This window comes from Sphingobium sp. B11D3B (genome assembly GCF_025961735.1).
Taxonomy (GTDB): domain Bacteria; phylum Pseudomonadota; class Alphaproteobacteria; order Sphingomonadales; family Sphingomonadaceae; genus Sphingobium.
Genome location: NZ_JAOQOF010000001.1, coordinates 3526612 through 3582545, shown reverse-complemented (window position 1 = coordinate 3582545; position 55934 = coordinate 3526612). Strand labels below are relative to the sequence as shown.

55 protein-coding genes (2 of these 55 only partly in view) are annotated in these 55934 nt (G+C 66.2%); 32 read left to right on the top strand and 23 right to left on the bottom strand.

Annotation, left to right across the window (positions count from 1 at the left end):
* Positions 1 to 659 carry the beginning of a glucose-6-phosphate isomerase gene (gene pgi, locus M2333_RS16580; protein WP_264573562.1) on the bottom strand. Its footprint begins 856 nt before the window's first position, so only the first 659 of its 1515 coding nucleotides appear in the window; the start codon lies at positions 657 to 659; its stop codon lies beyond the left edge, outside the window.
* A 171-nt stretch (positions 660 to 830) separates the two neighbouring features.
* On the opposite strand from pgi, the gene lepB reads away from it, so the two are divergent.
* The 6 genes from lepB (at position 831) to M2333_RS16550 (ending at position 7609) form a co-directional block, all read left to right on the top strand.
* Complete coding sequence (gene lepB, locus M2333_RS16575) at positions 831 to 1649, top strand: signal peptidase I (protein WP_264612487.1); 819 nt, start codon at positions 831 to 833, stop codon at positions 1647 to 1649.
* A complete protein-coding gene (rnc, locus tag M2333_RS16570; protein ID WP_264612486.1) occupies positions 1646 to 2317 on the top strand; it encodes a ribonuclease III in 672 nt (223 codons plus the stop codon). The genes lepB and rnc overlap by 4 nt, the downstream gene beginning before the upstream one ends.
* A 50-nt stretch (positions 2318 to 2367) precedes the next feature.
* Positions 2368 to 3282, top strand: a complete 915-nt coding sequence (era, locus tag M2333_RS16565; RefSeq protein ID WP_264571252.1) for a GTPase Era — start codon at positions 2368 to 2370, stop codon at positions 3280 to 3282.
* Positions 3283 to 3430: 148 nt separating this feature from the next.
* Positions 3431 to 4537, top strand: coding sequence for a helix-turn-helix transcriptional regulator (locus M2333_RS16560; RefSeq protein ID WP_264612485.1), 1107 nt, complete (start codon positions 3431 to 3433; stop codon positions 4535 to 4537).
* A gap of 106 nt (positions 4538 to 4643) precedes the next feature.
* A complete protein-coding gene (locus M2333_RS16555) occupies positions 4644 to 5543 on the top strand; it encodes a 3-keto-5-aminohexanoate cleavage protein (RefSeq protein WP_264573565.1) in 900 nt (299 codons plus the stop codon).
* Between the two features lie 269 nt (positions 5544 to 5812).
* Positions 5813 to 7609 carry a monovalent cation:proton antiporter-2 (CPA2) family protein gene (locus tag M2333_RS16550; RefSeq protein WP_264612484.1) on the top strand — a complete coding sequence of 599 codons (1797 nt, stop codon included), beginning with the start codon at positions 5813 to 5815 and terminating at the stop codon, positions 7607 to 7609.
* A 275-nt stretch (positions 7610 to 7884) separates the two neighbouring features.
* On the opposite strand, the gene M2333_RS16545 is transcribed toward M2333_RS16550, so the two are convergent.
* The 6 genes from M2333_RS16545 to tpiA form a co-directional block, all read right to left on the bottom strand.
* Entirely contained in the window at positions 7885 to 8679 is a 795-nt protein-coding gene (locus M2333_RS16545; protein WP_264612483.1) for a LysR family transcriptional regulator, read from the bottom strand.
* A complete protein-coding gene (apaG, locus tag M2333_RS16540; protein ID WP_181560583.1) occupies positions 8676 to 9074 on the bottom strand; it encodes a Co2+/Mg2+ efflux protein ApaG in 399 nt (132 codons plus the stop codon). The genes M2333_RS16545 and apaG overlap by 4 nt, the downstream gene beginning before the upstream one ends.
* Positions 9075 to 9132: 58 nt before the next feature.
* Positions 9133 to 10338 (bottom strand): O-succinylhomoserine sulfhydrylase, encoded by a 1206-nt coding sequence (metZ, locus tag M2333_RS16535; RefSeq protein ID WP_181560584.1) that lies wholly within the window; start codon positions 10336 to 10338, stop codon positions 9133 to 9135.
* A gap of 46 nt (positions 10339 to 10384) precedes the next feature.
* The gene (leuB, locus tag M2333_RS16530; RefSeq protein ID WP_264604797.1) at positions 10385 to 11428 is read right to left on the bottom strand and encodes a 3-isopropylmalate dehydrogenase; all 1044 of its coding nucleotides are present in this window, start codon (positions 11426 to 11428) and stop codon (positions 10385 to 10387) included.
* Positions 11429 to 11524: 96 nt separating this feature from the next.
* Positions 11525 to 12259 carry a DNA repair protein RecO gene (gene recO / locus M2333_RS16525; protein ID WP_264612482.1) on the bottom strand — a complete coding sequence of 245 codons (735 nt, stop codon included), beginning with the start codon at positions 12257 to 12259 and terminating at the stop codon, positions 11525 to 11527.
* 42 nt (positions 12260 to 12301) lie between these two features.
* The gene (tpiA, locus tag M2333_RS16520; RefSeq protein ID WP_264612481.1) at positions 12302 to 13051 is read right to left on the bottom strand and encodes a triose-phosphate isomerase; all 750 of its coding nucleotides are present in this window, start codon (positions 13049 to 13051) and stop codon (positions 12302 to 12304) included.
* Between the two features lie 189 nt (positions 13052 to 13240).
* On the opposite strand from tpiA, the gene M2333_RS16515 reads away from it, so the two are divergent.
* Positions 13241 to 15190 (top strand): peptidylprolyl isomerase, encoded by a 1950-nt coding sequence (locus M2333_RS16515; RefSeq protein WP_264612480.1) that lies wholly within the window; start codon positions 13241 to 13243, stop codon positions 15188 to 15190.
* Positions 15171 to 16736, top strand: a complete 1566-nt coding sequence (locus M2333_RS16510; RefSeq protein ID WP_264612479.1) for an anthranilate synthase component I family protein — start codon at positions 15171 to 15173, stop codon at positions 16734 to 16736. Before M2333_RS16515 ends, M2333_RS16510 begins: the two co-directional genes overlap by 20 nt.
* 119 nt (positions 16737 to 16855) lie before the next feature.
* Here the strand turns inward: M2333_RS16510 and M2333_RS16505 are convergent, their stop codons facing one another.
* Positions 16856 to 17362 carry an asparaginase gene (locus tag M2333_RS16505; RefSeq protein WP_264612478.1) on the bottom strand — a complete coding sequence of 169 codons (507 nt, stop codon included), beginning with the start codon at positions 17360 to 17362 and terminating at the stop codon, positions 16856 to 16858.
* A gap of 73 nt (positions 17363 to 17435) precedes the next feature.
* On the opposite strand from M2333_RS16505, the gene M2333_RS16500 reads away from it, so the two are divergent.
* From M2333_RS16500 to M2333_RS16475, 6 genes are all read left to right on the top strand, one after another.
* A complete protein-coding gene (locus M2333_RS16500) occupies positions 17436 to 18026 on the top strand; it encodes an anthranilate synthase component II (RefSeq protein WP_264612477.1) in 591 nt (196 codons plus the stop codon).
* A gap of 93 nt (positions 18027 to 18119) precedes the next feature.
* A complete protein-coding gene (locus tag M2333_RS16495; protein WP_264571263.1) occupies positions 18120 to 18602 on the top strand; it encodes a PRC-barrel domain-containing protein in 483 nt (160 codons plus the stop codon).
* Between the two features lie 367 nt (positions 18603 to 18969).
* Entirely contained in the window at positions 18970 to 19854 is an 885-nt protein-coding gene (locus M2333_RS16490) for an EpsD family peptidyl-prolyl cis-trans isomerase (RefSeq protein ID WP_181560593.1), read from the top strand.
* A gap of 102 nt (positions 19855 to 19956) precedes the next feature.
* The gene (locus M2333_RS16485; protein ID WP_264571264.1) at positions 19957 to 21150 is read left to right on the top strand and encodes a glycosyltransferase family 2 protein; all 1194 of its coding nucleotides are present in this window, start codon (positions 19957 to 19959) and stop codon (positions 21148 to 21150) included.
* A 125-nt stretch (positions 21151 to 21275) separates the two neighbouring features.
* Positions 21276 to 22547, top strand: a complete 1272-nt coding sequence (locus tag M2333_RS16480) for an MFS transporter (protein WP_264571265.1) — start codon at positions 21276 to 21278, stop codon at positions 22545 to 22547.
* Positions 22544 to 23584, top strand: a complete 1041-nt coding sequence (locus M2333_RS16475) for an amidohydrolase family protein (RefSeq protein ID WP_264612476.1) — start codon at positions 22544 to 22546, stop codon at positions 23582 to 23584. The genes M2333_RS16480 and M2333_RS16475 overlap by 4 nt, the downstream gene beginning before the upstream one ends.
* Positions 23585 to 23658: 74 nt before the next feature.
* On the opposite strand, the gene M2333_RS16470 is transcribed toward M2333_RS16475, so the two are convergent.
* Genes M2333_RS16470 through M2333_RS16460 form a run of 3 tightly spaced genes read right to left on the bottom strand, consistent with a single transcriptional unit; the run spans position 23659 to position 27222 of the window.
* Positions 23659 to 25842 (bottom strand): TonB-dependent receptor, encoded by a 2184-nt coding sequence (locus M2333_RS16470; RefSeq protein ID WP_264612475.1) that lies wholly within the window; start codon positions 25840 to 25842, stop codon positions 23659 to 23661.
* A gap of 43 nt (positions 25843 to 25885) precedes the next feature.
* Positions 25886 to 26065 carry a hypothetical protein gene (locus tag M2333_RS16465; protein WP_264612474.1) on the bottom strand — a complete coding sequence of 60 codons (180 nt, stop codon included), beginning with the start codon at positions 26063 to 26065 and terminating at the stop codon, positions 25886 to 25888.
* The gene (locus tag M2333_RS16460) at positions 26062 to 27222 is read right to left on the bottom strand and encodes a PepSY-associated TM helix domain-containing protein (RefSeq protein WP_264612473.1); all 1161 of its coding nucleotides are present in this window, start codon (positions 27220 to 27222) and stop codon (positions 26062 to 26064) included. The genes M2333_RS16465 and M2333_RS16460 overlap by 4 nt, the downstream gene beginning before the upstream one ends.
* A 187-nt stretch (positions 27223 to 27409) precedes the next feature.
* On the opposite strand from M2333_RS16460, the gene M2333_RS16455 reads away from it, so the two are divergent.
* Entirely contained in the window at positions 27410 to 28909 is a 1500-nt protein-coding gene (locus M2333_RS16455; protein ID WP_264612472.1) for an ATP-binding protein, read from the top strand.
* A gap of 17 nt (positions 28910 to 28926) precedes the next feature.
* Here the strand turns inward: M2333_RS16455 and M2333_RS16450 are convergent, their stop codons facing one another.
* Together M2333_RS16450 and M2333_RS16445 are read right to left on the bottom strand one after the other, a co-directional pair.
* A complete protein-coding gene (locus M2333_RS16450; protein ID WP_264612471.1) occupies positions 28927 to 29409 on the bottom strand; it encodes a MarR family winged helix-turn-helix transcriptional regulator in 483 nt (160 codons plus the stop codon).
* A 98-nt stretch (positions 29410 to 29507) separates the two neighbouring features.
* Positions 29508 to 30410: a CmcJ/NvfI family oxidoreductase gene (locus M2333_RS16445; RefSeq protein WP_264612470.1), complete on the bottom strand. Its 903-nt coding sequence runs from the start codon at positions 30408 to 30410 to the stop codon at positions 29508 to 29510.
* A 139-nt stretch (positions 30411 to 30549) separates the two neighbouring features.
* On the opposite strand from M2333_RS16445, the gene M2333_RS16440 reads away from it, so the two are divergent.
* From M2333_RS16440 to M2333_RS16425, 4 genes are all read left to right on the top strand, one after another.
* A complete protein-coding gene (locus tag M2333_RS16440) occupies positions 30550 to 32025 on the top strand; it encodes an MFS transporter (protein WP_264612469.1) in 1476 nt (491 codons plus the stop codon).
* A gap of 282 nt (positions 32026 to 32307) precedes the next feature.
* The gene (locus tag M2333_RS16435; RefSeq protein WP_264612468.1) at positions 32308 to 34887 is read left to right on the top strand and encodes a TonB-dependent receptor; all 2580 of its coding nucleotides are present in this window, start codon (positions 32308 to 32310) and stop codon (positions 34885 to 34887) included.
* 107 nt (positions 34888 to 34994) lie between these two features.
* Positions 34995 to 35993, top strand: coding sequence for a hypothetical protein (locus tag M2333_RS16430; RefSeq protein WP_264571274.1), 999 nt, complete (start codon positions 34995 to 34997; stop codon positions 35991 to 35993).
* Positions 35990 to 36568, top strand: a complete 579-nt coding sequence (locus tag M2333_RS16425) for a nuclear transport factor 2 family protein (protein WP_264612467.1) — start codon at positions 35990 to 35992, stop codon at positions 36566 to 36568. Before M2333_RS16430 ends, M2333_RS16425 begins: the two co-directional genes overlap by 4 nt.
* 201 nt (positions 36569 to 36769) lie before the next feature.
* Here the strand turns inward: M2333_RS16425 and pyk are convergent, their stop codons facing one another.
* Positions 36770 to 38227, bottom strand: coding sequence for a pyruvate kinase (gene pyk, locus M2333_RS16420; RefSeq protein ID WP_264604784.1), 1458 nt, complete (start codon positions 38225 to 38227; stop codon positions 36770 to 36772).
* 98 nt (positions 38228 to 38325) lie between these two features.
* Here pyk and M2333_RS16415 point away from each other — a divergent pair, with 98 nt between their 5' ends.
* The 5 genes from M2333_RS16415 (at position 38326) to M2333_RS16395 (ending at position 42397) form a co-directional block, all read left to right on the top strand.
* Positions 38326 to 38619: a DUF1244 domain-containing protein gene (locus M2333_RS16415; RefSeq protein ID WP_181560605.1), complete on the top strand. Its 294-nt coding sequence runs from the start codon at positions 38326 to 38328 to the stop codon at positions 38617 to 38619.
* Between the two features lie 59 nt (positions 38620 to 38678).
* Positions 38679 to 39101, top strand: coding sequence for a hypothetical protein (locus tag M2333_RS16410; RefSeq protein ID WP_264612466.1), 423 nt, complete (start codon positions 38679 to 38681; stop codon positions 39099 to 39101).
* 159 nt (positions 39102 to 39260) lie between these two features.
* The gene (locus M2333_RS16405; protein WP_264612465.1) at positions 39261 to 40610 is read left to right on the top strand and encodes a PepSY-associated TM helix domain-containing protein; all 1350 of its coding nucleotides are present in this window, start codon (positions 39261 to 39263) and stop codon (positions 40608 to 40610) included.
* 113 nt (positions 40611 to 40723) lie between these two features.
* Positions 40724 to 41071 (top strand): glycine zipper 2TM domain-containing protein, encoded by a 348-nt coding sequence (locus M2333_RS16400; RefSeq protein WP_181560607.1) that lies wholly within the window; start codon positions 40724 to 40726, stop codon positions 41069 to 41071.
* A 282-nt stretch (positions 41072 to 41353) separates the two neighbouring features.
* Positions 41354 to 42397 (top strand): aspartate-semialdehyde dehydrogenase, encoded by a 1044-nt coding sequence (locus tag M2333_RS16395; protein ID WP_264612464.1) that lies wholly within the window; start codon positions 41354 to 41356, stop codon positions 42395 to 42397.
* A 56-nt stretch (positions 42398 to 42453) separates the two neighbouring features.
* Here the strand turns inward: M2333_RS16395 and M2333_RS16390 are convergent, their stop codons facing one another.
* A complete protein-coding gene (locus tag M2333_RS16390) occupies positions 42454 to 42873 on the bottom strand; it encodes a GNAT family N-acetyltransferase (protein WP_264612463.1) in 420 nt (139 codons plus the stop codon).
* A gap of 325 nt (positions 42874 to 43198) precedes the next feature.
* Between M2333_RS16390 and M2333_RS16385 the strand changes: the two genes are divergently transcribed.
* Entirely contained in the window at positions 43199 to 45007 is a 1809-nt protein-coding gene (locus M2333_RS16385; protein ID WP_264612462.1) for a DEAD/DEAH box helicase, read from the top strand.
* A gap of 67 nt (positions 45008 to 45074) precedes the next feature.
* On the opposite strand, the gene M2333_RS16380 is transcribed toward M2333_RS16385, so the two are convergent.
* Both M2333_RS16380 and M2333_RS16375 read right to left on the bottom strand, forming a co-directional pair.
* Entirely contained in the window at positions 45075 to 45935 is an 861-nt protein-coding gene (locus M2333_RS16380) for a sigma-70 family RNA polymerase sigma factor (RefSeq protein WP_181560611.1), read from the bottom strand.
* A 17-nt stretch (positions 45936 to 45952) separates the two neighbouring features.
* Positions 45953 to 46417 (bottom strand): carboxymuconolactone decarboxylase family protein, encoded by a 465-nt coding sequence (locus M2333_RS16375; protein WP_181560612.1) that lies wholly within the window; start codon positions 46415 to 46417, stop codon positions 45953 to 45955.
* Between the two features lie 198 nt (positions 46418 to 46615).
* Here M2333_RS16375 and M2333_RS16370 point away from each other — a divergent pair, with 198 nt between their 5' ends.
* Both M2333_RS16370 and M2333_RS16365 read left to right on the top strand, forming a co-directional pair.
* On the top strand, positions 46616 to 46855 hold the full coding sequence (locus tag M2333_RS16370) for a DUF2312 domain-containing protein (RefSeq protein ID WP_181560613.1): 240 nt from the start codon (positions 46616 to 46618) through the stop codon (positions 46853 to 46855).
* Between the two features lie 65 nt (positions 46856 to 46920).
* Positions 46921 to 47250, top strand: coding sequence for a heavy metal-binding domain-containing protein (locus M2333_RS16365; protein ID WP_181561513.1), 330 nt, complete (start codon positions 46921 to 46923; stop codon positions 47248 to 47250).
* A 26-nt stretch (positions 47251 to 47276) separates the two neighbouring features.
* On the opposite strand, the gene M2333_RS16360 is transcribed toward M2333_RS16365, so the two are convergent.
* From M2333_RS16360 to hrcA, 3 genes are read right to left on the bottom strand one after another with little or no spacing between them, the layout of a single operon-like run.
* Positions 47277 to 47630, bottom strand: coding sequence for a hypothetical protein (locus M2333_RS16360; RefSeq protein WP_264612461.1), 354 nt, complete (start codon positions 47628 to 47630; stop codon positions 47277 to 47279).
* 23 nt (positions 47631 to 47653) lie between these two features.
* Positions 47654 to 48214, bottom strand: a complete 561-nt coding sequence (gene grpE, locus M2333_RS16355; protein ID WP_413715579.1) for a nucleotide exchange factor GrpE — start codon at positions 48212 to 48214, stop codon at positions 47654 to 47656.
* Between the two features lie 8 nt (positions 48215 to 48222).
* On the bottom strand, positions 48223 to 49266 hold the full coding sequence (hrcA, locus tag M2333_RS16350; protein ID WP_264572305.1) for a heat-inducible transcriptional repressor HrcA: 1044 nt from the start codon (positions 49264 to 49266) through the stop codon (positions 48223 to 48225).
* 116 nt (positions 49267 to 49382) lie between these two features.
* Here hrcA and M2333_RS16345 point away from each other — a divergent pair, with 116 nt between their 5' ends.
* From M2333_RS16345 to rdgB, 3 genes are all read left to right on the top strand, one after another.
* Positions 49383 to 50486: an acyltransferase family protein gene (locus tag M2333_RS16345; RefSeq protein WP_264612460.1), complete on the top strand. Its 1104-nt coding sequence runs from the start codon at positions 49383 to 49385 to the stop codon at positions 50484 to 50486.
* An 83-nt stretch (positions 50487 to 50569) separates the two neighbouring features.
* Entirely contained in the window at positions 50570 to 51286 is a 717-nt protein-coding gene (gene rph / locus M2333_RS16340) for a ribonuclease PH (protein ID WP_264612459.1), read from the top strand.
* Positions 51287 to 51387: 101 nt separating this feature from the next.
* Positions 51388 to 52011 (top strand): RdgB/HAM1 family non-canonical purine NTP pyrophosphatase, encoded by a 624-nt coding sequence (gene rdgB / locus M2333_RS16335; protein ID WP_264612458.1) that lies wholly within the window; start codon positions 51388 to 51390, stop codon positions 52009 to 52011.
* A gap of 15 nt (positions 52012 to 52026) precedes the next feature.
* On the opposite strand, the gene M2333_RS16330 is transcribed toward rdgB, so the two are convergent.
* Positions 52027 to 52623 carry a CAP domain-containing protein gene (locus tag M2333_RS16330; RefSeq protein WP_264612457.1) on the bottom strand — a complete coding sequence of 199 codons (597 nt, stop codon included), beginning with the start codon at positions 52621 to 52623 and terminating at the stop codon, positions 52027 to 52029.
* 179 nt (positions 52624 to 52802) lie between these two features.
* Here M2333_RS16330 and hemW point away from each other — a divergent pair, with 179 nt between their 5' ends.
* Together hemW and M2333_RS16320 are read left to right on the top strand one after the other, a co-directional pair.
* Positions 52803 to 53954 (top strand): radical SAM family heme chaperone HemW, encoded by a 1152-nt coding sequence (gene hemW, locus M2333_RS16325; protein WP_264612456.1) that lies wholly within the window; start codon positions 52803 to 52805, stop codon positions 53952 to 53954.
* Between the two features lie 125 nt (positions 53955 to 54079).
* Positions 54080 to 55411: a hypothetical protein gene (locus M2333_RS16320; RefSeq protein WP_264612455.1), complete on the top strand. Its 1332-nt coding sequence runs from the start codon at positions 54080 to 54082 to the stop codon at positions 55409 to 55411.
* A gap of 30 nt (positions 55412 to 55441) precedes the next feature.
* Here M2333_RS16320 and arfB read toward each other — a convergent pair whose 3' ends face one another.
* Together arfB and M2333_RS16310 are read right to left on the bottom strand one after the other, a co-directional pair.
* Complete coding sequence (gene arfB / locus M2333_RS16315; protein WP_264612454.1) at positions 55442 to 55864, bottom strand: alternative ribosome rescue aminoacyl-tRNA hydrolase ArfB; 423 nt, start codon at positions 55862 to 55864, stop codon at positions 55442 to 55444.
* 61 nt (positions 55865 to 55925) lie between these two features.
* Positions 55926 to 55934, bottom strand: the final stretch of a protein-coding gene (locus M2333_RS16310; RefSeq protein ID WP_264612453.1) for a hypothetical protein. Its footprint extends 873 nt past the window's final position; 9 of the gene's 882 nt are visible here — the last part of the coding sequence; its start codon lies beyond the right edge, outside the window — the gene reads right to left on this strand; it ends in the stop codon at positions 55926 to 55928.

The following is a 55934-nucleotide window of genomic DNA, read 5'->3' as shown; positions in this document are numbered from 1 at the left end:
ACCTGGCCATAGGGATCGTCCACCCCCGCCTGCGTCATCCACGCGATCGCGCTGGCGGCATTGAGCATCGTCTCGGTGGTGGTGAACGTCTTGGAGGCGATGACGAGCAGCGTGAAGGCCGGATCGAACCGGGCCATCGCATCCTCCAGCGCCACGCCATCGACGTTGGAGACGATGGCGACGTCATAGCGGTCGGCATGACGAGCAAGCGCATCGACCAGTAGATCAGGCCCCAGCGCCGATCCGCCGATGCCGACGTGGAGGATGTGGCGGATCTCGCCGAGCGCGCCGGCCTCGATGGCGTCGATCAGCGTGCGCATCCGCACCTTGTGCTCGCGTGCGGCGGCCACGCTGTCCGGGTTGCCCTCGCCACGCTCCGCGGTGTGCTCGACAGCGCGACCTTCGGTCACATTGATGACCTCGCCGGCGAACATCGCCGCGCGCTTGCCGTTAAAATCAACTGCCTGTGCCAGCGCCTCGAAGGCCGAGAGCGTCGTCTCGGTGAGGTGCGTCTTGGAGAAATCGAAGCGCAGGCCAGCCTCCTCGACCACATGGCCCGCCAGCCGATCCGCCTCGTCGCGGAACAGGCTGCGCAGATCGGGAATCGGCGCCGCCTTGATGTCGGTCCAGCAAGCGGTGATGCGATCAGGGTCGGTCATGGTGCGTAAGCGCTCCGGTCTGGCGTTGCTTCATTAAGGGGCGGCATATCCAATGCGCATGCCTATTGCACGTGCGAAGCGCGCCACAATGCTTGACGCCGCCACCCCCGCCCCGCAAAGACACTATATTCCCCGTCATCGCGACGAACCTGTCTGGAAAGCTGCCTTTCGATGTCCCACAAATCCGAGACACGGGATTTCCTGTGGTTCCTCGTCAAGCTTGTGGTGATCGTGGTGGCGATCCGCTCGCTGCTGATCGCGCCGTTCAATATTCCCTCCGAATCCATGCAGCCGCGCCTGCTGATCGGCGACTATCTGCTCGTCTCCAAATGGTCCTACGGCTATTCGCGCTACAGCTTCCCCTTCCAGCCCGCTTTGTTCGAGGGGCGGGTGATGGGCAAGGTGCCCGAGCGCGGAGACGTGGTGGTGTTCGCTTCGCCAGGCAATCCCAAGGAAGACTGGATCAAGCGCGTCATCGGCCTGCCGGGCGATACCATCCAGATGCAGGACGGCGTCGTCTATCTGAACGGCAAGGCCATTCCCAAGCGGCGAATCGATGATCTGGTGATCCCGGTGACCGCCAACATGCTGCAGGCAGCCAATACCGAGCGCAGCCCCTCGCCCTGTTTCATCGAGGAATTCGAGTTCACGGATGCCAAGGGCGAGGCCTTTTGCCGCTACCCGCGCTATCGCGAGACGCTGCCGAACGGAAAAAGCTACGAAGTGCTGGACCTTATCGACGGTCCGGCGGACAATAGCGCCGTCTCTGTTGTACCGGAGGGCCACGTCTTCGTCATGGGCGACAATCGCGACCGCAGTGCCGACAGCCGCATTCCCGTCGACGCCCGGGGCGTCGGGCCGTTGCCGATCGACCATCTGATCGGGCGGGCGATGGTCAGCTTCTTCTCTACCGACGGTTCCGCCAATCTGCTCCTGCCCTGGACATGGTTCACCGCCGCCCGGCCTGAACGCATCGGCGAAGGCTTTTGAGCACGGCCGATCTCGACGCCTGGCTCGCCGGCCTTATCGGTCAGGCGCCGGGGCAGCGGGCGCTCTATGAGCAGGCGCTGACCCATGGCAGCGCCAGCGCGACCCATTATGAGCGGCTGGAGTTTCTGGGCGACCGGGTGCTGGGGCTGGTGATGGCCGATTGGCTCTACGTCCGCTTTCCCGCCGAGAAGGAAGGCCAGCTCTCCCGCCGGTTCAATCAGCTGGTCACCGGCACTAGTTGCGCACAGGTAGCGCGCGAGATCGGCGTGCGCACGCATCTGCGCCTCGGCAAGCAGGCGCGCGACGATGGCGCGGTCGAGAGCGACAATGTGCTGGGCGATGTCGTGGAAGCGCTGATCGGCGCCATGTATCTCGACATCGGCATGGATGCGGCGCGCGCATTCATCCACCGCATGTGGGAGCCGATGGTCGAGGGACAGGCCAGCGCGCCCAAGCACCCCAAATCCGCGCTGCAGGAATGGGCGGCCGCCCATAATCGCCAGCCGCCGCATTATGAGCTGCTGGAGCGCAGCGGGCCGCAACATGCCCTGCGCTTCACCATCTCGGTGTCCATCCGCAATGCGGGTGAGGCGCAGGGCGAGGGCCATTCCAAGCAGGAGGCCGAGACGGCCGCCGCCATTGCCCTGCTCGCCAAGCTCAAGGCATGATCCGCACCCCTTTTCAGCCAGCGCGCGCCATGCGCCCGACGGAGTGACCAGTGACCTCAACGCCATCGCCTGACCATCAACGCTGCGGCGTCGTCGCGGTCGTGGGGGCTCCGAATGCGGGCAAGTCCACGCTGACCAATGCCCTGGTCGGCCAGAAGATCGCGATCACCAGCCCCAAGGCGCAGACCACCCGCACGCGGGTAATGGGCATCGCCATCGAGGGGCCCGCGCAGATCATCCTCGTCGACACGCCGGGCATCTTCCAGCCGGACCGGCGGCTCGACCGCGCCATGGTGCAGGCCGCGTGGGGCGGCGCGCAGGATGCCGACCTGATCGCGCTCATTGTCGATGGCCGCGCCGGCCTTGGGCCCAAGATGGAGCCGATCCTCGATGGCCTCGCCCAGCGGCGCGAAACCAAATGGCTGATCGTCAACAAGGTGGACATCGCCGCCAAGGACAAGCTGCTCACGCTGACCCAGCGTCTGCACGAGCGGGTGGATTTCGCCGAGACCTTCTTCGTGAGCGCCACCACCGCAGACGGGCTGGTCGACCTCAAGGCCGCCATGGCCGCCGCCGTGCCGGAAGGGCCGTGGCATTTCCCCGAAGATCAGGTTTCGGATGCGACGGACCGCCTGCTCGCCTCCGAAATCACCCGCGAGCAGCTCTATCACCAGCTCCACGACGAACTGCCCTATCAAAGCGCAGTCGAGACCGAGCAATATAAGGAGCGCGCCGACGGGTCGGTGGAGATCCACCAGCAGATCCTCGTCGCGCGGGCAACGCAGCGCGGCATCATTCTCGGCAAGGGCGGGCAGCGGCTGAAGGAGATCGGCAGCAAGGCCCGGGCCGAACTGTCGAGCCTGCTGGGCGTGCCCGTCCACCTCTACCTGCATGTGAAGGTGAAGGAAGGCTGGGACGAGGACCGCCACGTTTATCGTGACATCGGTCTCGACTGGGTGGACTGACCCCATCCCTCGCGCAATCCCGGATTGGATCAATCCGCTCCTCGCGTCGAAACCAGTGGTTGACGCCACAACCCTGCTTTTTCATGGAGCTTAGGTCGCTACCGAACGCCGGGAGGCTCGGTCGCGGAGGTGGGAGGATTGATCGCTTTTGGGAAGAGCGCTGCCCAGTCTGACCGAAGCTATCCTGAGTGCGCCTCTCACCGAGGGCGGCTGGGAGGACGCCTTGCGTGCGCTCGCCAGAGAGACGCGGTCCTTGTCCGGCCAGTTGCTCGGGATCGGGTCGCCAACCACGCTGGCCTTCAACCTCCTCACTGATCCGGTGAACGAGCGTCTCTGCCGCCAGTTTGACAGCGAGGTTGCCAATTATTCCCATGGGAACTGGCGGGTCGCCGCTGCCAGCGGTCCGCTCGATGTGCGCCACGAATATCATTATGATGCCATCAAGGCCGCGCAGAACACCGACATCTATGACGACTTCACGCATGACGCCAACATGCCACATGGCTGCCAGGTCGTGCTCGTCAATGACGGGCAGGTGATGGTTGGACTGGCCGTTCTGCGCACCTATCAGGATGGGCGCACCACCGAGGCCGATCGCGCCGTTTTCACGCAGGCCGCGCCGCTGATGCAGTCCGCCGTCCGGATGCAGCGCACGCTGGAAGGCGAAGGCGCGAAGCTGCTCGCCGGATCGCTGGACACGATGAACACCGCCGCTTTCGTGTGCGACGGGCTGGGCCGGGTGTGCGCCACCACCCGCGCCGGCGAGGTGCTGCTCCGCGCCGAAGATCTGATCATGCTGCGCGACGAGCGGTTGACCGCCCCCAACAGCGCCGAAGCGCGCGAGCTGCGGTTGCAGATCGGCGCGATGCTGCAGGCAGGCGACGTGGCGCTGCCGAGTTGCGGGGTGTGGCTGGGCCAGCAGCGCCCCATCGCCCAGCGCCGCCTGTGCGAAATCTTCCGCCTGCCGGCCAAGCCCGCCGCGCTCGGCTTCGAGCCGCGGCTGCTCGTCACTGTACGCGCGGCTGGCAACATTGGCGCGATGGAGCGCCAGGCATTGCAGCGCATGATGGGCCTGACGCGGGCCGAGACCGAGATCGCCATGCTGCTGGCCGAAGGCACCTCCCGCGAAATGATCGCCCTGCAGCGCGGCACGAGCCTTGGCACGGTCAACATCCAGATCAAGCGCCTGTTCGAGAAGACCGGCACCAATCGGGAAGCCGAGCTGGTCGCGCTGATCAACCGCCTGCTCCGCTGAGCAGCTTTTCGGACTTTATCAACGTCAACCATCGCGCATGGCTTGACCGGCGGAGGACAAGCGGGCAGCAGCGGCAGCACGAGACTTTTCGAGAGGAGCCGGAAATATGAGCGCCGGAAATATGAGCGATCGCCGCATGGTGACCATTGCGCCCACCGGGGGCACCACCTTCAAGAGCGCCAACCCGGCGCTGCCCACCCAGCCGCAGGAAATCGCCGACGACGTCTATGCCTGCTACAAGGCCGGCGCCTCGATCGCCGCCATCCACGCGCGCCGCCCGGACGACGAGGCGACCTGCAACCCGGCCATCTACCGCGACATCAACGATCGCATCCGCGCCAAGTGCGACATCATCCTCAACAACTCCACGGGCGGCGGCAACAGCGGCGACATGCTCATCGAGCGGCCCGACGGCATGTTCGAGAACAGCTTCGAGGAGCGCCTCAAGGGCACCGAGGGCGGCGCGGAAATGTGCACCTTCGACGGCGTGACCGTGGTCGACACGATCAGCGGCAAGGACGTGCTGGTCATCACCCCGCCCTCGCGCTGCGAGACGCTGGTCAAGGCGATGGTCGACAAGGGCATCAAGCCGGAGTGGGAAGTCTTCTCGCCCGACCACATCCTTCAGGACGTGACGCGCCTGATCCAGAAGGGCTATGACAAGCCGCCCTACTACATTAACATCGTGCTGGGCGGCGAAAAGGGCTTTCAGGGCGCAATGCCCTACAGCACCGACATTCTCGACTTCATGGTAAAGTGCCTGCCGCCGCAGTCGATCTGGTGCATCTCCGGCATCGGCCCGGCGCAGCTTCCCGCCACCACGCAGGCGCTGCTGCTCGGCGGCCATGTGCGCGTGGGGCTGGAGGACAATCATTATTATTCACGCGGCGTGAAGGCGACCAACCTGCAGCTCATCGAGCGGCAGGTGCGCATCATGAACGAGATGGGCATCGAGCCGATGAGCGCGGCGGAGTCGCGGGAGCTGCTGGGTTTGAAGGCGGTCTGAAGTCAGGCGGTGGGGGGTGAGTGATGTGCCGCTGCCTCGACGGCAGGCACAGGTGCGAGCTTGCTCCCCACCCCAACCCCTCCCCTGAACGGGAAGGGCTTAGGAGGATGCGCGCAGCGGTTTGACTCTGCTGCACCGACCATCCAAGGTTGCCCGGTCGATGAACGCGCGGACGGGCTGCTGAGATCTGCCTCATCGAGCATGGAGCCGCCCGATTGTCCGCGCTGACCGCGCCGGCCTGACGGCTGCCGGGGATTGGGACGGACAGCATGGCGGACGCATCGATGGGTTTCGGGCTGGGTCAGGCCATCATCCTGATGGGGGCCGGCGTGATCGCGGTGCCGCTGTTCCGGCGGCTGGGCCTCGGATCGGTGCTGGGCTACCTCGCCGCCGGCCTCGCCATCGGCCCCTTCGGCCTGGGGCTGATCAACGATCCGCAGGCACTGCTGCACATCGCCGAGCTGGGCGTGGTGATGTTCCTCTTCATCATCGGCCTCGAAATGCGGCCGCGCAAGCTGTGGAACCTGCGCAAGCAGATCTTCGGCCTCGGCGCAGCGCAAGTGCTGCTGTGCGGTGCGCTTCTGACCCTGCTCGGCATGACGGCCGGCCTGCCTCCGGCCGTAGCGGCAGCCGGCGCGATGGGCTTCGTCCTCTCCTCCACCGCTGTCATCATGCAAATGCTGAACGAAGCTGGGGACGCGGGCACCGAGGATGGCCAGAAGGCGATCTCCATCCTGCTGCTGGAGGACCTGGCCATCGTGCCGCTGCTGGCGCTCGTCGCCTTCTGGGCGGCGTTCCATGGCGCGGCGGGCGTGGAGGACGCGCCGCCCGTCTGGCAGAGCATCGGCCTGGCGCTGGCGGCGCTCGCGGCGTTGATCGCGGCGGGGCGCTGGCTGCTCGATCCGCTGTTCGGCCTGATCGCGCGGGCCGGCGCACGCGAAGTGCTCACCGCCGCGGCGTTGCTCATCGTGTTGGGATCAGCCGTGCTGCTGGATGCCGCCGGGCTATCCATGGCGATGGGCGCTTTCCTCGCTGGCGTGCTGCTCTCCGAATCCAGCTATCGCCATGAGTTGGAGGCCGATGTCGAGCCGTTTCGCGGCATCCTGCTCGGCCTGTTCTTCATCAGCGTGGGCATGTCGCTCGATCTCTCGACGGTGCTCCGCGAGTGGCAGCTGGTGCTGGGCGGCGTCCTCGCCTTCATGGTCGTCAAGGCGATCGGCATCTATGCCGTCGCGCGGCTGATGGGCTCGGCCCACAGCGCCGCGAGCCACCGCGCAGCGCTGTTCGCGCAGGGCGGCGAGTTCGCGTTCGTGCTCTATGGCGCGGCGCTGGCGGTCGGCCTTTTCGATGCGCGGATCGCGGCGATCATGAGCGCGATCGTCATCCTCTCCATGGCGCTGACGCCACTGGTGCTCATCGTGCAGAACCGGATGCGCCGCAACGCGCCGGTTTCGCTCGACGGCGTAGACAAGGCCAAGGACCTGACCGGCCGCATCCTGTGCATTGGCTTCGGCCGGTTTGCGCAGGTGGCAAGCCAAGCGCTGCTCGCGCGGCGCTTCGAGCTGTCGCTGATCGAAAATGATGTCGAGATGATCCAGGCGGCCGGCAATTTCGGCTTCAAAGTCTATTATGGCGATGGCACGCGGCTGGACGTGCTTCATGCCTCCGGCGCCGGGCGGGCCGAGGCAATCCTCGTCTGCGTCGACAAGCCGGATGTGGCCGACAAGATCGTCGAGCTTTGCCGGCACGAATTCCCACTCGCCAAGCTCTACGTGCGCGCCTTCGACCGCGGCCATTCGCTGCGCCTGATCAAGGCGGGCGTCGACTATCAGATCCGCGAGACGTTCGAATCCGCGCTGGCCTTCAGCGAGGCGGTGCTGACCGACCTCGGCGTTGACGAGGACGACGCGCGCGAGGCGATCGAGGATGTGCGCGAGCGCGATGCGCAGCGGGTCGAGCTGCAACTGGTCGGGGGGATCACGGCGGGGCGCTCATTGATGCGCGGGAATATGGTGACGCCGGAGCCGGAGCCCTTCTTCCCGCCGCAGCGGGCTGAGGGCGGCTAGGGGGGTTGGGCGGGCCGGAGTATCATGCCCGCGTTCCATTCGTGTCGAGCGAAGTCGAGACACGCCAGAACTGCGCATGGTGTCTCGACTTCGCTCGACACGAACGGGGGTAGGGGTGGGAGTAAATCCCGCTCTTCCCTTTTCCGTTCACCCTGAGCGAAGTCGAAGGGCCCTGCTGAGCGGAAGCCAAGCGAAGCTCGCTGCGCGCGGCTTCACCCTTCGACTTCGCTCAGGGCGAACGGTGAGAGGAGTAGTCGGCGCGAGGGCGGCTCGCCTCAGCCCCCACTGAGCGCAGCCACCAAGGCTTTCACCTTCTTCTGCCGCCATTGCGGGAGGGGCGCGATGAGCCAGTAGCCGGGGCCATTGCGCGGTTCGTCAAGGGCGGCCACGCGGCCGGTGGCGATGTCCGCTTCCGCCAGCAGCGCGGGTACGCAGGCGCGGCCGAGGCCGTTGGCGGCGGCGTCGATGGCGAGGCCGGCGTCGGCGACGCGGACGATGGCCTTGCCGTCATCGACCGGACAGCCGGGCCAGGCGATGGGCGATTCCAGTCCGCCGCCATCGGGTGCGCCGACCGTGACGAAGCGCGGCTCGCCGAGGGCCACGCCCTCATGCTCGCCGGCACCGTCGGTCAGACGCAAGGCGAGATCGAGATTGGCCTCGGTGAAATCGAGCGCATCGTCCGCCGCGACGAGCATGAACTGCACGCCCGGCTCCTGCGCCGCGTACGCGGCGAGGCGCGCGCTCAGCCATTTGGCGGTGAGGTCGCGGGGGGCGGCGATGGTGAGATGCTGGCTGCTCTGTCCGGCCTGCATGGCGCGGACCGATTCCTCGAGTTCCAGGAAGGCGCTGCGTAGCGCGGGCAGGCCAGCTTCGGCTTCCGGGGTCAGCTCCAGCCCGCGGGGCGTGCGACGGAACAACACGACGCCCAGCATATCCTCCAGCGCACGGATTTGCTGGCCGACGGCGGCGGGCGTCACCGCCAGCTCATCCGCCGCGCGGGTGAAGGAGAGATGCCGCGCCGCCGCGTCGAACACGCGCAGGCCGTTCAGCGGCAGGTGCGTGCGCTTCATCCCGAGACCGCCGGCGCCTGCAGCGCGAAGCGGGGGATGCGCACATCCAGCAGGCTGCCGCCGGCATCGAGCATCTGGTAGCTGCCTTCCATCCAGCCGGTCGGCGTGGAGAGCGGGCAGCCGGAGACATAATCATAGGCCGCGCCGGGATGGATCACCGGCTCCTCGCCGACCACGCCCTTGCCCTCGCGCTTGTAGAGCGCGCCGCGCCCGTCCGCGATGGTCCAATGGCGCGTGAGCAACTGCACCGGCGCCTTGCGGCCATTCTCGATGCGGATGTGATAGGCCCAGAACCACTTGCCCATGTCCGGCTCCGATTGCTCGGAGAGAAAGTTGACGGACACGCGCACGGTCACGTCATGCGTCGTCTCGGCATAGGCGAAAAGGGCGTTCATCAAGGCATTCATGCTACGACCCGTCCTGTGTCCTGCCTGGCCCCGAGACCGACCCTACTCAAAGGCCGACAGCGGTCAATGCCTGATCCAGATCGGCGATGATGTCTTCCGGGTCTTCCAGCCCGACATTGATGCGCACCATGCCCTCGCCCACGCCGGCCTCGGCGCGGCCCTCCGGCCCCATGTTATTATGGGTGGTGGAGGCGGGATGGCACAGCAGGGTGCGGGAATCGCCGATGTTGTTGGAGATGTCGCACAGCTCCATCGCATTGAGCAGGGCCATGGCCTGCCCGCGATCAGCGAGGTTGAACGAGAAGATCGGCCCGGCGGCGCTCATCTGCTTCATCGCGAGATTGTGCTGCGGATGGCTCGGCAGGCCGGGATACAGCACATCCACGCCACGCTGCTCCATGAAGCGCGCGACCTTGAGCGCGTTTTCGGACTGGCGATGGGCACGCAGGTCCAGCGTCTCCAGCCCCTTCAGCACCACCCAGGCGTTGAAGGGCGAACAGATCGGCCCGGTATTGCGCTGGAAAGGCGAGAGGACGCCGTTGATCCACGCATCCGTGCCGCAAATGGCGCCGGCGAGCACGCGGCCCTGCCCGTCCATCAGCTTGGTGGCGCTGTAGGCCACCACATCGGCACCGAAATCGAGCGGGCGCTGGAGCACCGGCGTCGCGAAGGCATTATCCACCACCGTGGTGATGCCATGCGCGCGGGCAAGGCCGCAAACATGCTCCAGATCGACAATGTCCATCGTGGGATTGGCCGGCGTCTCGAAGAAGAAGACCTTGGTGTTTGGCTGGATCGCCTTTTCCCACGCATCATTGTCCCGCGCGTCGACGACGCTGTGGGTGATGCCGAAGCGGTTGAGCACATTGGAGAGGATCCAGCGGCACGAGCCGAAGGCCGCGCGCCCGGCGACGACATGATCGCCCGCGCTCAGCATGCACAGCAGCGCACTGGTCATCGCCGCCATGCCGCTCGCCTGCACCTTGCACGCCTCGGCGCCTTCCATCAGCGCAATGCGCTCTTCCAGCATCTGCACCGTCGGGTTCTGGAAGCGGGAATATTGCATCCCCGTCGCTTCCCCGGCGAAGCGGGCAGCGACTTCCTCCGCGCTGTCATAGGTATAGCCCGAGGTGAGGAAGAGCGCCTCGCTCGTCTCCCCCTGCTCGGAGCGCCAGGTGCCGCCGCGCACGGCCTGTGTCGCGGGCCGCCAGCGGCTGGTGCGGGAACGATCCTGTCCGGTTTGTCTCTTCATGACGTTGCCTTCTAGACCCTGTCGGGGGCCGGTCAATCCAATGGCGTCAGAGCGCCGCGAGCACAGCATCGCCCATAGCAGACGTGCTCATCGAGCCGCCAAGGTCGGCAGTGCGGGCACCACCGGCCAGCGCCTTGGCCACAGCCGCCTCGATGCGGTCGGCCGCCTGCGCCTGACCGAGCGAGAAGCGCAGCATCATCGCGGCGGAGAGGATCGTCGCCAGCGGATTGGCCTTGCCCTGCCCGGCGATATCCGGCGCGGAGCCGTGGATCGGCTCATACAGCCCCTTGCCGTTGGCATCGAGCGAGGCCGAGGCCAGCATGCCGATGGAGCCGACGCACATGCTCGCCTGGTCGGAGAGAATGTCGCCGAACAGATTGCCGGTCACGATCACATCGAACTGGCCGGGATTGCGCACGAGCTGCATGGCGGCATTGTCGACATACATGTGGGACAGCTCGACATCGGGATAGTCGGCGGCAACCTCGATCACTACGTCGCGCCAGAGCTGGCTGGTTTCCAGCACATTGGCCTTGTCCACCGAGCAGAGCTTGCCCCTGCGCGCCTGCGCGGCGCGGAAGGCGCTGTGGGCGATGCGGCGCACCTCGGCCTCGTTGTAGGACATGATGTCATAGCCTTCGCGCAGGCCGTCGGCGGTCTTGCGGATGCCCTTCTCGCCGAAATAGACGTCACCATTGAGTTCGCGGACGATCAGCAGGTCGATCTTCTCGGCGACTTCCTTGCGCAGCGTGGAGGCATCGGCCAGCTCGGCGAACATCTTTGCGGGGCGCAAGTTGGAGAAAAGCGTCAGCTCCTTGCGCAGGCCGAGAATGGCCTGCTCTGGCCGCAAGGCGCGCTCAAGCGAATCGCAATCGGGATCGCCCACCGCGCCGAACAGGATCGCATCGGCGCGCTTCGCCAGATCGAGCGTGGCCGGCGGTAGCGGATGACCCTCCGCCTTATAGGCCGCGCCGCCGACCGGCGCGTCCTCATAGGTCAGGCCGGGGATCGCCAGCGCATCGAGCACACGCCTGGCCTGCGCGGTGACTTCCGGGCCGATGCCGTCTCCGGGCAGGATCGCAACGAGCATGGGTTTCCCTTTCTCAATCTGAAGACGGGCGGTGCTGCAAGAAAGGCGCGCCGGCCCTGAGGATGTGGGCTGAGCCATTGCCTCAAGCAGGCCGGGTCACGCAACCGCTCTTTTGAGCCGTTCGATCAGCCGCTCGCGCGCGGCCAGCACGTCAGACCGGCGTGGATCGAACAACGACTGGGCGAGAAAATGGCCGGTCAGGTCAAATCCGGCGAGAATATCCGGCCAGCCGGCTTCCCCGCCCTCGGTGAGGAAGGTTGGCAGGGGCAGCAACCGGTCGCGATGCGTGCCCGCCGCCGCTGCCGTCACCGCGCGCCCCGTGCGCGGGCTGACATAGGCCAGCCCCTCGCGCGCGCCGGTGACGGCGCATTCCGCCAGATCGAGTCCGAAGCCCAGCTCGGCGAGCAGCAGCAGCTCGTAGCGCACCAGCGCCACGGCCCAGCCACGCGCGGCGGGCGCGGCTTCCACCGCGTCGAGCACCGCGCCCAGCGCGGCGAAGAGCGCCGGATAGGGATGGCCTTCCGGCAGCGTAATCGCCGTGAAGGCGCAAGCCCAATCGATGGCCGCGGCGGGCAGCGGCTCGGCGAGCAGCGGCCCCCGGCTATGCTCCAGCTCGGCCGAGAGGCTGGCGAGCTGATCGGCCGTGCGGGCGCGGAAGGTGCCCCGCACGATATTGCCGGGCAGCAGCACCGGGCGCATCCGGCTCGAGCGGCCGCCCTGCACATAGCCCGCGACCAGCCCCGCATCCGCCGTGAGCGCCCGCACGATCGCGCCATGCTCGCCATGCGCCCGAACGGCGCAGACGATGGCAGTGGCGGCGAGCGTGGACATGGGCGCTTATCTACCGGCTCGCGACCGGTTTAGCGATGCCGATCAGGCTGCAGCGATGATCGGCCCGAATTTGGCGGCGGTGAGGCTGGCCCCGCCGACCAGCGCGCCGTCGACATTGTCGGTGTGGAGGATGTCCGCCGCATTGTCGCCGCTCACCGAGCCGCCATAGAGGATGCGCATGGCATTGCCGGCCTCCGCACCCAGCGCCTTCACGAGCGCGGCGCGCAGCGCGGCGTGCATGGCCGCGATCTGCGGCGGGGTGGCGACCTTGCCGGTGCCGATCGCCCAGACCGGCTCATAGGCGATGGTCAGCCATTGCGGATCGGCGCCCTCGGGCAGCGAAGCGACAAGCTGATCGGCCACGAAGGCGTGCGCCACATCGTCGCCCTGCTCGCGCGTATCGAGCGTCTCACCCACGCACAGCACCACCGAGAGACCGCCCTTGTGCGCGGCGAGCGCCTTGGCGGCGACATCGGCATTGCTCTCCTGCTGATATTGCCGCCGCTCGCTATGCCCGACCAGCGTGCCGCGCGCGCCAGCTTCGGCCAGCATGGCGGCCGAGAGATTGCCGGTATAGGCCCCGGCCTCTTCCTGATGGCAATCCTGCGCGCCGATGAGCACGGCGCCGCCAAGCGGCGCGGCGGCCGCGATGAGGGTGGCGGGGAGATAGAGCGCCACATCGATATCGTTGCGGGCGGCGGCAAGCTCGGCAATGGCGGATACCTCGCCAAGCTGCCCCTTGAGGCCGTTCATTTTCCAATTGCCGGCGACGAATTTGCGGCGGACGGTCATAGCTTCACTCTCCTGCACAGGTGATCAATGATCTGGCGGCCCGGATGAACGGGCAGGACGGCTTTGTCCAGCCGGCACCGCATTGCTGCGGATGCCCATGGACAGCCAAGCGCGCAAAGGCTTGATGCCATCGGATGCCCGCCCTAAAGCAGCCCCCAGCCTTTCGCCGCCTTTCTGGACAAAGACCCCATGCAGATTTTCCGTCGTCTTCTCGGTTCGAAATTTGGCGGCGTGTTCGCAATCGGATTTCTCGCGATCATCGCCTTTGCCTTCATCGCGGGCGATCTCACTGGCAACAACGTCAGTTTCGGCGGCAGCTCCAAGACGGAAGTCGCCAAGATCGGCGACCGCCCGCTGACGGTCGCCGAGTTGCAGAGCCGCACGCAGATGGTGTTCGAGCGGCAGCGGCAGGAAAATCCGGCGCTGACCATCGACCAGTTCCTGGCCCAAGGCGGCCTTAAGCGCGTGGCCGACGAGCTGATCTCCTCGCGCGCGCTGATTGCCTATGGCGAGAAACACGGGATGCGGGTGAGCAAGGCGCTCATCGATGCGGAGATCGCCCGCAATTCCGCCTTCACGGACGCAACCGGCAATTTCAGCGAGACGGTATTCCGCCAGATGCTCGCCCAGCAGCGCGTCTCCGAGCAGGATCTGCGGGACGATATTGCCGCGCAGATCATCCAGCAGCAGCTGCTCCAGCCGGTGGGCGTGGGCACCAAGGCGCCGGCCAGCATGGTGCCGCCTTATGCCGCGATGCTGATCGAGGAACGCGCCGGCGAGATGTTCGCGATTTCCGCCGCCAGGTTCGCGCCGCAGACCGCGCCGACCGAGGCGCAACTCCAGGATTATTACAAGCAGCATGGCAGCCAGTTCGCGATTCCCGAGCAGCGCCAGCTGCGCTACGCGCTCGTCAATCTCGCTCGCTTCGAGCCCCAGGCGACGCCGACCGACGCGGAAATCGCCGATCTCTACAAGAGCCGCCAGAGCCAGTTCGCCGGCCGCAAGACGCGCGATTTCAGCCAGCTGATCCTCGCGACAGAAGCGCTCGCCAAGGACGCCGCCGCCAAGGCGAAGGCCGGCCAGTCGCTGCAGGATGTCGCCAAGAGCCTCGGCCTCGCCGCCTCGCGCGTCGATGGCGTGGACGAAAAGCAGCTTGCCACGCAGATGAATGCGGAGATCGCCAAGGCCGGCTTCGCCGCCGCGCAGGGGGGCATCGTCGGTCCGGTCCGCTCGCCCGCCGGCTGGGCAGTGCTGCGCGTGGAAGCCCAGCGTGACGTGCCGGGCAAGACGCTGGCCGAAGCGCGCGAGGAGCTGTCCGCCGAAGTGCGCCAGATCAAGGAGCGCCAGCTCTTTAGCGAATTTCTGAACGATATGGATGGCCGCTTGGGCGCCGGCGCGACGCTGACCGACATCGCCAAGGAGCACACCCTCACCATCGTCGAGACGCCGCTGATCGTGCGCAACGGCCAGTCGCTGCGCGACCCGGCGTTCAAGCCGGACGCGACGCTGCAGGCGTTACTCGAAGGCGGCTTTGCCGCGCGCCAGGATGACGATGCGCAGATCGTGCCGGTGAAGCCCGACGAGGAAGCCGCGCTGCTGACCGTGGCGGAAGTGGTGCCCGCCGGCCCGCCGCCCTTCGCGCAGGTGAAGCCCGCTGTGGAAGCGGCCTGGAAGCTGGCGCAGGGCGTTGGCAAGGCGCGCGAAATCGCCACGCAGCTCGCGGCGCAGTTGGGCAAGGGCGCCGAGCCGGGGCCGCTGCTCGCCAAGCTCGGCATCGCCGACGCGCCGCGCCAGCCGCTCTCTGCGCGCCGCGCCGACATCAACCAGCAGGGCGGCCAGATCCCTCCGCCGCTCAAGGCGCTGTTCAGCATCCGCCAGGGCGGAACGCAGATGGTACCGCTGGAGAATAATCAGGGCTTCGTCGTCGTGCGCCTGGACAAGATCACGCAGAACGATCCCACGCAGGTGCCGCAGCTGATGCAATCCACTGCGGCTGGCCTCAGCAATGTGCTGGGCGGGGAATATGCGCAGCAGTTCGTCACGGCGATCCAGCAGGAACTGGGCGTGAAGCGCAGCGAGGCGGCCATGGCGGCTGTGGAGCAGGAACTGCGCCGCGCCTATGGCGGCAGCGCAGAATAAGGCCGACCCGTTGACCATCGCGCAGGACAGCATCGACGCCGCATGCGCGGCCCTCTCCGCCGGGCGCTCCGCGCTCGTGTGGGCGCGGCTGATCGCGGATACCGAAACGCCGGTCTCCGCCGCGCTCAAGCTGATCGAGCCGGAACGGGGCGACTTCATTCTCGAATCGGTGGAGGGTGGCGCTGTACGCGGGCGCTACAGCCTGATCGGCATCGCGCCGGACCTCGTGTTTCGCGCCACTGGGCGCAGCGCCGAGATCAACCGCGACTGGCGGACCGACCGGACCGCCTTCACGCCGCTGGAGAGTGATCCCCTCGCCGCGCTGCGCGATCTGGTGGCGGAATGCCGGGCGGATGTCGACCCGGCGCTGCCGGCTGCGCTCGCCTGCCTCGTCGGCTATTTCGCTTATGAGACCTTCGGCCTGGTCGAAAAGCTGCCGCGCCCGGCCGACAATGGCCTCGGCACGCCCGACATGCTGTTTGTGCGCCCGACGGTGGTGCTGGTGTTCGATCGGCTGGCCGATGCGCTCTACATCGTCGCGCCGACCTGGGCCGACCGGCTCGGCACCGGCGAGGCCGCCATCGACGCGCTGATCGATACGGCTGTGGGGCGCATCGAGGATGTCGCGGCGCAGCTCGCCCGGCCGCTCGCCGCGCAGGCCAGCCAGGCCCCCGCCATCGATCTGGACGCGATCACGCCAACGCCGGTGATGGAGCCGGGCGCCTATGCAGAGATGGTGAGCAAGGCCAAGGACTATATCGTCGCGGGCGACATCTTTCAGGTCGTGCTGGCGCAGCGCTTCACCACCCCCTTCCCGCTTCCGCCCATCGACCTCTACCGGGCGCTTCGGCGGATCAATCCCTCGCCCTTCCTCTATCATCTCGATCTGCCCGGCTTCGCGCTCACCGGCTCCAGCCCGGAGATTCTGGTCCGTGTGCGCGATGGGGAAGTGACGATCCGACCGATTGCGGGCACCCGACCGCGCGGCAAGACGGCCAGCGAGGATGCTGAGAATCGCGATTCGCTGCTCGCCGATCCCAAGGAGCGCGCCGAGCATCTTATGCTGCTCGACTTGGGGCGCAACGATGTCGGCCGCGTCGCCAGCGCCGGCTCGGTGAAGGTGACGGACAGCTACACCATCGAATTCTACAGCCATGTGATGCACATCGTCTCCAATGTCGTCGGCAAGCTCGACCCGAAGCACGATCCGCTCGATGCGCTGTTCGCCGGCTTCCCGGCCGGCACAGTATCCGGCGCGCCCAAGGTGCGGGCCTGCGAGATCATCGCCGAGCTGGAGCCGGAAACGCGCGGGCCTTATGCCGGCGGCGTCGGCTATTTCTCGCCGGACGGGAACATGGATAGCTGCATCGTGCTGCGCACCGCGCTGGTGAAGGACGGCGTGCTGCACGCGCAGGCCGGCGCGGGCATCGTCGCGGACTCCGAGCCGGCCTATGAACAGCGCGAATGCGAGCACAAGGCCGGCGCGCTGTTCGCGGCCGCGCGGGAGGCCGTGAAGGTCGCGCAGGACGGCCGCTTCGGGCAGTAATAGCCTGTTCTCAGCAGTGTCGTGCTCCTGCGAAGGCAGGAGCCCAGGGCGGGTAGGGTCGTCCGTTGCGCCCTGGGTCCCTGCCTTCGCAGGGACACGAAGGTTCTCAAATACCCCGATCAGCCCTCTGACCGCGCCACAAAGGCCCCCTTGGCACGATCCTTCACCACCTGATCCGCCCGGAACACCGTGCCATTCATGGTGATGTAAACGCCCGGCGAGGCGATCTGCGCCGTCGCGAAGGCCATGCCGAGATTGAAGGTCGCGTCGCTCTCCGAGAAGCGCGCCGGGGCCAGCGCGCCGACCAGCACGATGGTCTTGCCGGCAATGCCCGCCAGCGCGGCGGCCGTATCCGTCATCGTATCCGTGCCATGCGTGATGACGATGCGCTCGGCGGGCGAGGCCACCACCCGCGCCGCGATCAGCGCGCGATCATCGGCGGTCAGCTCCAGACTGTCCTTGCGGGCCACTTCCTCGATCTCGACCGGCAGCTTCACCCGCGCGATCTCCAGCAGGCGCGCGAGGATCGACTCGCCGATCTGATATTCGCTCAACGCATCGAAATAGAGCTTGTCGATGGTGCCGCCGGTGGTGAGCACATGGATGCGCGGATTTGTCTGGGTCATGTCCGCGCTTATAACCGGTCAGCGCCGCCTTGTCCTGCTTGCGCGGCGGACCGGCGGGCCGTAGAAGCCGGCCATGATCCTCGTCATCGACAATTATGACAGCTTCACCTGGAATCTCGTCCATTATCTGATGGAGCTGGGCGCTCAGGTCGAGGTGGTGCGCAACGATGCCATGTCGGCCGGACAGGCGATGTCCTCCGGTGCGGAAGCCTTTCTGCTTTCGCCCGGGCCCTGCACGCCCAATGAAGCCGGGATCAGCCTCGATCTCGTCGCGGCCTGCGCCGATGCCGGCAAGCCGCTGCTCGGCGTGTGCCTGGGCCATCAGACGATCGGCCAGCATTTCGGCGGCAAGGTGGTGCGCGGCGGCCTGATGCACGGCAAGACATCACCGGTCACGCACGATGGCACCGGGCTGTTCGAGGGTCTGCCCTCGCCCTTCACCGCCACCCGCTATCACTCGCTGATCGTCGAGGACATTCCCGATTGCCTGCTGGTCAATGCCACCAGTGAAGATGGATCGGTGATGGCATTCCGCCACGCGAGCCTGCCCATCCACAGCGTGCAGTTCCACCCGGAGAGCATCGCGACCGAGCACGGCCACGCGATGCTGGCCAATTTCATGCGCCTCGCCGGAATGCCAGTGACCGCGCGCGCAACGGCCTGACCCGAAACCGTTCGTCCCGTTTGAGGGAACGCCCATTTATCTCCCACGTTGGTCGGCCATCATGCGAATGCGCCGCAACAGTGGAGAACATAGGTGAAAATCGACCCTGCGGCCGCGCTCGCCTTGGCCCTTCTACTAGCGGCCTGCAGCGGTCGCGATGACGCGGCCAATCAGCATCCCGATGAGCCTGCCGTCCAGCTGATCGCCCACCCCGGCTCTCAGGCCGCCAAGGGCAAGGCAGCACTAAATCTGACCGAACGCGAACTGCTCGATGCCGAACTGGTTGATACCGACGGCACGGAGCTGGGCGACGTGATCGCCCTGAAGCGCGGCCCGGGCGGCGCTGTCGAGGGACTGGTGATCGCTGTCGAAGGCAGCGGGCCCGAGCAGCATGTCTATCTCCCCCTCGATGGTCTTGCGCCCCTGCGCGAGGGCGATGACTGGACGATCGTCACGAGCCTCACCCCGGCACAGATCGCCGCGCTGCCCAAGGCCAATCCTGACCCGCCGACCGGCCAGCCCGCAGCTGCCACCGCCGGTTCGGCGCCGTCTCACGGAGCAGCCAACGTCCGTTGAGGGCAAGCGCCGGCCAGGTCTGGCGCCCGCGACAATCCACCTAATATTAACGCCGGGCTGATAGGACGCCCCTGTCCGATCCCGGTGCGGCTGCCATGGTTGCCGCTTGTTCACGCTCCAGCGGCGAGTTAATAGGTGCCACAAAGTACGACAATCCGATCCATGTTGCTCGACAAGATGAGGGGGATGTTCAGGCAGCCGATGGCCGGGCATATACTGGCCGCAATCTTCCCGCTGCACATGTAATGATTTGTAGGCATCTTGCCTCGCCCACCGCTTTCTAGGATGACAGGCTCGATCGGGGGATCGCCGGGCCTTCAACCGAGAACCGATTTTTACCACTTCACGCTTGTTCTGGAGACTATGGATGTCACTGCTGAGGAACGTCTCGCTCGTTGCGCTCGCTTCCCTTTCCCTCACGATCGCCGGCTGCGAGAAAAAAGCCGAAGGTCAGGTCGTGGCCGTGGTCAATGGTGAGGAAATCACCCTGACCGAACTGAACGCCGAGATCGCCGATCTCAACGTCCCTGCCAGCGCCGACAAGGACATGGTGCGCAGCCGCGTGCTGCAGCGCATGGTCGACCGCCGGCTGCTGGTTCAGGCCGCCAAGGAAGCCGGGCTGGACCGCGACCCTGAATATCTGACGCAGGAGCGCCGGATGCGCGAGCAGCTGCTCGTCAACCTGTACGGCCGCAAGACGATGGACACGGTCAAGGTGCCGGATAACGCCGCCATCGACAAATATATCAGCGAGCGCCCCAACGCCTTCGCGCAGCGCAAGCGCTTCGCCCTCGAGCAGCTGCAGATGGATCCGCCGTCCAAGCCGGATGGCCTCAAGGAGCTGGAAACCGCCAAGACGCTCGATGAGGTCGCATCCCGCCTGACCGCCATGGGCATCGCCTTCGAGCGTGGCCGTGGCTCGCTCGACACCGCCGTGATCGATCCGCAAATGCTGGCCCGCATCGAGGCGCTGCCCCCGGGCGAGCCGTTCATCGTGCCGGCCAATGGCAAGCTGGTCGTGAGCGTGATCACCGGCAGCGAAGCGACCCCGGTTCCGCAGGAGCAGGCCCGCCAGATCGCCGCGCAGGCCATGCGCAACGAGGAGCTGAACAAGATCGGCGAATCGCGCCTGAAGGAAGCCAAGGCCAAGGCCAAGATCGAGTATCAGCCGGGCTATGCACCCAAGGACGATGCCAAGGCCGCCGGCGCCCTGCCCGCAGCCGGCAACGCCGCGGCGCCCGCCGCCAAGTAACGGCGAGGCGTTTTCCGCACGATATGAGGGGAGGAGGCACCAGCCTCCTCTCCACCCCCTCGAAGCGTCGACGCGCCAGTCGCCAGACGCGGGAATGAAGGCATGATGACCCTCGACTCTCTGGCTTGGCTCATCATTGCCATACCCGTGCTCCTGCTGGCCGTGCTGGCCGTGGAGCTGGCCCTGGGCCTGATCGCCGGCCGCCCGGCAAGGCCGCGCACTGCCGCCCCCCACAGCGCCATCATCCTCATGCCCGCCCATAATGAGGCCGCCGGCATTGCCCGTACCATCGCGCTGCTCCAGCCGGCGCTGGATGTGCATATCCGCCTCATCGTCATTGCCGACAATTGCACGGACGACACCGCCGCCGCCGCGCGCGCGGCTGGGGCACAGGTTATCGAGCGCAATGACCCCAGCCAGCGCGGCAAGGGCCATGCGCTGGCCTTCGGGCGGGACTGGATCAAGGCCTCGACCGACGCCCCGCCGCCGGATTGTATTGTGGTGCTGGACGCCGACTGCGAAATCGACGGAGCGTCTCTGCGCGCGCTGATCGACGCGACCTGCGTCCGCCAGCGCCCGGTGCAGAGCTGCTACCTGCTCCGCTCAGCCGCCGAGGACGGCGCGATGACGCAGATTTCCAACTTTGCGATGCTCATCAAGAATCGCGTCCGCCAGCGCGGCGCCTCTGTTCTGGGATCGCCCGCCATTCTCGGCGGCACCGGCATGGCCTTCCCCTGGGCATTGATCGAGTCGGCGCCGCTGGCGACGAGCCACCTGGTCGAAGACCTTGTGCTCGGCCTCCATTTCGCGCGAGCGGGCGCAGCGCCCCGCTATCTGGAGGGCGCGACGACCTGGAGCGACCCTGCGAGCCAGAGCGACACGCTCACACAGCGGGCGCGCTGGGAGCATGGCTATATCCAGACCGCCTTGCAGCAAGGCGCACCGGTCGTTCTTGAAGGCATTGCCAAGGCCAAGCCCAGCCTCGCCTGGTTCGGCCTGAGCCTGCTCGTGCCGCCGCTGGCCCTGTTGATGAGCCTGAGCCTGATCGCGCTTGTGGTGAGCGCCGGGCTCGCGCTGCTGGGCGCCACCACTGCCGCGCCTGCTACGCTGGCGGGGTTGCTCGCACTGGTCGCGCTGCTGCTGGCCTTCGCCTGGATGCGCGATGGGCGCGACACGGTCTCGGCCGCAACGCTGGCGCGCATCCCGCTCTACATTCTATGGAAAATCCCCGTCTATCTACGACTGGTCAAGAAGCGCGAGACAGAATGGGTGCGCACGCGCCGCAAGGGCGAGTGATGAAGCGGGGCGCCAAACCGGTGCCCTGAACCGCTCAACAGCCTCGCATTGATGATCTTTCAACTTGCATTGGCCGCCGCAAAGCGCGCTATGATGGCAGGGCGCCAGCGGGTGAAGGAGAGGGCATGACGGGGACGAGCGAAGCGACGAGCGCGCGCGGCTGGGGCGGGTTCCTGCTGATCCTCATCGCGCTGATGGTCGAAGGCTTCGACCTGCAGGCCGCCAATTTCGCCGCGCCCTCCATTCTGGAAGATTTTGGCGTAGGCCGCGCCGAGATCGGACCGCTGCTCTCCGCCAGCCTGTTCGGCGTGCTGATCGGCGCCGTGTTCATCGGGCCGCAGGGCGACCGGCTGGGCCGCCGGACGATCCTGATCAGTTGCTGCATCGGCTATGGCATCATGTCGCTGGTGGGCGCGCTGGCGACGAACCTCACGCAACTCATCGTGCTGCGCTTTCTCATCGGGATCGGCCTTGGCGCCGTGCTGCCCAATGCGTTGGCGCTGGCCGGCGAACTGGCGCCACGCAAATATCTCGCGCGGGCGACGGCGCTGGTCGGCATCGGCATCACCTTTGGCGGGGTGCTTGCCGGCATCGCTGCCGCCAAGCTGCTTGCGCCTTATGGCTGGCAGAGCCTGTTCATCCTCGGCGGTCTCCTGCCCATCGCAATTGCGGCGCTGCTCTGGATCGGACTGCCGGAAAGCCCGGTGCTCAACCGCGCACAGCACCCTGCACCGGGCGAGCGCGGGCTTTCGGCCATTCTTTCCCCTGCTCAGCGCGCCCGCACGATCGCGATCTGGATCATCTTCGCGCTGGTGCTGATGGTCGTCTATCTGGTGAGCGGCTGGGTGCCCCTGCTGGTCAAGGATCAGGGCTATTCGACGACCACCGCCTCGTGGATCGCCACCGGCACCCATGCCGGCGGCGTGGTCGGCGGTGTGGTCGCCAGCCTACTGCTGGTGCGCCGCAACTGGTCGGTCGTGGCGCTGTTCGCAGGGCTTGGCGCGCTTACCCTGGCGATCATCACGGTGCATGATTGGGGCATTGTCGGCCTCACCGTGTTGCTCGTGCTGGTCGGCCTGTTCAGCACTGGCACGCAGAATGGCCTCAATGGCTCATGCGGCGCCACCTACCCCGCGACCATGCGCGCCTCCGGCCTTGGCTGGGCGCTCGGCATGGGGCGCGTTGGCTCGATCGCCGGGCCGCTGGTCGGCTCACTCGCGGTGCTGCTCGGCCTCTCGGCGCCACGCACCTTCTTCATCCTGCCGGTCATCCCGCTGGTGATAGCTGCCGCGCTGGCGCTCTGGCTCGCCCGCCGGACCGGGCCTGCCGCCCCCGAGACCAGCGCTCAGGACAGCCCGGCTCCCCTTTCCGCCCCCATCATGGAGACTGCCCGATGACGAAGATGCGCAAGATCGCCACCGAAGAAGCCTGGTCGATCCCCGAGGTCGCTCATGCCCTGCGGGATGTGACGCGCGGGCCATCGCAAAGCCTCGACAAGCTGCTCGTCGGTGGCATCTACGATCCGCCAGAAAATGCGACCGGCTATGCCGCGATGAACTTCCTCGATGGCCTGCTCGATATCGAGGAAAAGCGCCTGCCGGAGATGGACGCGCTGGGCGTGGACATGCACCTGCTCTCGCTCACCGCGCCGGGCGTGCAGATGTTCGATGCCGACACGGCGACCGATCTGGCCGCGCTCGCCAATGACCGGCTGGCCGAGATCTGCCGCAAGCGCCCGGACCGCTTCGCCGGCCTCGCCAGCTTCGCCCCCCACAGCCCCAAGCGTGCGGCGAAGGAGATGGAGCGAGCGATCAACGACCTCAAGCTCAACGGCTTCATCCTCAACAGCCACACCCATGGCGAATATCTGGACGATCCCAAATATTGGCCCTGCCTCGAAGCCGCCGAAGCGCTCGATGCCTGCATCTACATCCACCCCCGCGCCGCCTCCGACACGCTGAAGGGGCCTTTGCAGGATTACGGCATGGACAGCGCCATGTGGGGCTATGGCGTGGAAGTCGGCACGCATGTGGTGCGGATGATGGCCAGCGGCGTGTTCGATGCCTTCCCCAAGCTCAAGATCTGCATCGGCCATATGGGCGAGGCGATTCCCTTCTGGATCTGGCGCATCAACTTCATGAACACCCGCGCCCAGAAAATCAGCCGCGCGCCGAAGACGAAACTCAGCATCGCGGAATATTTCCAGCGGAATTTCGTGGTGACGACGAGCGGCGTCGAGGACCCGCTGGCGCTGCGCTACACCATCGACAAGCTCGGCATCGATAATGTGCTCTGGGCGATCGATTACCCCTATCAGCCGCAGCGGCCGGCGGTGGATTTCATGGATGCGGCGCCGGTGACGGAGGCGGAGCGCCACGCGCTGTACCACGGCAATGCCGAGCGCATCTTCCACATCGCGCCGCTCAGCGACTGACGGCGACTAACTAAACCTAGCAAAAGGGGCCGGGCGTCATCGACGTCCGGCCCCTTTTTGTGGTGACAGTCCGGTCAGAAATCGACGGACAGAGACGCCTTGTAGGTGCGCGGCGCGCCCTGCAGGAGGGTCTGGCCGAAGGCGTCGTAAGCCGACGCCCAATAGCGCTCGTTCGCGACATTATCGACGTTGAAGCGCAGGGTGAGCGGGCGCTGCGCCACCACCGCCACATAGCGCATACCGACGTCGACGCGAGTCCACGAGGGCAGCCGCAAGGTATTGGCAGTATCTAGCCATTGCTTGCCAGTCTGCACCACCCGCCCAGTCAGCGTAAGCGCAGGCAGGAACGGGAGATCCCACTCCACATTGGCGTTGAGCAGATGATCCGGCACGCCCTGCGCCCCGTTGCCATCCTGCAGGCCACCCGGCGTATCCCGAAGCTCTGCCTCGATCACTGAGCCTCCGGCGATGATCCGCAAGCCGGGCGTCAGCTCCCCGCTCACGCTGAGTTCGAGACCTCGGTTGCGCTGCGTGCCGAAGAGATCATAGACCAGCGCGGCCGAATTTGTGGGGTCGGGCGCCACCTGCCCAAGGGGCTTCTCAATCTGGAAGGCGGCGAGGCTTGCACTGACCGGGCCGAGGGCCAGCTTTCCGCCCACCTCATACTGCACCGAGAGGTAGGGCTGGAAAATCTCGCCCGCGTTGCTCACCGGCAAAGTTCCCAAACCGGGGTAGAAGCCGGACAAGGGTGCCACCGGTCCCTGCGCCAGGCTTTCGATGCGGTTGGCGAACAGCGAGAGGCCGGCCACCGGCTTGATCACCAGACCGACGACCGGCGTGAGGGCGCTGTTCTTGTATGCCGAATCCAGCGCCCCATTGCCATAGGAGTAGCTGCTGGTCCTGATCTGCTGAATACGTCCACCCACCGTCAGCAGGACACGATCACCCAGCAGGCCAACGGTGTCGGATGCAAACACGCTCAACAGCTTGGTGCGACTGATCGGAAAGGGATTGTCCAGATCGCCGCCGACGAGGGCCGAGCTGGGAATAGTAACCGGCTGCGCGTCGTAGAGGTTCGTAGCAAAACCTGCGAAGCCGGGCCCGTAAAGAAAGTCATAGGCGTTGCGATTGACCTGCCAGGTCGCCGAGCCGCCAATGTTGAACTCGTGGGTAATCCCCCCAGCAGCCAGATTGATGCGGATGCCGGCCTGCACAGCCTCGTTGTTATCAGTGCGCGGCACATACAGGCCATTGCCGCTGGCGGCGCCCGTCACGGCGTCCGACACGGTGATGCCCCCATAAATGCCGTCTTCCATCCCGTCGCGCGCGCCACCCATGACGTATAGCATGGCGTTGTCCGCCAGGTCATACTCCAGACGAGCTAGGCCAAAGATGTCACGCATCGTGGTGTAGGTCCAAGGCTGCGCGTAATTGGCATCCGCCTCGGGCACTGCCGGAATGCTGGTGGATGCGATGGTCACCTTGGGGCGCAGGCCACGCACATGCACGCGGTTATACGCGAGATCGAGCGACATCCGCAGCGGTCCACCATCATAATCGAATGCGGCGCCGACAGCATAGGTGCTGCGATACTCGCCATCAATTGCGACATCCCCGCCGCGCGCGACGCCGTTGATCCGGACGCCCATGGTGCCCGCACCAGCAGGGAAACGGCGCGCCAGATCGAGCGAGCCGCCGAAATGCTCGCCTGAGGTATAATTGAGGGTCGCACGACTGAGGCGTCCCGTGGCCCGCTTGGGCACGAGATTGACGCTGCCGCCGATGCCGGACCCGCCCGGTGCTGCGCCGTTGAGGAAGGCACTCGCGCCATTCAGGACCTGAACGGATTCGTAAAGCTCCGGCGCAACGAGCTGGCGCGGGGTGATGCCGTAGAGGCCGTCCAGCCCGACGTCGTCGCCATACAGGGGGAAGCCCCGGATAACGAACTGCTCGGCGGCATTGCCGAAGCCGTAGGTGGTGCGGACCGAGGGATCGTTCTCCAGCACCTGTCCCAGCGTCTGCGGTTGCTGGTTGAGAATAAGCGCCGCGTTATAGCTCTTTACACTGAAGGGCACATTCTCGGCAGACTTCTCGCCAAGCACGCCCACATTGCCTCCAAGCGTCACCGCGCTGCGATTCTCGCGCTGTGCCGTGACGATGATCTCGCTGGCCTCCTGCGCCGCCGCAGGCGCGGCTACGGCAGCGGCCGAGGCGATCAGCGCAGCTTTCAACATTTGGCTGGAACGATGGAAATTCATGCGTCTTTTCCCTTTGAAACGCGCTTGCATGCGCGGCTTGTTCTCATGATCGGCGATATCGGAAAGCCCAGAGGGTGGCGGCGAACGGCGCGGCCAGCGCGATCCAGGACAAAGCGTCGGCCCAGCCATCACCGGTCAGCGCGCTGACCAGACCGACGATGCTGAGCAGAGCGAGGGCGAGCGGCATCGCGAAGATGCGGCCGAGCGGCGTGCGGCGGCTCATTCGGCAGGCGCCACAAGGCCGCCGCTCTCGACCTCCCGCACACGGGCCGCCAGCGGGGCGCGGCGCTTGCCGAGCCAGAGATACAGGCCCGAGCCCAGCACGACGATGGTGAACAGCGTCAACGCCGCCCACAGCAGCTTGAGCGGCAGCCCGCCATAATCGCCAAAGTGCAGCGGCTCCGAATAGAGCAAGGCCAGCGTGTACCAAGGCATTGGCCTCACATCGGTCAGTTCGCCGGTCTCGGCATCGATGAGCGCCGGGGTGAGCGCGCGCTGGGTGAGCGGTGTGTTGCCCTGGAAGAACACCGCATAATGGTGCTTGCTGCTGTACGATCCGCCGGGAAAGGCGATGAACTGCGGATTGTTGCCGGGCAACGCCTGCCGGGCGGCGGCCATGGCCTTGTCCAGCGAACCATAGCGCTCGGGCGGCAAGGCCGGGCGACCGGCATAAGCACCGGTCATCTCAGCCAGTTCGCTCATCTGCCACACTTTGATGATAGGCGTGGCCAGCGCGTTGATGACCCCGGTCAGGCCCACGACACTCATCCAGGCCAGCGCCACGATGCCGAGCAGATTATGATAATCCAGCCATTTGAGCCGGCGGCTGCGGCTGACCCGGATCGTCCCGAACTCCAGCTTGCGCATGAAGGGCGCATAGAGAACCACGCCGGAGACAATTGCGGCGAAGAACAGCACGCCCATCGCGCCGAGGAACAGCATGCCCGGCAAGCCCAGGAACATGTCGGTATGGAGTTGCAGGAGGAAGTGCATCACGCCCTCCTCGACCACTTGCCCCGCCGGCTCCCCGGTCACGCGGTTGAAGAGCTGGATGGTCATGGCACTGCCCGGCGAATCCGGTGCCGGGGCAGTGGTGACCGTGAGGATCGGCGTCTCATTGTCGAAGGCCATGAACACCGGCACCTCGCCCGGCCGCGCGGCCAATGCCTTGCCGAGCATGATGTCCAGCGGCTGCAAGCCCGGCCCGTCGCCGGATGAGCCCGCCCCCTGCATTGCCGGTGCCTCCCCGGTCATAAGCTCGATTTCGTCATGGAAAATCAGCGGCAAGCCGGTCAGGCAGAGCATCAGCAGGAACGCCGTGCAAATCAGGCTCGTCCATTTATGGACGAGATACCAGATGCGGAGACTGCGCGTTCTCAACGAGACACAAACCTTGATATTGCGAGCGATTTGCATGGGCGCTTAATAGGAAGCCCTCGCAATTGCAACATGAGCCGGCGGCAATTCGGCGCATAAACCCTGCGTCGATTGGCGCAGACGAGTTGTCCCGCGAACACCACGGCCAACCAGCCCTTGCCCCCACGCTGTCCATGGCTATGACGGCGCGGTGACCTCTTCAATCGTGATCGGGACGGATGCGCACGGCGCGCCGGTGCCCATGGACATGGAAGAACTGCTGGCCACCCGGCTGCTCGTTCAGGGCAATAGCGGGTCCGGAAAGTCGCATCTGCTGCGCCGGATGCTGGAAGAAAGCGCCGGGTTGCTGCAGCAGGTGGTGATCGATCCGGAAGGCGATTTCGTCACGCTGGCCGAGCCGTTCGGCCACATCGTCATCAACGGCGCGGCGCACAATCCCGGCGAGATCGAGACGCTGGCGGCCAAGGTCCGGGCGCGCCGCGCCTCCGTGGTGCTGGCGCTGGACGAGCTGGAGCTGGAAGCGCAGATGCGCTGCGCCGCCCAGTTCATCGCCGCCTTGTTCGATGCGCCCCGCGAGCATTGGTATCCCGCTTTGGTGGTGGTCGACGAGGCCCAGATGTTCGCCCCGGCCGCCGCTGGGGAAGTGGCTGACGACATCCGCCGCATGTCGCTCGCCGCGATGACCAACCTGATGTGCCGAGGCCGCAAGCGCGGCCTCGCCGGCGTGATCGCCACCCAGCGCCTTGCCAAGCTGGCGAAGAACGTAGCTGCAGAGGCGTCCAACTTCCTCATGGGCCGCACCTTCCTCGATATCGACATGGCGCGCGCGGCCGATCTGCTCGGCATGGAGCGACGGCAGGCCGAGCAGATCCGCGATCTGGAGCGCGGCCGCTTCCTCGCGCTCGGTCCGGCGATCAGCCGCCGCCCCGTTTCCGTGAGGATCGGCGCGGTGAAGACGAGCGCACGGACCTCTTCCCATTCCCTCATTCCCCTGCCCGGCGAGCCGACCAGCGACCTTGAGGATCTGCTCGCGCCGCAACCTGGCGAGGAGCAGCCCGAACTGTTCGCCGCGCTGATCGCGCCGCCCCCGGCCATCGACAACAGCGCCCGACTGGAGCGCGAAGACCCGCCCGAAGCCGCCAACATTGAATCATTCGATGAAAAGGCCGGCATCGAAACAGCCAGCCCTGCCGCCCCCGAGACGCCGGACCGCCCTGCCCGCGAGCCAGTGATCCGCGCGGTTTTGGCCGACATGGCTGCGGAAGAAGACTGCACCTATCGCTCGACCGCCGCGCTGTTCCAGGATTTCGCGGTGCGCTGCCGGATGCAGCGGATCGGCAATCCCGGCATCGATCTGCTCAGCTTTCGCCGGCGCTTCGCGGTCGCCGTGGCGGGTGGCGAGGAGGATGAAGACCCGCGCTGGCAGGCCGCGCTCGCGCTCTCCAGCCGCGTCCAGGACGATGTGCTCGCGCCGTTCCTGCTCATCGCCCGCGCCGCGATCAAGGGGCAGCCCTGCCCCGACGACGAGGCACTGGCCCGCGCTTATGGCACGCGCTCGGTGGGGCGAATCCGGCGGTTGCTGGATTATCTGGAAAAGGGTGACCTCATTGTCGTGCGAACCGACTTTGGCGGGCGGCGCTCGGTTGGCATTCCCGAACTCGGACTGGCCACCGCCCCGGCCGAAGGCTGACCGCCGCCAGGATGGCGCTAAGCAGTCGCCGGCGGAGACTTCTGCATCGCCTCATAGGCCCGGCGCAGCAGTTGCTGCAGCGTCTTCACCTCTTCCTCAGACAAGGCATCATGAATCGGCTGCTCGACATCCTGGGCGCGGGCAATCATCTGCGCGGCGAGGCGCTGGCCTTCCGAGGTGAGCGACAGCGTGTTGCGCCGCCGGTCCCGCGTCGAGCGCATCCGGCGGGCAAGACCGCGGGCTTCCAGATCGTCGATGATCGCCACCATCGCCGAGTCGTCCATCGCGACTTCCCGCGCGATTTCGGATTGGGAGCAATCGGGATTTGCCTCGATCAGCGCCATGGTGGAGAGGGCCCCATAGCGCAGGCCGAAGGACGAATAGACGTCCACAATCCGCACCGACAGCTCATTCCGTAACAGCCGAACGACTGTGCCCACTGCCTGATCGAGCGCACCCCAGTTCAGGCCGGTCTCCTCCGGCCGCTTCCCGTCTTTCATAACACTCCCCTTCGACCCGGTGCCTTATTTGGCTTGCCGCTTGTGTAACTTATAGCAATGATTGTGGTGCCCGACTATTTGGATCGTGGACCAAAGGGCTATTCAAAAAAGGCGATGCTCCGGCATTCGATGCTCTCGCGCGGCACCGCGTTGGGCAGACTGTCATCCCAAAATGCCGTATGCGGCACCCGCCAGGCACCGCTGCGGTCGCTATCGTGGAATTTGAACAGCAGGGCTTCATCCCGCACCATGTTGGAGAAATACCACCAGCGGTGAGCGGGATTGTGCCGGAAGATGTGCGCAGCCGGTTGGCGGTCATCGTCCATCGGCGCGAACATGGCGTCGCCTTCGGGGATCTTGTCGACGATCCACAGGATATTGGTGGTCCCTTCCTCATCCCCGACACTGCGCGCATCGCACAGGGCCAGCGGACAATCCTGTGGCGGCGGCGAATAGCCGCGCCAGAAGCTGGAGACGATGAACCGGCGGAACCCCGGCCCGTCCGGACGGGCCTTGCGATAGGCGATCTCGGCAGCGCGCTGCTGCCGGGCGGGGTCGGTATCGACATGCACCTCGCCAGCAGGCGGCTGCACGCCCTCGGCATGGCGATAGGGCGCATCCAGCTTCTTCTGCCGGCTGGCAAGATCGCCGGACGTGCGGATCATCCAGCCACCGACGACGACGAGATCGGCGCCGGTCGCCTGTTGGACATAGCGGGAGACCTCGTCGGAATAGACGCGATTGACCTCGTCCCGGTCGGTGAAATCGGCGACGTCACTCGGCGCATCGAGCAGCACGAAGCCCTGCCGATCGAGCGTAAAATGCGGACGGATGGCGCGCGCGTCGCGGATCGTGACGGGGAATGGCCCGTAGCGGCCGGTGTTCACCTCCACCCCGGCGGAGACGAACCGCCGATTGATTGCGGGGCCGGGCAGCAGATATTGAAGCTGCGCCTCGACGCTGCGCACCGTGGCTTCTGGATCCATGACCTCGTTACTCATTATCTGCTCTCCTAAGCGACGCCCGACTCTTTTGCCGCACCATGGCAGGCTATCCCGCTCCCCCGCAAGCGCCTGCATCGGCAACTATTCTTCGGCGCCTCTTGGCGAACGCGCGCCCGCCTGTCATGGCTGGCGCGGGATGAGTTTGACTAACAATCCATCGGAGGGGGAGGCCAGCATAGCGTCGGACGACGCCGCGGCCTTGCGTCGCTCGCAGCTGGCCGCCATCGTTCTGGCCGCGACGTCCTTCATGGTCGCCATCGATCTGATGGTGCTGCTCACTGCCCTGCCGCGCATGGCGCAGGACTTCGCCGTGCCGCTGACGTTGCTGAGCGCGACGATCACCATCTATATTCTCGTCACCGTGCTGGTGCTGCCGATCAGCGACTGGGTGGGCAAGCGCTTCGGCACGCGCCGCGTCTGCACGCTCGCGATTCTGGGGTTCGTGCTGGCCTCGCTGGGGGCTGGCCTGTCGCCCAATCTTCCGGTCTTTCTGGCGATGCGGATGTGTCAGGCGGCCTTTGGCACCTTAATCGTGCCGGTCGGCAGCATCGCCCTGCTCAGCATTACACCCAAGCGCTATCTTGTGACGGCGATGACGATCAGTTCTACCCCGGCCCTGATCGCGCCGGTGATCGGCCCGCCCATCGGCGGCCTCATCACCACCTTTCTGGACTGGCGCTGGGTGTTCTTCCTGAACGTGCCCACAGGCCTCCTCGCCTTTGTCCTCACCCTGCGCTTCATCCCCAATATCCATGCTGTCGAGCGAAGGCCCTTTGACGGGCGCGGCTTTGCGCTGGTCGGCGGGTTCCTCGCCTGCATCATTGCCGGGTTCGAGCGGCTGGGCGCCAAGGGCGGCGGCTGGCAGCAAGGGCTACCGCTGATCGCGCTCGGTATTTTCCTGGGCTGGCTGTGCTGGCGACACATCCGCCGCGTGCCCCACCCGGTCGTTCCGCTTGATGCGCTGCGCCACCGCAGTTTCTTCGTTTCCACGATCGGCGCGGGAATGCCGGCGCGCACGGCCTTCATGGCGACGGCGTTCATCATCCCGCTGATGATGCAGGTCGGCCTCGGCCTCACCGCCTTTCAAGCCGGGCTGCTGCTGCTCGCTCAGAATGCCGGTGACCTGGCGCTCAAGGCGATCGCCACGCCCTCGGTACGGTGGCTCGGCATCCGGATGGCGCTGACCAGCGGGGTGGTGACCATGGCGCTCTCCTTTGCCGTCTGTGCGCTCCTGACCCCGACCATGCCCTTCTGGCTGCTGGTGGCGATCATGGTCTTCGTCGGCATGGCCCGCTCGGTTCACATGACCGCGATCATGGCGCTGCGCTTTGCCGACGTGCCGCAAAGCGAAGTCGGCGGGGCGACTGTGCTCGGCAATATCGCCAACCAGATTTCGCAGGCGCTAGCGATTTCCGCCGCGGCCGCCCTGCTCAACCTGCTCTCGCTTGGCGCGGAACCGACCCTCGCCGATTTCCAGATCGCGATGCTGGTCTTTGCCGGCCTCGCGCTGGCCGCCGCGCCTTTCTACGCGCGCCTTGCGAAGGATACCGGCGCCGCCGTCACCGGCCACGAGACACGCGGCCTGCGCGCGATTCGCAGCGAGGAGGTTTAGATGAGTGCTACAGCCTCCGCGCGACCCCGCTGCTTTTCCGTCTGCGTCAAAGCGTGGCTCTATCTCAGTCAAAGCCTCGCTTCGGGCAAAAGGATAGTGAGCTTCCTAGCCAACGGACGGACGGGGCGCTCCATGAGAGCCTTGCGCCGCGTCGTCTGGCTGCCGGTCATTGCGTCTCAACGGCGAAAGCCGCCCGACCTTTCCGCCTGACAGAGGCGGGCAGGCGGCTCACGCGGGGACGAAGAAACGACCGGCAAAGCGAAGAGGAGGGGAGATTCACCAATGAACAAAGTTCGTCATAACCGCGCACGCACCGTGTCGCGCATGGCGCTGAGCGCCGGGACCATGTTATCCGGCGCGCTGATGCTCGCAATGCCGGCAACTGCCCAGACCGCCGCGCCCCAAGGCGCCGCTGAGGGCAATGTCGACGACATCATCGTCACTGCGCAGATGCGTGCGCAGAATGTGCAGGACATTCCGCTGGCAATCACCGCGATCAGCGGCGACCAGCTCGAAGCGCGCAGCCAGACGCGCCTGACCGACATCACCGCGCAGGCACCGAACGTCATCCTGCAGCAGAACCCCTCTGGCTCGGGCAATTCGATGCGCGCCTATATCCGTGGCGTGGGTCAGGGCGATGCCAGCCCCTCGGTCGAGCCAGGCGTGGGCATCTATGTCGACGATATCTATTTCGGCACGGTCACGGCCTCGGCTTTCGACCTGACCGACCTCGAGCGCGTCGAAGTGCTGCGCGGCCCCCAGGGCACGCTGGCCGGCATGAACTCGCTGGGCGGCGCGGTGAAGCTCTACTCGCGCAAGCCCGAAGGCCGAGGCGGCTATGTCGAACTGACCGCCGGCTCGCTCAACCGCCGCGACATCAAGGCGAGCGCCGACTTCACCGTGGTGCCCGATGCCGTGTTCGCCCGCATCACTGGCGTGTCACGCAACCGCGATGGCCATGTCACGCGCTACGATTATGCCTGCCTCAATCCCAATGATCCCTATGTGCAGCCGGGCACCAGCGTGGTGCAGCCGGGCGGCGCGGCGATCCCCAGCCTGGCATCGGGCGGCAATTGCAAGCTCGGCACGCTGGGCGGCCAGAGCATGTACGCCGTGCGCGGATCCTTGCGGATTGCGCCGGTCGGCAGCCCGCTGGAGATCAACCTGTCGGGCGATTACACCCACGACACCTCCACGACGCAGGCCTCCGTGCTCATCGCCAGCGCCGAGCTGACTGGGCGGCAAAATAACAGCATTCCCTATCAGGGCGCGCCGTTCGACAACCGCTTCGTGACCTACGGCCAGTATCGTCGCGCCGGCGCGGTGCTGAACGATCCCTATGCGACCTACGCCAACTTCTACGATCCGGGCGTGACCTATCGCGCGGCGACGACGGCGTCTGCGGGTGGCCCCGGCACGGCCGGCGCGCCCAATGGCCCAACCTATGCCGAACCCCTGAGCGGTGTGAAAGGCTGGGGCGTGTCCGCCGAGATCAACTACACGCTGGGCGACAATCTCGCGCTCAAGTCGATCACCGGCTACCGCAAATATGATTCGCGCAGCTCGGACGACAACGACAACTCGCCGATTGCCTTCATCGGCGGCGTCTACAGCGACTTCTCGCACAAGCAGTTCAGCCAGGAACTGCGCCTCTCGGGCAAGGTGCTGGACGATGCGATCTCCTTCACCATCGGCGGTTTCTATTATGATGCGGACACGCGCTATAACGCCCGCATCCACACGCCGTTCTCGGGCTTCGGCGAATATGCCGTTTCCCCCTGCGGTGGCGCGCTCCCGGCGTGCGTGATCGCCAAGCCGACCTTCTCGTTCATCAACGACGATACCGCCAGCCTGCGCACCTATGCCGGCTTCGGTAACGTTGCGTGGAACATCACGCCGGCCCTGACGCTGGAAGCCGGCATCCGCGTGAGCCACGAGAAGAAGGACTATCTCTACAACCGCCTCAACCCCAATGGGGTCGGCGACTATCTGCCGCTCAGCAACGCTACCAATCCGCTGACCGGCCAAGTGGGTACCTACAAGGAAACGCTGACCGACTATCGTGCGGCGCTCTCCTACAAGATCACGCCCGACATCATGGCCTATGCGCAGTTCGCGACCGGCTTCAAGGGCGGCGGCGTGGCACCCCGTCCGTACAGCTTCCAGCAGATCCGGCCGTTCGGCGCGGAAAAGCTGAAGTCCTATGAAATCGGTATCAAGGCGGACCTGTTCGACCGGCTGCTGCGGATCAACGCCAGCGGCTTCCGCATGGACTATACCGACTATCAGGGTATTCCGCAGGTCTGCCTCGACTCCAACAACAATCCGCTCCCGGTCAACCAGGGCGGCGTACCCGGCCTGTGCGGCCAGTATCTGAATATCGGCGATGCCCGCGTGAACGGCTTCGAGCTGGAAACCACGCTGCGCCCGGTCGAGGGTTTCACCATCGACGGTTCGCTCAGCCTCACCGACTTCAAGTTCACCTCCATCAACTATCCCACGACCTCCATCGTCGTCGGCGCGAGCCGGCCCGGCGTGGGCAAGTGGAAGTGGAGCCTGGGCGCGCAGTATCAGGCTGATCTGGGTGATGTTGGCACGCTGACGCCGCGCATCGACGTCTCCTATACGGACGGCTATTGCGGCGACTTCCTCTGCACACCGATCGCCATCGTGGACAGCTACACGCTGGCCAATGCCCGCTTGACCTATGAGACGGTGGACAAGGACTGGTCGGTCGCGCTGGAAGTGACAAACCTGTTCGACAAGCTGGTCTATCTCAACAAGTTCACGAACGCCTGGTACGCGACGGCTCAGCCCGGCCTGCCGCGCCAGTGGGCCGTGACCGTGCGCCGCAAGTTCTGATCAGGCGGTGCGCAACACAGATTGATCCGATAGAAAGAGGAGGAGAGGGGCAACCCTCTCCTCTTTGTCGCTGGGGCGACAGCAGAATGATAAATTGGGAGAGTGGCATGACATATTGGCGGACCGGTTCGAGCGCATTTCTTCTGTCCCTGCTGGCGATGACCGCCCCAGCGACCCTCCAGGCCCAGCCGAGTTCAGCGCCGCCCCCGGGAGTCGGCGCCGATCTCGCCGCACAGGCTGCCGTCCAGATGATGGAAGAAAGCCGGGCGCCAGACAGCACGGGCACCGGGCCATACAAGGCCATCAAGCGGCAATATGAGAATTTCCCCGGCTTCGTCGTCTATCAGCCCGCCGATCTGAGTGCACTCGGCGTTCGCAAGATGCCGGTCTATGTGTTCGGCAACGGCGCCTGCACCGAAGACGGCGCCTCATCCCGCCAGCATTTGCTGGAGGTCGCCTCCCATGGCTATCTCGTCATCGCGCCGGGCGGCATCTACAGCGGCCCGGGCGTGACCGTCACGCCGCAGAGCTGGGAGCAGCATCGCGACAAGACGCGCTACCAGCAGCTGGGGCAGGCCATCGACTGGGCTGCGGCCGAGAATGGCCGCGCGGGCAGCCCATTCAAGGGCAAGATCGACACTGCGCATGTCGCGGCCTCCGGCTATTCCTGTGGCGGCATTCAGGCGCTCAAATATGCCGGCGACAAGCGCGTCAGCACCTTCGTCATCATGAACAGCGGCATCATGAACGGGCCGGTCCCGGGCGGCTCGGGCGAGATGTCTGCGCAGAAGAGCCTGCTCCAGAAGATCGACAAGCCGACCCTCTATGTGCTCGGCGGCAAGACGGACATCGCCTACCCCAATGGCATGGACGATTATGCGCGGCTCACCCACATCCCCTCCGCCGTGATCAACACCGACGTGACGCACGCCGGCACCTATGCCGAGCCGAATGGCGGACGCGCGGCGCAGGCAGTGGTGGCGTGGCTCGACTGGCAATTGCGCGGCGACAAGTCGGCGCGAGCGTGGTTCGTCGGCGATGACTGCAAGCTGTGCAGCGATCCTGCGTGGACGATCGAGAGCCGCAAGCTGGACACGCTGCCATGAGCCGGTTGTTGCGGGCAGCGCTGGCGCTGGCGCTGATCGCGCCCGGGGCGGCGTCGGCGCAGCAGGGTGATGCTCCTGACAGAGCGCTCGCCCAGCGCGTGCAGGTGCTGGAAGACCGCGAGGCGATCCGCCGCGTGATCATCGCTTATGGCGAATATCTCGATGCGCGCGATTATGCCGGCTATGCCGGGCTTTTCGCCAGCGACGGGACTTGGTCCGGCGGGCTGGGCAGCGCCACCGGGCCGGCGGCGATCCAGAAGCTGCTTGAGGAGAAGCTGGGCAAGCCGGAAGCGGGCTTCGTCAACAAGCGCAGCTTCCACCTCGTCACCACCGAGGTGATCGATGTGACCGGCGACACCGCCATCGCTCGCTCCCGCTACATGTTCTACACTGCCGACGGCGAGGGCCGCCCCGCGACCACGCTGGCCGGGCGCTATGTCGATCATTTCGTGCGCGAGAATGGCGCCTGGAAGATCAAGACGCGGACCAGCCATGGCGTGATCCCATGGCGCGATGGCGACAATCCAGAGCGCCCACCGCTGCCGCCGCAATTGCAGGGCGCCGTGAAGAACTGAGGGGCAGGACGACGTCGCCGGCTCGCCCTCACCCTTCGTCATTCCCGCGAACGCGGGAATCCAGTTCGGCCTCGCGTTGACGAGCAGCGTTGCAGCTGGATTCCCGCGTTCGCGGGAATGACGGGAGTGGCGTGCCGGAGCGTCGTTTCCATACCTTCCTCCACGCCAATCAGGGGTGCAATACGACGCCCCCGGGACGCCTCATTCCTCGCGATGAGTGCGCAGCTCATCGCCGCGAATGGTCGCGACATGGAGCACATTGGTGGACCCTGGCGTGCCGAAGGGGACACCGGCGAGTACGATGATCTTGTCGCCCGCCCCCGCAAAGCCGTGGCGCATGGCCATGCGCTTGGCCTTGCCGATCATTTCCTCAAAGCTGCCGATATCCTTGGTGCGCACGGCATGGACGCCCCACATGAGGCCCATGCGCCGTGCGGTATCCATGCGCGGGGTGAGCGCCAGGATCGGTGCGCCCGGCCGCTCGCGCGCGATGCGCCGCACGGTGCTGCCCGAGGTGGTGAAGCACACGATGACCTTGGCCGAGACGGTGTTGGTGATGTGCTGGCTGGCGCCGGCCAGCGCGTCCGAGGTGGTCGGGTCCGGCATGGTCTTGGTGAAATGCAGCCGGTCGAGATAACCCGGATCATGCTCGACGCTGTGGGCGATGCTGTCCATCATCGCCACGGCTTCCTCCGGCCAGTCGCCCGCCGCCGTCTCCGCCGAGAGCATCACTGCATCCGCGCCGTCATAGACCGCCGTGGCGACGTCCGACACCTCGGCGCGGGTCGGCGTGGGCGCCTTGATCATCGATTCCAGCATCTGCGTGGCGACGACGACCGGCTTGCCCAAGCGCCGGGCGCTTTCCACGATCTGCTTCTGCAGCGGCGGCACGGCATAAGGCGGCAGTTCCACGCCGAGATCGCCCCGCGCGACCATCACCGCGTCGGACATCTCGACGATTTCCTCCAGCCGGCCAAGCGCGGCCGGCTTTTCGATCTTGGCGAGCAGATAGCCATAGCCACCCATCAGCTTGCGCGCCTCGGCCAGGTCATCGGGCCGCTGGACGAAGCTGAGCGCGATCCAGTCCACGCCGGCCTCGATGGCGAAGGAAAGATCGCGCCGGTCCTTCTCGGTCATCGCCGCCATCGGCAGCACGACGTCCGGCACGTTGACGCCCTTGCGCTCGGACAGCGAGCCGCCGACCTCGACCAGCGTATCGATGACATCGTCGCGCACCGCCCGCACGCGCAAGACAAGCTTGCCGTCATCGATGAGCAGGCGCATCCCTTCCTGCGCGGCGGCGAAAATCTCCGGGTGCGGCAAAGTGACGCGGCTGCTGTCGCCGGGCGCGGGGTCGCGATCCAGCCGAAAGGCGGCGCCCTTTTCCAGAAAGACCGCGCCCTGCGCGAAGGTGCCGATCCGCAGCTTCGGTCCCTGAAGGTCCGCGAGGATGGTGGTCGGGCGGCCGAATTCCTTTTCAAGTCCCCGGATGATCGCGACATTGGCGGCATGAACGTCGTGCGTGCCGTGGCTCATGTTCAGCCGGAAGGCATCGGCGCCGGCCAGGAACAGCTTGCGGATCATCAGCTCGCTGCTGCTCGAAGGGCCGAGGGTCGCCAGAATGCGAACCTTGCGGGTGCGGGGAGTGAGCTTCTTCATTTGGCCTCTTGCTTCGGTGCGTTCTCTGCCCACATGGCGAATGCCGTGGCGGCCACCGGCGTGGCCCGAGGTTGGAACCGGACATGAAGGTGCAAGCAATGACGATAGACACGCTCGATGACAAGACAGCGGCAGAAGCTTTTCGCCGGCTTGTCCACCATCTGCGTCACCGCACCGATGCGCAGAATGTCGATCTGATGGGTCTGGCGGGCTTCTGCCGCAACTGCCTGGCCGACTGGGTGGCCGAGGCCGACGGCACGCTGGACAAGGCCGCTGCACGCGAACTTATCTACGGCATGCCGCAGGATGAGTGGAAGACGCGCTACCAGACCGAGGCAACGCCGGAGCAGCTCGCGAGGATGAAGGACAGCGTGGCGAAGAACAATCACTGAGCGACGGCAAGCCTAAAAAGCCGTTTCTCATACGCCGCGCGATCCCGTAAAGCGCGGACATGCTCGCGCGCCTGACCCGCACTGATACCAGCACTGTTACCGGCACCGGGCAGGCCCGTGGCCTGATCGCCGCGTGGCTGGCGCTTGTGCTGCTCGCGAGGCTGCTGGTGCCGGCCGGTTTCATGCCCGCCGTGCAAAACGGTCCCGCGGTCGTGCTCTGCACCGGCGCCGGCATGGTCACCGGCTGGATCGATGCGGACGGGACCGTCCGCAAGCAAGAGGACAAGCAGAACACCGCCCCGGATGCGCCCTGCGCCTTTGCCGGGATCGGCGCCTCGCTGGACAGCATCCCGCCCGCGATCGCGCAGATCGCCGTGGCGATGGCGACGGTTTCCATCGTCAGCCCGAGCACGGCCGTGAGCATCGGACGCGGTCTGGCCGCGCCGCCGCCCCCGCAGACCGGCCCGCCGCATCAGCCCTGACGCTTCCATCCGTGTCGCCTCGCGTGACATCCTCATTTCGGCACGCGCCCGCGCGCTGCCCGTCAAGGCTGATCCTTTCATGACCCGATTGCTCTACTGCTGCGCAGCCATGCGCCGCCCTCCCCTCGCCCACGCGCCATTATCCGCCGGAGACCGCCGATGAGCGCGCGCTCCACGACCGGCGGCGGCTTCTATCAGGCTGTCTGGCGCTGGCATTTCTATGCCGGGCTGATCGTCCTCCCGATACTGCTCTGGATGGCGATGACCGGGGCGCTCTATCTCTACAAACCGGAGATCGAGCGGCGGGTCTATGCGGACTGGTCGCATGTGACGCCAAAGGATGCGCCCCAGCCGCTGAGCGAGATGATCGCCACCGTCGAGCGGGCATCCGGCCAGCAGGTGAGCCAGATCCAGCGGCCTGCCGAGCCGACAGAAAGCTGGCGCATGACCCTGCAGGGCGCGGACGGCGCGCGCCGGCTCGCCTTTGTCGATCCCTATCGCGGCAAGCTGCTCGGCACCGCGCAGGCCGGCGGCATCATGCAGACCGTGCGCGATCTGCACAGCCTCATCATCACCGGACCGGTGGGCAATGCGCTGGTGGAGATCGTCGCGGGCTGGGCGATCCTGCTGGTGCTGACCGGGCTCTACCTGTGGTGGCCCCGGCGCGGCAGCCCGGTCGTCGGCCTGCGCGGGCAGGCGCGCGGGCGACTGTTCTGGCGCGATCTGCATGCCTCGACCGGATTGCTCGCCGGCGGGGTGATCCTGTTTCTGGCGATCACCGGCCTGCCCTGGTCCGGCTTCTCGGGCAAGCAGTTGCAGGGCTGGGTCGCCCGTGCGGAGCTGGGCCGCCCCAAGGCGCCCGGTCCCAACCCCTGGGAGGCGCCGGCGCCACGCGCGCATCACGGCCACGGCCATGACGAGGGCGCAAAGCAGAGCCTGCCCTGGTCGATGCAGGAGGCAGCGCCGCCAGCCGCATCGGGCCGCGACGACATCGGCGTAGACCGGGCCGCGGAGATCGCCAGCAAGCGTGGCCTCGCCGCCCCTTGGACGCTCACCCTGCCGATGGCGGACGGTGCACCCTATCTCATGTCGCAGACCGTGCGCCGGGCGCAGGATGCGCGCGCCATCTACATCGATCCGGCGAGCGGCGCGGTCATGCAGGATGCCCGCTTTGCCCATTTCGGCATCGGCGCGCGGGCGATCGAATGGGGCATCGCCACTCATCAGGGCCAGCAATATGGCGAGATCAACCGCACGCTGATGCTGCTCGGCTGCCTCGCGCTGATACTGTTGTGCCTCACCGCGCCCGTACTCTGGTGGAAACGCCGCAAGAACGGCCGACTGGAGGCCCCTGCCCGGCCCGCCGATCCCCGCAAGGCGCGCGGCGTCGCGGCGATCATGCTCGCCATCGGCCTGTGCCTGCCCTTGACCGGCCTCACGCTGGCGGCCGCCCTGGCGCTCGACATGCTGATTGGACGCTGGCGACACGGAGCCGCCCTGGCGGGCTGACCAAGCGATGAGTCGTGATACCGCCGGAACAAGGGCGGTTGTACGGCGTTATTCAGCACGAGCCGGCGCGATATGTGCCGGTCGCTTGTTTGAATATTACGAGGATGAGTCCGATGAAGAAGATCCTGCTCGCCACAGCGCTGATGGCGTTTGCGATGCCCATGGCGCCGGCCATGGCCGATCCGCCGCACTGGGCGCCCGCGCACGGGAAGCGCGCGAAAGACCGGGACAATGGCCGCGCCCTTTCCCATAACGACCGCATATGGCGCGGCGACGATGGCCGGTACCGCTGCAAGCGTAATGACGGCACGACCGGTCTGCTGATCGGTGCCGGCGTCGGCGCGCTCGCCGGCCGCGCGATAGACACGAAGGGCGACCGCACGGTTGGGACCTTGCTCGGCGCCGTTGGTGGTGGCCTGCTCGGTCGCTCGATCGACCGGGGCGAGGTACGCTGCCGCTGATCCACTCCGAAATCTGAACATCATGGATGCCTGCTTTCTCCCGAGAGCAGGCATCTTTGTCATTTACAGCCGGCGCCGCGCTCGCTAGAGGCGCGCGCCATGTCCATGATGATCGTTCAGCCGATTATTACCAAACCGACCCGCATCAGCGGGGCGGTTCGGATGCGCGCGGCCTAAGAGCCACGATCAGCCGGACAGGAAGCCCCGCGAAGTGCGCGGGGCCGACTTTCCAGACGAAAGCCTGACCGCCGCGTCCTTCAACCAACAGGAAGGAACGTACAGATGGTTGCCCGCTTTTCCCCCGATGCCCGCCTGAATGTCGGCGTGGTCGGCGCCACCGGCCTCGTCGGCTCGATGATGCGCCAGTTGCTCGCCGAGCGCGATTTCCCGGTCGGCACGCTGCGTCTGTTCGCCTCGGCTCGCTCGGCTCGCTCGCAGGTCGAGTTCAAGGGCCAGCAGGTGACGGTGGAAGACGCCGCGACCGCCGACTTCGCCGGCCTCGACATCGTGTTCTTCTCCGCCGGTGGCTCCACCAGCAAGGCGCTGGCGCCCAAGGTCGCCGCAGCGGGCGCCATCGTGGTCGACAACAGCTCGGCCTGGCGTTCCGATCCGGAGGTGCCGCTCGTCGTCTCCGAAGTGAACCCGCACGCGCTTGCAAACCTGCCCAAGGGCATCGTCGCCAACCCCAATTGCACGACCATGGCCGCCATGCCCGTGCTCAAGCCGCTGCATGAAGCCGCCGGCCTCAAGCGCCTGATCGTCGCCACCTATCAGGCCGTCTCCGGTGGCGGCATGGAAGGCATCGACGTGCTGGCGCGCCAGATCGCCGCCGTGGGCGACAAGGGCGCCGCGCTCGCCTTCAACGGCAAGGCCGACTTCGTGCCCCAGCCCGAGAAGTGGGCGGTGCCGATCACCAACAACATCGTGCCGCTGAACTATGTGCTGGGCGAGGACGGCTATACCGAAGAAGAGCTGAAGCTGCGCGACGAGAGCCGCAAGATTCTCGAAATCCCCGGCCTGCCCGTCTCCGGCACCTGCGTGCGCGTGCCCGTGTTCACCGGCCACGGCCTCTCCATCAATGCCGAGTTCGAGCGGCCGATCGACGCGGAAACGGCGCTGGCGCTGCTCGGCAAGGCGCCGGGCGTGGTGGTGAGCGATGTGCCGAACGCGCTCGATGCGACGGGCGCTGACCCGGTGTTCGTCGGTCGCGTGCGCCCGGACCGCACGGTTGAGCATGGCCTCGCCATGTTCGTCGTCGGCGACAACCTCCGTAAGGGCGCCGCGCTCAATGCCGTGCAGATCGGCGAAGTGCTCGCCGGACGCTAAAACCCACATCGTGCCTCCCCGGCCCTGGGTCGGGGAGGACACAGAGCGTGCTGCCCTCAGAGGCGCTTGCTCAGGAAGAAGCGCTGCTGGCCGATGGGATGATCGTCCAGCGTGCCGAACACGCTAAAGCCCAGCTTCTCGTAAAAGCCGCGCGCCTGAAAGGCATAGGTATCCAGCCAGATGCCGACACAGCCATGGGCACGCGCCACCCGCTCCGCCTCGGCCATCAGCGCCTTGCCATGGCCGGCGCCGCGATGCTCCGGCGCGATGGCGAGAAGCTCTACAAACATCCAGTCATAGGAGCATTTGCCCCAGATGCCGCCCACCCGCTCGCCCTGCTCGTCGGTCAGCAGGATGGCGATAGGGCGGATATTCGGATCCCCTGCCTGCGCGATGTTATAGGCCAGCAAAGGCGCGAACACAGCGTTGCGGTCGGCCTCGGAGGGCTGCTCGGGCACAATGATATGAAGCGGCATAGACTGATTAGTAGGCCGAATGCTGGGCATGGCAAGGCTGACGACCGGCTCGGCTGCGCGTCCGAAATCGCATGCCCACGCGAGCATACTTGCTTTTTCCGCAAACGCCCTCTATGTGCATCGCAGCATTCGGCGCCAGGACTAGTGATCCGGCGCAATCCCGCGCAGCGTGAGGCCCCGCATCTTGCACAAGGGCCGCCGGGACGGACGGATGCGAGAATCGCTCAAGCTTCCTTATTCACGCAGGGTCGCCCGTTTGGAGACCACTGCTGCGCCCGCTCGCGACAGACGCGAGGGCGACGCATGTCATATCGAAAGTCTATTCATGTCTTTTTTCAATGAGCTTGGCCTTGCCGAGCCTATCCTCCGCGCCCTTGAGACCAAGGGTTATGCGGACCCCACGCCGATCCAGCAGCAGGCCATTCCGGCGCTGATGCAGGGCCGCGACCTGCTCGGCATCGCGCAGACCGGCACCGGCAAGACCGCAGCCTTCTCGCTGCCCTCGCTGCACCGGCTGTTCAACAATCCCCAGCCCCGCAAACCGGCCTCCTGCCGGATGCTGGTGCTCTCGCCCACCCGCGAGCTGGCGGCGCAGATCGCCGAGAACATGCGCGGCTATGCCAAATATCTTAGCCTCAACGTGCAGGTCGTCTTTGGCGGCGTGCCGGTGGGCAAGCAGGCCCGCGCGCTGGTGCCGGGCACCGACATTCTCGTCGCGACGCCGGGCCGACTGCTCGACCTGATCGACCAGCGCGCGCTGACGCTGCGCAATGTCGAGATCTTCGTGCTCGACGAGGCCGACCAGATGATGGACCTGGGCTTCATCAAGCCGCTCACGCAGATCGCCAAGATGCTGCCGGCCGAGCGCCAGAGCCTGTTCTTCTCCGCGACCATGCCGCAGGCGATTGCGGAACTGGGCAAGCGCTTCATCAACGATCCGGTCAAGGTCGAGGTCGCGCCGCAATCCACCACCGCCGAGCGCGTGGAGCAATATGCGACCTTCATCGACCAGAAGGAGAAGCAGGCGCTGCTGACCCTGCGCCTGCGCGATGCCATCGCTTCCGGCGCGCTCGACCGGGCGCTCGTCTTCACCCGCACCAAGCATGGCGCGGACCGCGTGGCACGGCACCTCGTCGCCGCCAAGATCAGCGCGGCGGCCATTCACGGCAACAAGAGCCAGGGCCAGCGCACTGCCGCCCTGCAGGGCTTCCGCACCGGGAGCGTGCAGGTTCTGGTGGCGACCGACATCGCCGCGCGCGGCATCGACGTGTCGGGCGTGAGCCATGTCTTCAACTTCGAGCTGCCCAATGTCGCCGAGCAATATGTCCACCGCATCGGCCGCACGGCCCGTGCCGGCGCCGACGGTATTGCGATGAGCTTCGTCGCGCCGGACGAAAAGCCCTATCTGCGCGACATCGAGAAGCTCACCCGCGTCAAGCTGGCGGTGATGCCGCTGCCCGAGGACTTCGTGGTAGAAGCCCGCCGCCTGCCGCTGCCCTCCAAGGCTGCTGTTGCGGACGCCGTCGGCGATGCCGATGGGCGCCGTCAGGGACGCGGTCAGGGCCAGGGCCGTCGCCCCGACTCGCTGCAGCGCCGTGATCGCCCGGAACGCGGCCGGTCCGACGACCGTCGCGAAGCCGGCGCCGGCGCACCGCGCCATGATGGACGCGGCGAGGGACGCGGTGAGCGCCCGGCCCGCTTCGAGCGCGCGCCCGGTCAGGATGGCCAGCACCGCCGGAATGCCGGCGAACGCGGCGAACGCCCCTTCCGCGGCGAGCGGGACGGCCAGACCGCCCGCCCGGCGCGCGCCCCTCGCGATGGGCAGGACGCCCAGCGCAGCGGCCAGCGCAATCCCGGCGGTCGCTATCATGATGGCCACGCCCCGAACCGGCCCGGCTTCGACCCGCTGGCCCAACGTCCCGAGCCTGCCGCGACCATGGATGCCGAGCGCCTGCCCAAGCGCCTTCGCCCCGTCTATGCTGCCGCATCGGGCGAACAGCGCCAGACGGACACCCGCTCCGAGGGCGATCGCGCCCGCAAGCCGGGCGGTCAGCGTCCGCGCCACTTCGGCGGCGGACGTCCGCAAGGCAATCCCGGTGGCGGTCGTCGCAGCGGCGCCGGTCGCGCTGGCTGATCCGTCAGGCCGATATCCTTGAGATCCGATGAGGGGGGAGCGCTGCTTCCCCCTCACTGCATTCCGCCTAGTGCAAGTGCCGCAGTTTATCGGGATTGCGCACCACATAGATGCCAATGATGCGCCCCGCCTCGATCTCGAAGGCCGTGGTCTGCAGCTCGCCATCGGCCTCGCGCGTCACGAACCCCGGCAGGCCATTGATGAGCGCCGTGCGCACAAGCTGCGAGCCATGCTTGCGGAACAGCACCGCCAGCGCCTTGTGAAACAGCAGCACATTGCGTCGCCCGAGAACCTCGGCGACCGCTGCCGAACGCTTGCCCCCGCCATCTGCGTGCATGCTGACATCAGCAGCCAACATCGCGCCGAGCGCGGTCATGTCGCCGGTGCGCGACGCCGCAAAGAAGGCGCTCGCGATCTCCAGACCGCGCTGCTTCTCAACCTCGAAGCGGGGCCGCGCCTGCCGCACATGGTCCCGTGCCCGGGCGGCAAGCTGGCGACAGGCCGCCGGCTCCCGATCGATGGTGGCAGCGATTTCCTCGAACGAGACGCCGAACACATCATGTAGCAGGAACGCCGCGCGCTCGAGAGGTGAGAGCCGCTCCAGTGCGAGCATCAGCGGCAGGGTCACATCCTCCTGCTCCTCCTCATCCTCGATGACCGGTTCGGGCAGCCACGGCCCGACATAATGCTCCCGCTGGACCCGCGCCGACTTGGCATGATCCAGGCAAAGCCGCGTGACGGTACGGCGGAGGAACGCCTCCGGCTCGCGCACCTCCGCGCGTTCGACCCGCATCCAGCGAATGAATGCCTCCTGCACCACATCCTCGGCATCGGCGACCGAGCCGAGCATCCGGTAGGCGACCCGCACCAGCCGCGGACGCAGCGGATCGAAGCTGATCGCTGCATCCTCCTGCTGATGAGGGGACATGGGATGCCCTGCGCGCATCAGGCCGCCAGCTTGCGGGTCGCCGGGGTTTCGATCCACAGGTCGAAGCCGACCGCGAGGCGGTTCCAGCCATTGATGATGTTGATCAGCAGCGTCAGCTTCACCTGCTCTTCCTCGCTGAAGTGGGCCGCGAGCTGTGCATAGGCTTCGTCCTTTCCGCCATGCCCTTCGGACAGACGCGTAAGCGCCTCGGTCCACGCCAGCGCGGCCCGCTCCCGTGCGCTATAACATGGCGCCTCGCGCCAGACCGAGAGCAAGTAGAGGCGCTGCTCGCTCTCGCCCTTTTCACGGGCTTCGGCGGTGTGCATGTTGAGGCAGTTGGCGCACTGGTTGATCTGCGAGGCGCGGGCCTTCACCAGCTCCACGAGCGCAGGCTCCAGGCTGTCGTTGATGGCAAGCGAGGTCGCCATCCATTGCTTGATGAGCGCGGGCGCGGCGGTGAAGGGATCGAGGCGTGCGGTCATGATCGTGTCTCCTGTCCATCGGGTTTGCACTGGCATGACGAGTGGGCGGGCGGCGATTGTGACATGGCGGGAAATTTTTTCTGCCGCCGGCGCAATGGCTACGCCGTCCGGTGCGATCGATGCCTAGACAGGGAGGGCAGCGGCTGGCTAGGACCGCGCATTCGATTCTGACACATTCCATCCGGAGACCTTGCAGACATGAGCGACAACATCGCCGCCGACCAGTTGCGCCTTCTCATCGAGCGCATCGAGCGCCTCGAAGAAGAAAAGAAGGGCATCTCGGACGACATCAAGGATGTCTATGGCGAAGCCAAGGCAACAGGCTATGACGTCAAGATCATGCGCCAGATCGTCCGCCTGCGGAAGCTGCCGCCGCATGATCGCCAGGAGATGGAGGCAATCCTCCAGACCTATCTGGCGGCCCTGGGCATGGAATAAGCCGCATGCGCGGCGAGAGGAGCGGAGAGATGGCCGATAATCCCTGGGGCAATGCCCCGACCGAGATGATCGTCACGACCACCAACAATATCGATGGCCGCACGGTGCAGCGTTATTGCGGCGTGGTGACGGGCGAAGTGATCGTGGGTGCCAATCTCTTCCGCGATCTCTTTGCCAGCGTGCGCGATATTGTTGGCGGGCGAGCCGGCGCCTATGAGGAAGTGCTGAGCCGCGCCCGCGAGGAAGCCATGGCGGAAATGCGCCAGCGCGCCGCCGCAGCCGGTGGCAATGCGATCATCGGCGTGGACCTGGATTATGAAGTGCTCGGCTCGGGCGGATCGATGCTGATGGTCTCGGCCACCGGCACGGCAGTGCTGCTCGCGGACCCGGCCTGAATTGACGCCAGCCGAGGCGCCGCCGCTCAAGGCGCAGTGGGCGCCAGCGGCTTGAGCTTTCCGCGATTGAAATCCGGCACCGGGATCGGCGCATCGAGCATGGTCCATTGCGCGCCGACCAGCGCCAGCCAGCTCGTATAGGGATGCCAGTTGCCGTCCCGGCGCTGCTCCCACTGACAATCGAAGGCGCCGGGCGCCTCGCTGGTTTCCGCGCAGGTCACGGCGCGCAGATCACCGGCATCCACCTCCCCACTGCCATGATCCCGCAAGGCCTGCGAGAGTGCGTCCGGACTCGGTGCGGGCGACGCGACGGGCGCCTGTGCCGCCAGCGGGGCCGCGATCGGCAAGGCGAGCGCGACCAGCCCGGTCAGGACCGCCATGGCCGCGCCGCGCACGACGCCTGTTACTCCGCCGCCTTGGCCACGCCGACCAAAGCCGGGCGCAGCAGGCGATCCTTGATCATGTAGCCGGCCTGCATCTCCTGCACGATGGTGCCGGGCGCAGCCTCTGCCGAGGGCATCTCGATCATCGCCTGATGCTTGTTGGGATCGAGCGGCTCACCCACCGAGGTGAACTTCTCCACGCCGTGCTTGCGCAGCGCGCTCTCCATCTCTTTGCCGGTGGCATCGAGGCCCGCGATCAGGCCTTTCACCTTCTCGTCCGCGCGCAGCTCGGCCGGAATGGCCTCCAGCGCACGGCTGAGATTGTCTGCCACGGAGAGAATGTCGCGGGCGAAGGCGGTCGCGGCATAAGCGCGGGTATCGGCCAGTTCCTTCTCCAGCCGGCGACGGACATTCTGGGTATCCGCGACGGCGTAGAGCGTTTCCTGCTTGGCGTTGGCCAGCTCTTCCTCCAGCGCTGCGATACGCGCGGCGGCGATCTCCTCGCGGCTCAGCGTCTCGCCCGCGCCCTCGGCGATGTCAGCGGCCAGGGTCTCATTCTCATTGTTGGTCTGGTCAGTCATGTCTTCCGTCATTTCATCAATCTGCTGAGGGTCTGTGCGGTGAAGTCCACCATGGGGACGACGCGGGCATAGTTCAACCGGGTTGGGCCGATCACACCGACCACGCCGACCACCTGCCCGCCGGGTCCGCGATATGGCGCTGCTATGACCGAAGAGCCGCTCAGGGAAAAGAGCTTGTTCTCCGAGCCGATGAAGATCTTGGTCGCGGCGCCGGCGCGAGCGCTGTCCAGCAGGCGGGCGATCTCGCTCTTGCCCTCCAGCTCGTCCAGCAACTGGCGCACGCGCTCGAGATCAGCAGCGGATTGCTCGTCGAGCAGATTGGCTTGGCCGCGCACGATGAGCACGGGCCGGTCCTCGGTATCGCGACTCCACGCTGCCACGCCCCGCGCGACCAAATGGCGCGAAGCCTCATCAAGCGCCGTTTCCTCCGCTTCGATCTGTCCGCTGAGCCAGGCCTGCACCTCGCTCAGCGTGCGGCCGGTGGCGTGGGCGGAGAGATAATTGGCCGCTTCCACGAGCATCGATGGCGTCGTGCCCGGCGGCAGATCGACAATGCGGTTCTCGACGGTGCCATCCTGCCCGACCAGCACGGCCAGCGCCTGCCGGTCCGAAAGCCAGGCAAAACCGAACTGCTTGAGCAGCGTCTCGCGGCGCGGAACCATCACCAGCCCGGCGCAGGCAGACAGGCCCGAGAGCAGAGCCGAGGCGGCGTTGAGTGCTTCCTCGATCGGCCCTTCCCCGGTCAGCTGCCGCTCGATGGCGCGCTTCTCGTCCTCGGAGGGCTCGGCGACCTGCATCATGGCGTCCACGAACAGACGCAGGCCGGATTCGGTCGGCATCCGCCCCGCCGAGGTGTGCGGCGCAGCGAGCAACCCCGCTTCCTCGAGATCCTGCATCACATTGCGGATCGACGCCGGCGAGAGATTGAGCCCGCTCAACCGGCTGATCGTGCGCGAGCCGACCGGCGCCCCGGTGCCGATGTAGGATTCCACGACGACGCGAAAGATATCGCGCGCGCGATCGCTCAAAAGGTTGATGGGCGGGCCGGACATGCCCTGTATGTAGGACGGCGCGCGGCGCTGGCCAAGCGTCCTGTCTTCGGGCCTCTTTTCTTGATTTTAAGGTTGTTTCCGTCTCAGAGACATTCAACTCCGCACACAGGTTTTCCATGCAGCGCCGCCACATCCAATCGCATACTGCTCTTCGCGGGATCGCGGCTTTGCTCGTGGTCTTGTATCACCTGCAGTTCGGCGCCGACTTTCGGTTCAGCTGGGAGCAATCCACACCCTTTTTCACAAAGGGATATCTGTGGGTGGATCTCTTCTTCATCCTCTCGGGCTTCGTTATTGCCTATTCAACACAGGCTGAAACGCGTCACACATTCCCATGGCCGGAGGTAAAGCGTTTCTGGCGTGCGCGATTTGCGCGCATCTATCCGCTGCACCTCTTCTGCCTCCTTCTGATGGCCGGCATCCAAACGAGCATTCTGACTCTGAGTTCGATGGCCGGAAAGGACTATGGTGACCCCGACCTGTGGCGCGGGGACTCGTTGCTGAACTTCGTGGAGCAACTGTTCCTTCTGAATGCCTGGGGCCTCACCGGCCGGATCGGATGGAACATCCCGAGCTGGTCCATCAGCGCAGAAGCCTTTGCCTATCTGCTCTTCCCAGCCCTCGCCTTGTTTTTGGCGCGCGGCGGGAAATATTGTGTCGCGGCGCTCCTTGCCGGTTCCGCTGCATTCTATGCCTATGTCGCGCTGACGAGCGGGAACCTCGATATTGTCAAAGGCCTGGCCATCGCGCGCTGTCTGGCCGGCTTTTCCCTCGGCATGATCCTGTATTGGCAGAGATCAGCGTTCGATCATCTCTCTAGCGGCACCCTCGGACTGCTCCAGTTGATCGGCCTGGCGCTCATATCTGCGCCTCTGATCGCCGGGCTGAACGACGTGATCGCGATCCCCGGCTTCTTCCTTCTGGTCGCCGCAACATGGCCCGACCGTGGTGCGTTGCCGAGACTTCTGGCCCGACCGTTCTTTCAATGGCTGGGCGAAATCTCCTATTCCATTTACCTCACCCACGTCGTTCTGCTGGGGCCGTGGCGCCTGATTGTCCCACCCATCACGGAACGCCTGCACATAGGGGACGCAATGGCGCGCGTGATCCTGATTGGTGGCGGTGTCCCGATGATCCTGCTTGCCTCCACCCTCACCTTCGTCTTCATCGAGCAGCCCGCTCGCGCGGCGCTGAACCGGAAATCGGCGCATTCATCATGATCCGGTGCAGGCACGACCTTGCGCCTTGGTCCTGTGCTGATAAAGCCGGTCACCATCTTCCCAACCCGAAAGGCACTCAATCTATGCGCCCATCCGGCCGCGCCCCCGACGAAATGCGCACGATCGCCATGGAACCCGGCTTTACCGTCCATGCCGAAGGCAGCTGCCTCGTTTCCTTTGGCGATACGCGGGTGCTTTGCACGGCGAGCGTAGAAGAGCGGGTGCCGCCGTTTCTGCGTGGCAAGGGTGAAGGCTGGGTGACGGCGGAATATGGCATGCTCCCCCGCGCGACGCACACGCGTGGGTCGCGCGAGGCGGCCAAGGGCAAGCAGTCTGGCCGCACGCAGGAGATTCAGCGGCTGATCGGCCGCTCACTCCGGGCAGTGGTGGATTTGAAGGCACTCGGTGAGCGGCAGATCACGCTCGATTGCGACGTGATCCAGGCCGATGGCGGCACCCGCACCGCCAGCATCTCCGGCGCCTGGGTGGCGCTGCGGATCGCAATGGACAAGCTGCTCGCCAGCGGTGCGCTGACCACCGATCCGATCCAGGCGAAGGTGGCGGCGGTCTCCTGCGGCATCTATCTGGGCAATCCGGTGCTCGACCTCGATTATATCGAGGACAGCAATGCCCATGCCGACGCCAATTTCGTGCTGCTTTCCAACGGCAACATTGCCGAGGCGCAGGCGACGGCGGAAGGCGCGACCTATGACGAGGAAGCGCTGCTGCGCCTGCTGCGCCTTGCGCGCATCGGCTGCACCCAGATCTTCGCTGCGCAGGACCGCGCGACGGGGCGGTGAAGTCCTAACGCCCCCGTTCGTGTCGAGCGAAGTCGAGACACGGAAGGACTGTGCTTGACGTGTCTCGACTTCGCTCGACACGAACGGAAGGAGAGCGCTGAATGACCCGCAAACTGGAACCCGGCAAGCTCGTCATCGCGAGCCACAATGAAGGCAAGGTGCGTGAGATCAGCGCGCTGCTCGGGCCTTATGGCATGGCGCCGGTGTCTGCCGGATCGCTCGGCCTGCCCGAGCCGGAGGAGACCGGCACCACCTTCGCGCAAAACGCCGCACTCAAGGCGCTCGCCTCCGCCACCGCCTCCGGCCTGCCTGCGCTGGCCGATGACAGCGGCCTCGATGTGGCGGCGCTGGGTGGACGGCCCGGCGTCTACACCGCCGATTGGGCAGAGCGGCAATGGTTCGAGGGCGAGCCCGGGCGCGACTGGTATATGGCGATGGGCAAGGTGGAGGGGCTGCTCTGCGCGCAAGGCCCGCAGGTGGACCGCAGCGCGGCCTTCGTCTGCACGCTCTGCCTCGCCTGGCCGGATGGCGAGACCGTTTTATTCGAGGGTCGCGTCGCCGGCAGCCTTGTCTGGCCGCCGCGCGGCGCGCAGGGCTTTGGCTATGATCCGGTATTCCTGCCGATCGGGGCGACGCAGACCTTTGGCGAGATGTCCATCGAGGCCAAGCAAGCGGTCAGCCACCGCGCCCGCGCATTCGAGCAACTGGTCACTGCGCTGTTCTGAAAGGACGCCCCGCGCTCAGCGCCCCGCGTAATCGACCGACGCGCGGTGCCCGTAGACATTGCCCGCCGGATCGTAGCGGCACACCAGCACGTCCAGCGTCGCCGTGGGGTGGAGCGCGCAGCCGACGCGGCGCGTGCCGGCCCAGATGATCTGTGAATAATGGCCGACATCCGCCCAATTGCCGCTGCGCGAAATGTCCGGCACCGGCGCATCCAGGTAGAGCGCGCGCTCTTCCAGCCAGCTCTCCGCCATTTCCTCATAGGCATAGGCATCGCGGGTGCCGGCCCACAGATTCTCGCCATAGTTGCCCGCGCCGCCGGATTTGTGATGGGCCGCAATCGGGTCCGGCTCCTGCGCCAGCCGGGTAGCGCTCTGCGCCGCATCGGCCGCGAGTTCATCGCTCCACGCCAGCTTCGGCACGCCCCGCGCGGCGCGTTCGCCATTGTGAGCAGCCAACATGATATCGCGGAAGTGAGCCGCATCGCGCGGCATGGCAGCAGAAGGCGCATCGCCGGCCAGCACGGGCGCCGGCGTCAGGGTGCAGAGCGCGAGCAGGCCAATCGCCGCCCGCATACGCCGTCGCACCACTTCTCGCCCTTCGCCCGCGTCCATGTGCGTCCGCCGTTCCCCCTGCGGTTCCGGTGTGGAACCTAGCTCAGTATGAACGGTTGGGAAAACATTTTCTTCACCAACAAATTGCGTTAAATCATTGTTAATTAATATTTAACCACTGAACCGTGGCATATTCGCCATGGGCTGACTTTGGCGCGCAGTCCGCTATAGCGGCGGCCATGGCCTCTCCCGCGCCGCTTGCCCTCTATATCCACTGGCCGTTCTGCGTGGCCAAATGCCCCTATTGCGACTTCAACAGCCATGTCCGCGACACCGTGGATCAGGCCGCGTGGCGCGCCGCGCTGCTCGCCGATCTGGCCCATGAGGCCGCGCTGCTGCCGGGGCGGACGCTGGGCAGCATTTTCTTCGGCGGCGGCACGCCCTCGCTGATGCCGCCCGAGACGGTGGCCGCCCTGATCGATGCGGCGACCGGGCACTGGGCGGTCGCGGACGACATCGAGATTACCATGGAGGCCAATCCGAACAGCGCCGAGGCCGCGCGGTTCGCGCAGGTGGCCTCTGCCGGCGTCAACCGCCTCTCGCTGGGCCTGCAGGCACTGGACGATCATGCCTTGCGCTTTCTCGGGCGGGCGCACGGCGTGGACGAAGGCCTCAGAGCGCTGGCGGCAGCGCAGGCTTGCGTGCCGCGCGTCAGCCTCGACCTCATCTATGCGCGCCCCGGCCAGAGCGAGGCGGACTGGGAGCGCGAACTGGCCCGCGCGCTCAGCTTCGGCACCGATCATCTCTCGCTTTATCAACTGACCATCGAGCCCGGCACGCGGTTCGAAACCGACGTGCGCCGGGGCACGCTGGTGCCCGCCGATGCGGACCATGCCGCCACGCTGTTCGAGTTGACGCAGGCTATGACATTGGCGGCCCGCCGCCCGGCCTATGAAGTCTCCAACCATGCCGCGCCCGGGCAGGAGAGCCGGCACAATCTCGCCTACTGGCGCTACGCCGATTATGCCGGCGTCGGCCCCGGTGCGCATGGCCGGCGCGGCGGCATGGCCACCGTGCGTCATCGCAAGCCCGAGAACTGGATGGCGGCACTGGACCGCAATGGTCATGGCCTCGCCGAGGAGCGCGTGCTGCCCGCCGGCGAACAGGCGGCCGAAGCGCTGATGATGGGCCTACGCCTTGCCGAAGGCATCGATCTGGCCGCGCTCAGCCAGCGCACCGAGCTTGATCGTTCAGCATTGGTGGACAAGGACGCCATTGCGAGGTTGGCCGGCCATGGCTTGATCGAGCAAACCGGCGAGCGCCTACGCGTCACCCAGGCCGGAATGCTGCTGCTCGATGCCATTCTAGCGGAAATCGTGGTGGCAGGCTGAAGCGACCACGCCCCGCCTTCATTAACCATTCGACCATTTGGGTTAACTCGTGGATAATGGCCACAGTCCTTCCCACCCGATTCAGCTCATCTGAGGGAAGGCGTCAACTTCGTGGGGGAGTAGACATGGCCTTTCCAACCATTTCCAAAATCGCATCACGCCGGTCCGGCGTGATCATCGCTGCCTGTGCGCTGGCGCTGCAAGGGAGCGCTACACAGGCCCTGACAATCGCCAGTCTTAAGGGTCAGGGCCTCGATCACATCTATGGCAGCTACGCGCCGCGCGGCGATTGCAGCGGGGAGCCCCGCGTCACGATCGACGACAAGGGCATGACCTTCCGCGCCAATGGCCGCACCGTCACGCCGCCGCGCGTCGAATATGCAGTGAGCTTCATGGGCCCCAGCTATGAGGGGATCACGGCCGTGTTCATGCCGTTTCCGATCAGCGCCAGCGATTCCGGGCGCGTCTATATGTACGTCAACGATGACGAAAAGGCCGGGATCATCCGGTTCGAGGACAATCTGATGCGCGGGCAAAGACCTGACCCGTTTCATGCCGCCTTTACGGCAGGCGGATTGTTCATGCTCTGCAAGGGCAGCGCGGCCGTCGGCACGCCCGCCCCGACGCCGCCCCGACCAGCGGTAGCACCGGCCGCCGCCGTGCAGGGCATCCCGGCGGAATGGACGAACCTCGCCAGCCTCGTGGGCAAATATCCGGGCAGCTACGCCAAAGATAATATCGATCTGCTGGATCGCGGCGCCGTCGCGACGGCGCTCAAGTCCCGGCTAGGGCCGAAGATGGACGTGCTGCGGACCAATCTCTCGGTCGTCACCCCGCTCAAGCGCGTCGGGAATTATTATTATCTCTCCGGCAACGCCCAGCACAAGGGCGGCGAGGAGCAGGCCTATATCATGATCGACCCGGCCCGACGGGCGGTGCAGGTGGGCCTGTGGCAACGCGGCAAGCTGACCGTTTACGCCCCCGAGACCGGCGCGCGGCTGCCCGTCGCGCCCGAGATCAAGACCCTGCTCGATAACAGTCCGCCCGAGACGGCGGTGGCCCTGCCCGGCACGCCGTGGGAAGTCGTGCCCGTCGCCGGGCGCGCGCCCATGGCCTATGTCAGCGCTGCAGCATCCCCCAACATCGAAGCCCTCAGCCTCTACTGCGAGGGCGGGAAGCCCTATATGGCGATGCTGCTCAACAAGCCGACCGCCGGCAACGCCTTGACGATGACCTGGAATTTCGCCGGCCGTCTGGTCAACATTCCCGTCCAGCGTGGCAGCGCCGACGGCACCCACTGGATCGGCGGCATCACCGGCACACCTTTGGTGCCGCTGCTGACCCAGCAGAAAGGAACGGCGATGCTGCGGATCAACGGCAGGCTGGAGGGCGAGGCATCGCTCAGCAATGCGACGATGGCGCTGCGCACGGCCTTGCGAGGCTGCGTCAAGATCTGATCCGTCAGAGGCGGATGAGCTCGCAGGCCATCACTCCCGCCACTTCCCCCGCCCGGCTTTTACCGACGCGCGCTTGGTCTTGCCCTCGACACGGCGCAGCTGCGAGGCTTTGGTGGGCTTGGTCGGCTTGCGTTTCTTGGGCACGATGGTGGCCTGTGCGATCAGATCGCACAGCCGCTGGCGCACCTCGCGGCGGTTCTCGAACTGCGAGCGCGAGCCCTCGCTGCGCAGGATGAGCACGCCCTCCCCGGTCATCCGCGCGCCGGCCAGCACGGCAAGGCGCGTCTTGACCGCCTCCGGCAGGGAGGGCGAGCCGGCGACATCGAAGCGCAATATGACCGCGCTATCAGTGGTGTTCACATGCTGACCGCCGGCCCCGGACGCACGCGTGGCGCTCTCGAGAAGCTCGTCCTCATCGATGCTGATCGATCGCGTGATCTGGATGCGCGGCATGGCCCCTCATCGCCCGGCGCGGGGCACTGTCGCAAGAGCCAATCGCTGCCGGGCGTGACGATCAGTTTCC

Coding starts and splice junctions, on each gene's coding strand:
- M2333_RS16515 (WP_264612480.1), top strand. CDS start 13,241: ATGCAGATTTTCCGTCGTCTTCTCGGTTCGAAATTTGGCGGCGTGTTC.
- hemW (WP_264612456.1), top strand. CDS start 52,803: ATGGCCTCTCCCGCGCCGCTTGCCCTCTATATCCACTGGCCGTTCTGC.
- M2333_RS16490 (WP_181560593.1), top strand. CDS start 18,970: ATGTCACTGCTGAGGAACGTCTCGCTCGTTGCGCTCGCTTCCCTTTCC.
- recO (WP_264612482.1), bottom strand. CDS start 12,259: ATGTCCACGCTCGCCGCCACTGCCATCGTCTGCGCCGTTCGGGCGCAT.
- M2333_RS16430 (WP_264571274.1), top strand. CDS start 34,995: ATGACATATTGGCGGACCGGTTCGAGCGCATTTCTTCTGTCCCTGCTG.
- hrcA (WP_264572305.1), bottom strand. CDS start 49,266: ATGTCCGGCCCGCCCATCAACCTTTTGAGCGATCGCGCGCGCGATATC.
- M2333_RS16510 (WP_264612479.1), top strand. CDS start 15,171: ATGGCGGCAGCGCAGAATAAGGCCGACCCGTTGACCATCGCGCAGGAC.
- M2333_RS16445 (WP_264612470.1), bottom strand. CDS start 30,410: ATGAGTAACGAGGTCATGGATCCAGAAGCCACGGTGCGCAGCGTCGAG.
- lepB (WP_264612487.1), top strand. CDS start 831: ATGTCCCACAAATCCGAGACACGGGATTTCCTGTGGTTCCTCGTCAAG.
- M2333_RS16500 (WP_264612477.1), top strand. CDS start 17,436: ATGATCCTCGTCATCGACAATTATGACAGCTTCACCTGGAATCTCGTC.
- M2333_RS16370 (WP_181560613.1), top strand. CDS start 46,616: ATGAGCGACAACATCGCCGCCGACCAGTTGCGCCTTCTCATCGAGCGC.
- M2333_RS16545 (WP_264612483.1), bottom strand. CDS start 8,679: ATGAAGCGCACGCACCTGCCGCTGAACGGCCTGCGCGTGTTCGACGCG.
- apaG (WP_181560583.1), bottom strand. CDS start 9,074: ATGAACGCCCTTTTCGCCTATGCCGAGACGACGCATGACGTGACCGTG.
- arfB (WP_264612454.1), bottom strand. CDS start 55,864: ATGCCGCGCATCCAGATCACGCGATCGATCAGCATCGATGAGGACGAG.
- M2333_RS16435 (WP_264612468.1), top strand. CDS start 32,308: ATGAACAAAGTTCGTCATAACCGCGCACGCACCGTGTCGCGCATGGCG.
- M2333_RS16345 (WP_264612460.1), top strand. CDS start 49,383: ATGCAGCGCCGCCACATCCAATCGCATACTGCTCTTCGCGGGATCGCG.
- rph (WP_264612459.1), top strand. CDS start 50,570: ATGCGCCCATCCGGCCGCGCCCCCGACGAAATGCGCACGATCGCCATG.
- M2333_RS16550 (WP_264612484.1), top strand. CDS start 5,813: ATGGCGGACGCATCGATGGGTTTCGGGCTGGGTCAGGCCATCATCCTG.
- M2333_RS16410 (WP_264612466.1), top strand. CDS start 38,679: ATGCTCGCGCGCCTGACCCGCACTGATACCAGCACTGTTACCGGCACC.
- M2333_RS16405 (WP_264612465.1), top strand. CDS start 39,261: ATGAGCGCGCGCTCCACGACCGGCGGCGGCTTCTATCAGGCTGTCTGG.
- pyk (WP_264604784.1), bottom strand. CDS start 38,227: ATGAAGAAGCTCACTCCCCGCACCCGCAAGGTTCGCATTCTGGCGACC.
- M2333_RS16380 (WP_181560611.1), bottom strand. CDS start 45,935: ATGTCCCCTCATCAGCAGGAGGATGCAGCGATCAGCTTCGATCCGCTG.
- M2333_RS16400 (WP_181560607.1), top strand. CDS start 40,724: ATGAAGAAGATCCTGCTCGCCACAGCGCTGATGGCGTTTGCGATGCCC.
- M2333_RS16475 (WP_264612476.1), top strand. CDS start 22,544: ATGACGAAGATGCGCAAGATCGCCACCGAAGAAGCCTGGTCGATCCCC.
- M2333_RS16470 (WP_264612475.1), bottom strand. CDS start 25,842: ATGAATTTCCATCGTTCCAGCCAAATGTTGAAAGCTGCGCTGATCGCC.
- M2333_RS16415 (WP_181560605.1), top strand. CDS start 38,326: ATGACGATAGACACGCTCGATGACAAGACAGCGGCAGAAGCTTTTCGC.
- tpiA (WP_264612481.1), bottom strand. CDS start 13,051: ATGACCGTCCGCCGCAAATTCGTCGCCGGCAATTGGAAAATGAACGGC.
- grpE (WP_413715579.1), bottom strand. CDS start 48,214: ATGACTGACCAGACCAACAATGAGAATGAGACCCTGGCCGCTGACATC.
- M2333_RS16385 (WP_264612462.1), top strand. CDS start 43,199: ATGTCTTTTTTCAATGAGCTTGGCCTTGCCGAGCCTATCCTCCGCGCC.
- M2333_RS16505 (WP_264612478.1), bottom strand. CDS start 17,362: ATGACCCAGACAAATCCGCGCATCCATGTGCTCACCACCGGCGGCACC.
- M2333_RS16440 (WP_264612469.1), top strand. CDS start 30,550: ATGAGTTTGACTAACAATCCATCGGAGGGGGAGGCCAGCATAGCGTCG.
- M2333_RS16465 (WP_264612474.1), bottom strand. CDS start 26,065: ATGAGCCGCCGCACGCCGCTCGGCCGCATCTTCGCGATGCCGCTCGCC.
- M2333_RS16390 (WP_264612463.1), bottom strand. CDS start 42,873: ATGCCGCTTCATATCATTGTGCCCGAGCAGCCCTCCGAGGCCGACCGC.
- M2333_RS16425 (WP_264612467.1), top strand. CDS start 35,990: ATGAGCCGGTTGTTGCGGGCAGCGCTGGCGCTGGCGCTGATCGCGCCC.
- M2333_RS16365 (WP_181561513.1), top strand. CDS start 46,921: ATGATCGTCACGACCACCAACAATATCGATGGCCGCACGGTGCAGCGT.
- M2333_RS16395 (WP_264612464.1), top strand. CDS start 41,354: ATGGTTGCCCGCTTTTCCCCCGATGCCCGCCTGAATGTCGGCGTGGTC.
- M2333_RS16480 (WP_264571265.1), top strand. CDS start 21,276: ATGACGGGGACGAGCGAAGCGACGAGCGCGCGCGGCTGGGGCGGGTTC.
- leuB (WP_264604797.1), bottom strand. CDS start 11,428: ATGCTCGTTGCGATCCTGCCCGGAGACGGCATCGGCCCGGAAGTCACC.
- M2333_RS16555 (WP_264573565.1), top strand. CDS start 4,644: ATGAGCGCCGGAAATATGAGCGATCGCCGCATGGTGACCATTGCGCCC.
- metZ (WP_181560584.1), bottom strand. CDS start 10,338: ATGAAGAGACAAACCGGACAGGATCGTTCCCGCACCAGCCGCTGGCGG.
- M2333_RS16330 (WP_264612457.1), bottom strand. CDS start 52,623: ATGGACGCGGGCGAAGGGCGAGAAGTGGTGCGACGGCGTATGCGGGCG.
- M2333_RS16375 (WP_181560612.1), bottom strand. CDS start 46,417: ATGACCGCACGCCTCGATCCCTTCACCGCCGCGCCCGCGCTCATCAAG.
- M2333_RS16450 (WP_264612471.1), bottom strand. CDS start 29,409: ATGAAAGACGGGAAGCGGCCGGAGGAGACCGGCCTGAACTGGGGTGCG.
- rdgB (WP_264612458.1), top strand. CDS start 51,388: ATGACCCGCAAACTGGAACCCGGCAAGCTCGTCATCGCGAGCCACAAT.
- M2333_RS16485 (WP_264571264.1), top strand. CDS start 19,957: ATGATGACCCTCGACTCTCTGGCTTGGCTCATCATTGCCATACCCGTG.
- M2333_RS16320 (WP_264612455.1), top strand. CDS start 54,080: ATGGCCTTTCCAACCATTTCCAAAATCGCATCACGCCGGTCCGGCGTG.
- M2333_RS16360 (WP_264612461.1), bottom strand. CDS start 47,630: ATGGCGGTCCTGACCGGGCTGGTCGCGCTCGCCTTGCCGATCGCGGCC.